The following is a 57,079-nucleotide window of genomic DNA, read 5'->3' on the forward strand; positions in this document are numbered from 1 at the left end:
CATGAAGAACGACACGCCGAATGTGCCGAGCGTTAGCAGCAGCGAGACCGTGTCGTTGCCGGCCGGAAAAAACAGCTTCGCGATAACCACGGCGAAAAAACCGTAGACCACCAGATCGAACCATTCCAGCGCGTTACCGATCGACGCGGCGATCACCGCCCGCCACGAATTTCGCCGGCTTCCCGCAAGGCTTGCTGCTGTCGTTGCGTTCATGCAGATCTCCAGTTCGCGCGAATATTATTGATGCAGGCGTCAGGCCCCATTTCGCCACATTGGATGCGCGCACAACCAATGCGATGCCAGCGCTCTATGTACCCGAAAAATAAAACAGACGCGAGCGGCAAATTGCACGCCCGCGTCGCATAAGGCTTGCGGCGTTAAGTGCGACGCCATGAAAAAACCGCTTCGTCGCGAAAGCGAACGAAGCGGCGATTTAAACGGCGAACCGAGCACTTTTTGCTGCGCCGCAACGGGGCGGCGTCATTGCACCGTGCGTGCGCGCACCCGACAGTCAGCGCTTATTGCTTGATGCCTTCGGCTTGAATGTGCAGCTTGGTATCCATGTTGAAGCCATACTTCGTGCCGAAATCCATGCCGTAATCCGCGCGGTTGAAGTGCCCGCTCGCTTCGACGCCGCAGACTTCGCGCTTGAGCACCGGATGCTGCATGCATTTGAACGATTCGACCTTCAGGTTCAGCGGCTTCGTCACGCCGTGCAGTGTCAGGCTGCCGACCACTTCCGAGGGCTTGTCGCCGTCGAACTTGATGTCGGTGCCTTTGTACGTCGCGGTCGGGAACTTCGACGCGTCGAAGAACTCGCCCGACTTCAGATGGTCGTCCAGCTTTGCGTTGCCAGTGGCAATCGAAGCGGGATCGACGTTCACATCAACGGTGCCGGTTTTCGCGGCGCGGTCGAGCGTGACGGTGCCGGAGCTCTTCGTGAACTTGCCGCGCCACACCGACAGTCCGCCGAAGTGGTCTGCTTCGAAGCTCGGATAAGTGTGAGTCGGGTCGAGCTGATAGGTGTCGGCGGCGGCGAATGCGCTGAGCGAAATGCAGGAGGCCAACGCACCAGCGGCGATCAACATGGATGTCTTCAATTCATGCTCCCAGTCAGAAAAACGGCTGCGCTGAAGCGCGCAGCGCAAGTTATTTATGTGCGGCGACGATATGGAACTTGATGATCACGTCGTCGGCAACGACCGAGGTGTCTTTCCACTCGCCCGTGCCGATGTCAAATTGCAAGCGTTTGATCGGCAGCGAACCGTCGAAAGTCTGCGTCGCGCCCTGCTGCGTCACGGTAACAGGCACCACCACCGTCTGCGTTTTGCCCTTGATGGTCAGCTTGCCCGTCACCTTGTACTGGTTCGCGCCGGCCGGCGCAATCGCGCTCGAAACGAACGTCGCGCTCGGATACGTCTTGGCGTCGAACCATTCCTTGCCGCGCACCTGATCGTTGTACGTCTCGTCGCCGAGATCGTAGCTCGCGACGTCGATGTTCAGTTGCGCGCTCCCCTCGGCCGGCCTGGCCGGGTCGAACTTCAGCTGCGCGGTGAATTTGTTGAATTTGCCCTCCACCGGCACGTTCATCTGTTTGGAGGTGGCCGTCACCGAACTCTTCGCAGCGTCGACCTGGGCCAGCGCGCTGCCGGCCGCAGTCAGCGACGCAGCGGCAAACACCGCGAGCATGTAGCGATAAAACGAGACCTTCATTGTTGTCCTTATTTAAGGAAAGGAAGCATGCGCGACAGCAGGCCGTCGCGATCCAGCCACTGATGCTTGAGCGCCGCCGCGACGTGCACCCCGACGAGCACCAGCAACGTGTAATTCAGCACGATATGGACGCTCTTGAGCAGTTCCTTCAGATGCGGGTCCGGCGCGATAAGACGCGGCAGCGGGATCAGCCCGAGATAGACGACCGGCACGTTCGCCGCCGAGCTATACAGATAGCCGGAGACGGGAATCGCGATCATCAACAGGTACAGCAGCAGATGCACGAGATGCGCGGCGCCGCGCTGCCAGGCGGGCATGCGGCGCGGCATCGCCGGCGCGCCGTATGTCGCGCGCCAGAGAATCCGCACGATAGCCAGCGCGAACACCGTCACGCCGATCCATTTGTGCCAGGAAAAATAGCGCAGCTTGGTGGGCGTGAAGCCGGGGATGTCGGTCATCACCCAGCCGAGCGCGAAGCCGCACACGATCAGCAATGCGATCAGCCAATGAAAGGCAATGGCAGTCCGCGTGTACGACTCCCGGCCACCGAATGAAGGATTGAGTGCCATGACAGGTCAACGCTTGCTAAGAGAGGTTAACGGCGCAGCATGCCCAGCTATTCCGCGCCGATGCGAACACATCGGCAGATGGGCCAGGCCCACAAGCTTCGACAAGCGCCAGGCCGCCATGCTACCCGAAGCGCAAAAAGCTGGCTGCGGCGATACGAAATTTACCGAAAGGTCGCTTCGCTTGCCGTGGACCGGGCCGCTGAACAATTAGGGACGGAGGCTGTCAGAGCTTACATACTCGGCGTGCTCTGCACGCGCCCGCGCGGCGTCGCAACGCCTTTTGGTACTATTGCTGCACAATTTTTCACAGACCTGCGTTATTCGCCGACATTTGCGACGGGCATTGCACGCTTACTCTCCTATCGTTGGCCCGCTGCCGTATGGAACATGACAACCTGATCGCGTGCCATGAGTGCGATACGCTGTTCCGCAAGCCACGGCTTGTCGGGCGCAAGGTCGCGCGCTGTCCGCGCTGCGGCGCGACGCTTTACAGCGGCGTCTCGCGCAAGCTCGACGGCATCTGCGCGATGACGCTCGCCGCGCTGATCACTTTCCTGATCGCACAAGGCTTTCCGATCGTCGAACTCGAGACCAACGGCATCACCGCGCAGACTACGCTGTTCGGCGCGCTCATCGCGCTGTGGAACGAGAACATGCAGATCGTCGCGGTCATGGTGTTCTGCTCGACCATTCTCTTTCCGCTCACCGAACTCGTCGCGCTGCTGTATGTGCTGATTCCGCTGCGCTCGGGCTATGTACCGGCCGGCTTCAACCGCGTGTTGCGCGCAATTCAATTCGTGCGGCCGTGGGGCATGATCGAAGTCTTCATGCTCGGCGTGCTGATCACCATCGTGAAGATGGTCAGTCTCGCGCGCGTGATTCCGGAGGCGGCGCTGTTCGCGTTCGGCGCGCTGACGCTGATGTTCGCCGTGGTCGTCACGTTCGACCCGCGCATTCTGTGGGATCTCGCCGACGAACTCGGCGCCCGCAACCAGCGGCCGCTGCCGCGCACGTCCGCCGATAGCGCGGCGACGGCCCTCGGCTCGGTAGCCGGGCCGCCCGCACCGCCGACGCTGCAAACCGACGCCGACCCTGATCCCGACGCCACGCGTGGCGTGCCGCCGGCGCCGCGCCGAGGATGATGCGCGCGATGAAATACGTCACCGCAAAACGCGCGGGTCTCGTCACCTGCCACGCATGCGGACGCGTCGAACCGCGCATCCGCTCGGTCACGCCGCAGCACTGCGGACGATGCGGCGCCCGCCTTCACTCGCGCAACCCCGACAGCCTGATGCGCACATGGGCGCTGCTGATCGCCGCGGCCTTGCTGTATATTCCGGCAAATTTGTTGCCGGTCATGCACACGTCGTCGCTGCTCGGTTCAGAGGACGACACCATCATGAGCGGCGTCGTCTACTTCTGGACTTCCGGCGACTGGCCGCTCGCGGTAATCGTGTTCGTCGCCAGCATCATGGTGCCGATGCTCAAGCTGAGCGTGCTGGCGCTCCTCACCATCACGGTTCAGCGCCGCTCGCGCTGGCGCCCGCAGCAACGCACCACGCTTTACCGGATGGTCGAACGGATCGGCCGCTGGTCGATGCTCGACGTGTTCGTCGTCACGTTGACAGTCGCGCTGGTGCGCTTCAAGTCGCTTGCCGTGATCACGGCCGGGCCAGGCGCGATTGCGTTCGGTTCGGTGGTGATCCTGACCATGATGGCATCCATGCAATTCGATCCACGGCTCATCTGGGACGACGTGGACGGCAGTACTCAAAAACCTCAGGACCTCGAACATGACTAGCCCGCCAGGACCGACGCCCGCCTCCGATGCGCCGCGCAACGATTCGAACGGACCGAAGCTCCCGCCCCAACTGCCAGACCCCGACATCGAGCCACGCAGCCGCTGGCTGCCGTCGCTCGTGTGGGTGATTCCTCTGATCGCCGCGCTAATCGGCATTGCGCTCGTTATCAAATCGGTGACGGAAAAAGGCCCGACCATCACCATCAGCTTTATCAGCGCGGAAGGGCTCGAGCCCGGCAAAACGAAGGTCAAATACAAGGACGTCGACGTCGGCGCGGTGAAGTCCATTACGTTGTCGAAAGATCTTTCGCACGTGCTCGTTCAGGTGCAACTGACGAAGGAAGGTGAAGACTTCGCGGTCAAGGATTCGCGCTTCTGGGTCGTGCGACCGCGCGTGGGCGCGAGCGGCGTGTCGGGTCTCACGACGCTGCTCTCCGGCGCGTATATCGGCGCGGATGCCGGCCATTCGCCGGACAGCGAGAAGAACTTCGTCGGCCTGGAAACGCCGCCGCCCATTACCGGCGGCCAGAAAGGTCACCAGTTCGTGCTGCATGGCGATTCGCTCGGCTCCATCGATATTGGTTCGCCGATTTTCTACCGCCGCGTGCAGGTCGGCCAGGTAGTCGGTTTCTCGCTCGACAAGGACGGCACCGGCGTGACCATGCAGGTGTTCGTGTCCGCGCCGTTCGACCAGTACGTCGGCACCAATTCGCGCTGGTGGCATGCGAGCGGCGTCGATCTGCGGCTCGATTCGAGCGGCTTCAAGCTGAACACGCAATCGCTTGCGACGGTGATCGTCGGCGGCTTGTCGTTCCAGTCGCCGCCGGGCCAGGGCGTGGGCGCACAGGCGCCGAACAATATGACGTTCCGCTTGGGCTCCGATGAGGCCGACGCGATGCGCGAACCGGACGGCGAGCCGCTGCGAGTCGTGATGAACTTCAACCAGTCGCTGCGCGGGCTGTCGGTCGGCGCACCGGTCGACTTCCGCGGCATCGTGCTCGGTCAGGTGACGAACATCGGCATCGACTACGATCCGAAAACGCGCAGCTTCACGATGCCCGTGACCATTAACCTGTACCCGGACCGCCTGGGCAAGCGCTTCCGCGAAACTGCGCCGGCGCCGGGCAGCCTCGCCGGTCAGAGTCTGCTGCAACAACTGGTCAAACACGGTCTGCGCGGCCAGTTGCGCACGGGCAATCTGATCACGAGCCAGTTGTATGTGGCGCTCGACATCTTCCCGAAGGCGCCGCCGGCCACTGTCGACGTCGCAAACGATCCGCTCGAATTGCCGACGATTCCGAACACGCTCGACGAGTTGCAGCTCCAGGTCGCCGACATCGCGAAGAAGCTCGACAAGGTGCCGTTCGACCAGATCGGCAGCAACCTGAACAACGCGCTGAAGAATGCCGATCAGCTCTTCAAGCGCCTCGACACAGAAGTCGTGCCGCAAGCGCGCGACACGCTGACGGCGGCGAAACAGACGTTCGGCTCGGCACAGGCTACGTTGCAGCAGGACTCGCCGTTGCAGTCGGATGTGCATCAGGCGTTGCAAGAATTGACGCGCACGTTGCAGTCGCTCAATGCGCTGTCGGATTATCTGGAGCGTCATCCGGAATCGTTGTTGCGTGGTAAAGCAGGAGATAAACCATGATGTTTGCCCGCCTTCCCCGGCTTTCGCGCCTGCCACGCGGCCTCGCGCGCGGCGCTGTCTATGCCGGCGCAGTCGCCGGAGTGTTTGCTCTCGCGGCGTGTTCGTCACCGAGCAGCCGGTTCTATACGTTGGGCGACGTGAGCGGCGGCGGATCGGCGGGGGTGTCGAGCGTGCGCACGTTAGCAGCGCCGGCGTGGCTAATCGAAGTCGCGCCCATCGACGTGCCGCCGCAAGTCGCGAAGACCCAGTTGGTCGTGCAAACGGGACCGACGCAGGTCAAGGTGCTCGAAGAGGACCGTTGGGCGTCGTTGCCTGGTGATGAGTTGCGGCGCGCGTTGTCCACGAGTCTCACGCAGCAGCTCAACACGATCGATGTTTACGGCACGGCTTATTCGGATACGACACCCGTGTATCGGGTCAGCGTGAATGTGCAGCGGTTTGAATCGTGGCCTGGGTCGCATGCACTGATCGATGCTGTGTGGAGCGTGCGGGCTGTTCGTAGTACCGCTGTCATGACTTGCCGGAGTGTGGTTAGCGAGCAGGTCGGGAGTGGGTATGACTCGCTTGTTGACGGGCATCGGAGGGCTTTGCAGCGGGTTTCTGCGCAGATTGCGGGGGCCTTGCAGGCTATGGCTGGTTCTTCTGCTGTTGCTTCTTCCGCTTCGCAGGCAGGCAAGGGCGTTGCTCGGGTGAGTGTGCCGGGTTGCCCTTCTGGTGAGGGTTCTTCTGTTGCTGGAGGGTAGAGGTTTTTTGCCCTGCGGCGCTTTCGCGTTTGTTGGTTGTTGGCCTTTTCTTGAATTCGCGGTGATCTATTGGGGTTGCCCCTGTGCGGGGCTGCACTTACTTTCTTTGCGGCCGCAAAGAAAGTAAGCAAAGAAAGCGGCTCACACCGCCAGCTCATAAGCGGGTTCCCTGGTTTGCCGGACGTAGTGGCGCATCTGGAATCGGTGTTCTCGCGCATTCGACGCCGTGACAAGGCAGTCATGCCTCCCGCCTCGCGCAGTGCGCTCTCCGGAAAAATTCGCTGAAAACCGGCACTTATGTCTCGCGCCGCGGGGCCATCGTCTTCGCCTCGGCGAGGCGCCAAGTGCCTGTCCAGGGCAGAGCCTGGACCGCGATCAGTTCAAGAAAACGCCACCAACCCCGCACCAACAAAAAGCCCCTCGCCGACCGCGTACAATACGCCCTTATCCAACGCCTCCCGGCCTCGCGCACTCCCATGTCCTTCGATTTCTTCCTCCCTTGCCCACGCGGCCTTGAAGCCACGCTCGCGGCCGAACTCGCCGAAATTGCGGCAAAACATCTGAATGGCGCGCCCTTTACCGCCGGCTCGCAAGTGCCCGGCGGCGTGCATTTTCGCGGCGGCTGGGCGGCCGGTATGGCAGCCAATCTGCATTCGCGCATCGCGAGCCGCGTGCTGCTGAAGATCGCGCATCGTCCGTATCGGAGCGAGCAGGACATCTACGCGCTCGCCGTCGAGCAGCGTTGGGAGCAGTGGTTCTCCGCGAACGAGACGCTGCGCGTCGACGTCACCGCCATCAAATCGCCGCTGCGCAGCCTCGAATTCACGACGCTGCGCGTGAAGGACGCGATCTGCGACCGTCTGCGCGAAGTCAGCGGCGCGCGCCCGAACATCGACACCGCCACGCCCGACGTCCGCGTGTTCGCGTTTCTCACCGCGACCGATTGCACGCTTTATCTCGACACCTCCGGCGACCCGCTCTTCAAGCGCGGCTGGCGTCTCGACAAGGGCGCGGCGCCGCTGCGCGAAAACCTTGCGGCGGGCATCCTGCGTCTGACCGGCTGGAGCGCCGGCACACCGCTGTACGACCCGATGTGCGGCAGCGGCACGTTCCTCGCCGAAGCCGCGCAAGTCGCGCTGAACATTGCGCCTGGCGCGGAACGCAGCTTCGGCTTCGAAAGGCTCAAGCAGTACGACAGCAAAACCTGGCAAACATTGAAGGCTGCTGCGCTCGACGCCAAACACGCCGCCCGCAACTCGCGCGCCGACCTGCAGATTTTCGGCAGCGATATTTCCGGCGACATGCTCGATAAAGCGCGCGCGAATTTCCAGCGCGCGGGTTTGTCGTCGATTCCGCTCAAACAGGTCGACGCGCGCGGCATGACGCCGCCGAGTTCGGAGCCCGGCATTCTCGTCGCCAATCCGCCGTATGGCGAACGGATCGAAGTACGCGGGCGCAACGCGCGCGGCGAAGTCCGCGAGGGACGCAATCGCGACAATCGTGAAGACGACGGTTTTCGCCGCGCGCAAGAAGAAACGCCCGACAGCGAATTTTTCCAGTCGCTCGGCGATGCGCTCAAGCAGCGCTTCACCGGCTGGCACGCGTTCATCCTGACGTCGGATCGCAAGCTGCCTGGTCAGTTGCGTCTGCGGGAATCGACCAAGACGCCGCTCTTCAATGGCGCGCTCGAATGCAGGCTGTTCCGCTTCGATCTGATCGCGGGCAGCGTGCGCCAACGGCCGCAAAACGATACGCCCGCCGCTTGAACGGGACCAACCACGGGCCGCTTTCCGGGCGTAAAGACGTGAGTCGCGCAGCATTGCGCAAGCCGCCCGCGAAGGGCATATCGTGCGCTTGAGGCCCGAGCCCCCGCCCCACGTCGCTCCTGACGTAAAGCGTGACCACAGGCGAGGAAGCACAACGAAAACCGCGGACACCGTTCCGCGGTTTTTTTTCGCCGTCTCATTCAGGCCGTACGGCCGAACCCTACTGCCACACCCTACTGACACCACGCTGTCAGCAGCACCCCCGCACACTCCTTCTCACGCCATCCGGCGCCTTGTCCGGCTTATCCGCCATCCATAGGAGAGTGTCATGTCCGAATCGTCGAAAGTTGTTGCATGGTTTGAAATTCCGTCCGTCGATTTCGATCGCGCCGTTCGCTTTTATGAAGCTGCGCTCGACGTCAAACTGAATCGCCAGGAAATCGGCGGTCAGCCGATCGCCCTGTTCGGCTACGAAGAACCAGCCACCGGCGGCGCGATCGTCCACAGCCCGTCGATGACACCGAAGGGCGACGGCGTGCTTGTCTATCTGAACGCGCGGCCGACAGTGGACGCCGCCCTCGCACGCATCGAAGAAGCCGGCGGCAAGACCGACGGCCCGGTCATCAAACTGCCGCAGGACATCGGCTATATCGCGTTCTTCACCGATACCGAAGGTAACCGCCTCGGCCTGCATTCGCGGACCAACGGTTAAAGCGCAAGGCGGCGAGCATAGACGGCGCAACGCGCAACGCGCCCGCCGTTTGACCGCCAACCGCTGACCGGAGCGCGGCATGCGGCGCTATCATCGCGGGACTGTCCCCGTTCTTTTCTACAAGACGCCCACGATGACGCGCCGCGCCGACCGCCTGTTCCAGATCGCCGAACTGCTGCGCGGCCGGCGTCTGACCACCGCCCAACAACTCGCCGACTGGCTCAACATTTCGCTGCGCACCGTCTATCGCGACGTGCGCGATCTGCAACTGTCAGGCGTGCCGATTGAAGGCGAGGCCGGCATCGGCTACCGGCTGAACCGCACGGCAAGCTTGCCGCCGCTCACCTTCACTGCCGACGAACTCGCGGCGCTCGCCGCCGGCGCGCGCATGCTCGAATCGTGGGGCGGCGCCGGATTTGCGAGCGGAGCGCGAGGCGCGCTTGCCAAGATTGCTTCGGCGATGCCCGCGGACAAGCGCGCGTCGATCGACAGACTCGCGATCTTCGCGCCGTCGTTCCATATCAGGAGTAATTTCTCGACGCAACTTGACACGCTGCATCGCGCAATCGACACACGGCACGCAGTGAGCTTCGCTTATACCGATGCCAACGGGGCCGCCACCGAGCGCCGTGTCTGGCCGCTCGCGCTCGCGTATTGGGGCGCGCGCTGGACGCTCGGCGCGTGGTGTGAATTGCGCGGCGACTTCCGCAATTTTGGGCTGGAGAGGATCCAGCAGCTCGAAGTGCGCGAACCGTATCCGGATCAGGAAGGCAGGCGTCTCGCGGACCTGTTGCGGCATGTGAACGCGAAGCCGCGTTAGAGACGCAGCGCGGGAAAGCGGCCGCCGGATTCCGCATCCGCGTTCAAGCTGCCAGCTCAGAGTCTCGCGGCCGCCGGCAAGGCAAGCCGCGAGCCCCTTGCACGTGCTCAGTCCACCGACTTCACCATATCCTCGATCACCTTCTTCGCGTCGCCGAACACCATCATCGTCTTGTCCATGTAGAACAGGTCGTTGTCGAGCCCGGCGTACCCCGCCGCCATCGAGCGTTTGTTCACAATGACAGTGCGCGCCTTATAAGCCTCGATGATCGGCATGCCCGCAATCGGCGACTTCGGATCGTTCTTCGCGGCCGGGTTCACCACGTCGTTCGCACCGAGCACCAGCACCACGTCGACCTGACCGAACTCGCCGTTGATGTCGTCCATCTCGAACACCATGTCGTACGGCACTTCCGCTTCCGCGAGCAGCACGTTCATATGGCCAGGCATGCGTCCGGCCACCGGGTGAATCGCGTACTTCACCTCGATGCCCTTCTCCACCAGCTTGTCGGTCAGTTCCTTCAACGCATGCTGCGCACGCGCCACGGCCAACCCATAACCCGGCACGATCACCACGGTTTCGGCGTTGCCGAGCATGAACGATGCATCATCAGCCGAACCGGATTTCACTGGACGCTGCTCCGCCGAGCCGCCCGCCGCCGCCGCGCCCGGCTCGTTGCCGAAGCCGCCGAGAATCACGTTGAAGAATGAACGGTTCATCGCGCGGCACATGATGTACGACAGGATCGCACCCGACGAGCCGACGAGCGACCCGGCGATGATCAGCATCGGATTGTTCAGCGAGAAGCCGATGCCCGCCGCCGCCCAGCCCGAGTACGAATTGAGCATCGACACGACCACCGGCATATCCGCGCCGCCGATCGGAATGATGATCAGCACGCCAAGCACGAACGCGATCACCGTCATGATGATGAACGGCAGCCACGACTGCGTGAAGAAGAAGATGATGCCGAAGCCGAGCATCGCGAGCGCGAGCATCAGGTTGATCAGATGCTGACCCGCGTACACGACCGGCGCGCCCTGGAAGAGGCGAAACTTGTACTTGCCCGAGAGCTTGCCGAACGCGATCACCGAACCGCTAAAAGTAATCGCGCCGACGAACGTGCCGATAAACAGTTCGACGCGATTGCCGTAAGGCAGGAAGCCCGGCACCGGATACTCGGGATCGATAAGACCGAACGCGGCCGGCTCCGACACCACCGCATACGCGATGCAGACGGCGGCGAGACCGATCAGCGAGTGCATGGCCGCGACCAGTTCCGGCATCTTCGTCATCTCGACGCGCGCGGCGACAAACGCGCCGACCGTGCCGCCGATAATCAGCGCAACCAGCAGCAGACCCAGCCCCAAGCCAAGATTCGAGCCGAGCGCGTTGGCTTGCCTCGCGATCAGCGCGATGGTCGTGAGGATCGCAATCGCCATCCCAACCATGCCGAACGTATTGCCGATGCGCGCGGTCTTCGGATTCGACAGCCCCTTGAGCGCCTGGATGAAGCAGACCGACGCGACCAGATAAAGCAGCGTGACGACGTTCAGACTCATTACGCGTTCTCCTTCGTCTTGTCGGCGATGAGTTTCTTCGGCTCTTTCTTGCGGAACATCTCGAGCATCCGTCTTGTCACCAGAAAGCCGCCGAATACGTTGACCGCGGCGAGCGCGACGGCGAGCGTGCCGAAGAACTTGCCCGGTGCGCCCAGCGTGAGGCCGGTGGCCAGCATCGCGCCGACAATCACGATCGCCGAGATCGCGTTGGTCACCGCCATCAGCGGCGTGTGCAGCGCGGGGGTGACGTTCCAGACCACGTGGTAACCGACGTAGATCGCCAGCACAAAAATGATCAGGTTGATGACGGTGTGGTTGAGCACTTCCATCGCCGTTTCTCCTAGGTGGATTCGTTTTATGCCTTGCGCGCGACTTCGCCGTCGCGGGCCAGCAGCGTGGCCGCGACGATATCGTCGGCGAGGTCGATGTTCAGCGTGCCTTCCTTCGTCACGATCAGCTTGAGGAAGTCGAGCAGGTTGCGTGCATACAGCGACGAGGCGTCGGCGGGCACCATCGAGGCGAGATTCGTATAGCCGACAATCGTCACGCCGTGCTTGACGACCACCTTGTCGGCTTCGGTGAGCGGACAGTTGCCGCCGCGCTGGCCTTCATACTCGGCACCGCGGCCAGCGGCGAGATCGACCAGCACGGAGCCGGGTTTCATCGCCTGCACCGTTTCGACGGAGATCAGCGTCGGCGCCGCGCGGCCGGGAATCAGCGCGGTGGAGATCACGACGTCGGCCTGCTTCGCGCGCTCGTGGACCAGCGCCGACTGACGCGTGAGCCAGGACGGCGGCATAGGCCGCGCATAACCGCCCACACCTTGCGCGGCTTCGCGCTCCTCCTCGGTTTCGTAGGGCACGTCGAGGAATTTGGCGCCGAGCGATTCGATCTGCTCCTTCACGGCCGGGCGCACGTCCGAGGCTTCGATCACGGCGCCCAGACGCTTGGCGGTCGCAATCGCCTGCAGGCCTGCCACGCCCGCCCCGAGAATCAGCACGCGGGCCGCTTTTACCGTGCCGGCCGCCGTCATCAGCATCGGCATAAAGCGCGGATAGAGCGTGGCGGCCAGCAGCACCGCCTTGTATCCGGCGATGTTCGCCTGCGACGACAGCACGTCGAGGCTCTGGGCGCGCGTGGTTCTTGGCGCGGCTTCGAGCGCGAACGCGGTGACGCCGGCCGCGGCCAGCTTCGATGAGTTTTCGGTATTAAAAGGATCGAGCATGCCTACCAGCGTCGCGCCGCGTCTAAGCAGCGGCAGTTCGGCATCGGTTGGAGACTGAACCTTGAGGACGAGCTCGGCGCCGAAAGCAGTGGCCGCATCGACGATTTCCGCGCCGGCGGCTGTGAAGGCGTCGTCGGGAAAGCTTGCGCCGGTGCCGGCGCCGCTCTGGATGGTGACCCGATGGCCCTGGGCCACGTACTTTTTGACCGTTTCGGGCGTCGCGGCGACGCGGGTTTCGTGCGCGCGCGTCTCGGCTGGCACTCCGATGTGCATCGTTCTTCCTCCTCGACTTACTGTTTGACGACAGATTGGCCGACGAGGCACGCCGGCTTGCAGGTGCAACGGCTAACGCCTCACTTTACCCGAAACCTGGGGGACCGCAGAAATCGGGGACAATCCGGGGTTGCCGGCGGGCTATGGTGTCGCGCAGTCAACCGCCGGTACCGAGGCGCCCTGAAGCCGCGCGCCGGAAGGGCGTCGCTCCGAAACCAGCCGCCCGCCTCCCGGCAGTCCGCGGCCATAAACGGTAAAATGCGCATCCATGAAACCGGAAACCTGGCTGCCGCATGTGACCGTCGCGGCCATCGTCGAGCGTGACGGGCGCTTTCTCGTGGTCGAGGAACATACCGCCGCAGGCTTGCGCCTCAATCAGCCGGCCGGCCATCTTGAAGCCGGCGAAACGCTGCTGGAAGCGGTGATCCGTGAAACACTCGAGGAAACCGCGCATCCGTTCACGCCCGAGGCGCTGGTCGGCATGTACATGACGCATTTCGAGCGGCCGGGCAATGACGGCGTGAGCGCAGGCGTAACCTACCTGCGATTCACCTATTGCGGGACAGGCGGCGAGCCGGAGGCGGCACGCACGCTCGATCCCGACATCGTTCGAACCTTGTGGATGAGCGCCGACGACTTGCGCGCCTGCTCCGAACGGCATCGCACGCCGCTCGTCATGCAGTGTGTCGACGATTACCTGGCAGGCCGGCGTTTCCCGCTCGACTTCGTGCACACGCATTCGGTCGGGCCAAAAAGATAAACATCGCGGTAGCCGCGACCCACGATCCATGAAGTCAAGCAGTACCCAGTGAGCATCTTATGAGCAAGCAGAAAGTCGTAGTAGGCATGTCGGGCGGCGTCGATTCGTCGGTCACCGCGTGGCTGCTGAAGGAACAGGGCTACGACGTGGTCGGCCTGTTCATGAAAAACTGGGAAGACGACGACGACAGCGAATACTGCTCAACGCGGCAGGACTGGATCGACGTGGTGTCGGTCGCGGACCTGATCGGCATCGACGTGGAAGCGGTCAATTTCGCGGCCGAGTACAAAGACCGCGTGTTCGCCGAATTCCTGCGCGAATATTCAGCCGGCCGCACACCGAACCCAGACGTGCTGTGCAACGCCGAAATCAAGTTCAAGGCCTTCCTCGATCACGCTATGTCGCTTGGTGCCGAAACCATCGCGACCGGACACTACGCGCGCGTGCGTGAAAACAATGGCCGCTTCGAACTGCTGAAGGCGTTCGACCCTACGAAAGATCAGTCGTACTTTCTGCACCGCTTGAATCAGGCACAGTTGTCGAAAACGCTGTTTCCGTTGGGCGAGATTCCGAAGACGAAGGTGCGCGAAATCGCCGAACAGATCGCGCTGCCCAATGCCAGGAAAAAGGATTCGACCGGCATCTGTTTTATCGGTGAACGGCCGTTCCGCGACTTCCTGAACCGCTATCTCCCGACCAAGCCAGGCTCGATGAAAACCACCGACGGCAAAACGGTCGGCGAACACATCGGCCTGGCGTTCTACACGTTTGGGCAGCGCAAGGGCATTGGCCTCGGCGGCAGCAAGGACGGCAGCGGCGAGCCGTGGTTCGTGGCGGGCAAGGACATCCCGTCAAATACGCTGTATGTCGCGCAAGGCCACGATCATCCATGGCTCCTGAGTCATACGCTCAGCGCGGGCAACACGAGCTGGGTCGCGGGCGAGCCGCCAGCGGAAGGCTTCGCCTGCGGCGCGAAAACCCGTTACCGGCAAGCGGATGCACCCTGCTCGTTCAAGACGGCGAACCACGGCGAAGGCCTCTTCCAACTCACTTTCGACGACGCGCAGTGGGCTGTCACACCAGGGCAATCCGCCGTGCTTTACGATGGCGACGTGTGTCTGGGCGGCGGCATCATCGAACATGCGGAGACCGGGAAGCCAGCCGCGCGCGAGCCGCAGAAGGCGGCGTTGTTCAGCGCACGTTAATACAGCTCACTTCTTCCCACACCTGGCGTCTCCCTGACAAGCAGTCGCTCGTTTTCCCTCGCGGTGGATCCGTCCGCGCCTCCAGCGCCGACGATCCCTCCGTGACGATCTTCACTGCACCGGAGTCCCCATGCTTTCTCGACGTTATTTCGCCATGTGGTGCGCAGTCGCGCTGCTCGCCGTTTGCGCGGCGCTCGCCACGACGCACTACGTTTCGTGGTTCTGCATCGTCGTGCCGGTCGCGCTCGTCGCACTCGGCCTGTTCGATCTGACGCAGCAGCGGCACGCGATTCTGCGCAACTATCCGCTGTGGGGGCATTTACGTTTTCTGTTCGAGTTCATTCGCCCGGAAATTCGCCAGTATTTCGTCGAGGGCGATACGGATGAAAAGCCGTTCTCGCGCGCTCAACGCAGCATCGTCTATCAGCGCGCGAAAAACGACGTGGACAGCCGACCGTACGGAACCGAGGTCGACGTGAAGGCCGTCGCGCACGAATGGATCAGCCACTCGCTCGCGCCGACCAGGCTCGACCATCACGACTTCCGCATCCTAGTCGGCGCCGATCGCGCGCAGCCTTACTCGATGTCGATCTTCAACGTCTCGGCGATGAGCTTCGGCTCGCTGTCCGCGAACGCGATCATGGCACTGAACCTCGGCGCGAAAAAAGGCAACTTTGCGCACGACACGGGCGAAGGCTCGATGTCGAAGTATCACCGCGAGCACGGCGGCGACATCATCTGGGAAATCGCGTCGGGCTATTTCGGCTGCCGTAACGACGACGGCACGTTCAGCGCGGAAAAGTTCGCGAAGCAGGCCGCCGAGCCGCAAGTGAAAATGATCGAGGTGAAGCTGTCGCAAGGTGCGAAGCCCGGTCATGGCGGTGTGCTGCCGGCCGCAAAGATCACGCCTGAAATCGCGGAAACGCGCGGCGTGCCGATGGGCCGCGACTGCATTTCGCCGGCCACCCATTCGGAGTTTTCGACGCCGCGCGGCCTGCTCGAATTCGTCGACCGTTTGCGCACCCTGTCGGGCGGCAAGCCGACCGGGTTCAAGCTGTGCATTGGGCATCCGTGGGAATTCTTCGGTATTGCGAAGGCGATGCTGGAGACAGGCATTCTGCCGGACTTCATCGTCGTGGATGGCGCGGAAGGCGGAACGGGCGCGGCGCCGCTCGAGTTCACCGATCACGTCGGCGTGCCCTTGCAGGAAGGCCTGCTGCTGGTGCACAACACGCTCGTGGGCATCGGCTTGCGGCAAAGGATTCGCATCGGCGCGAGCGGCAAGATGATCACCGCGTTCGACATCACGAAGACACTCGCCATCGGCGCGGATTGGATCAACGCGGCGCGCGGTTTCATGTTCGCGGTGGGCTGCATTCAGGCGCAAACCTGTCACACAGGACGCTGCCCGACGGGCGTCGCAACGCAAGACCCGGTGCGCCAGCGTGCGCTCGTCGTGCCGGACAAGGCCGATCGTGTCTTCAACTTCCATCACAACACGCTGCATGCACTGAAGGAAATCATTCAGGCTGCCGGGCTGAAGCATCCGGCTGAGTTGCGCGCGCATCACATCGTGCGGCGCGTGTCGTCGCATGAGGTCCAGTTGATGTCCGAGTTGCTGAAGTATCTCGATCCGGATGATCTGCTCAACGGGAATTATCGTTACTCGTTGTATGAGAAGTGGTGGCCGGTCGCGCAAAGCGATTCGTTTTCGCCGAGGGCGGAGTTGGCGGTGGGGTAAGGGGCGAAAAGCAATGCTCGTTGCGTTTAGGCGAAGGCCAGTCCTCGAAAAGACTCGGCGCGCCGTGAAGGCAATTCAAAAAAGATGGCCACCCCCATCCGACCACTCGCATTTTGCTGACTATTGCCAATACCGATCTGGCGTAACCGATTCAAGTACGGAAGCGCTTGAAGCCTGCAAGGCGAAAATTCCAGGCTACCTGTAATCAAAGTCGTTGCAAACAAAGACGCGCGAGGCTGCCGACGCGCACATCACGTCGTCGCACCAAAATACGGCGAAGCCGCGTCCGCGTATCGCGCAGGCTTACGCGGCAGCATGTCCGTCACGGTCTTCAAAAACGGACGCCCCCCCGCCTTTCCGTTAAAATCTCGGGTTTAGCACTTCGCTCCACGGTCGCCCCGCGCGTTCATGCGCTCGCGGCGCGGCCTCATGCCCGAAAGGCACTTCATGCTCACGTTTCAGCAAATCATTCTGACACTGCAATCCTATTGGGATAAGCAGGGTTGCGCATTGCTCCAGCCGATCGACATGGAAGTCGGCGCGGGCACCTCGCACGTTCACACTTTCCTGCGTGCAATCGGCCCGGAGCCGTGGCGTGCCGCGTATGTCCAACCGTCGCGCCGTCCGAAAGACGGCCGCTATGGCGAGAACCCAAACCGTCTGCAGCACTATTACCAGTACCAGGTCGTACTAAAGCCCGCGCCGGAAAACATCCTGGATCTGTATCTCGGCTCACTCGGAGCGCTCGGCTTCGACCTGAAGCAGAACGACGTGCGCTTCGTCGAAGACGACTGGGAAAATCCCACGCTCGGCGCGTGGGGCCTCGGCTGGGAAGTGTGGCTGAACGGCATGGAAGTGACCCAGTTCACTTACTTCCAGCAAGTCGGCGGTCTCGACTGCAAGCCGGTGCTCGGCGAAATCACGTACGGCCTCGAGCGCCTCGCGATGTACCTTCAAAAGGTCGAGAACGTCTACGACCTCGTCTGGACCGAGTGGGAAGAGCAAGGCCCGAACGGCCCGGAAACGCGCCGCCTCACTTACGGCGACGTGTATCACCAGAACGAAGTCGAACAGTCCACGTATAACTTCGAGCACGCGAACGTCGATCTGCTGTTCACGTTCTTCAACAGCTATGAAGCGGAAGCGAAGCGCATGATCGAAGCGCAGATCGCGCTGCCCGCCTATGAACTCGTGCTGAAGGCCGGCCACACGTTTAACCTGCTCGACGCGCGCGGCGCAATCTCGGTCACGGAACGCGCGGCGTACATCGGCCGGATTCGCGCGCTGTCGCGTCTGGTCGCGCAGGCTTACTACGATTCACGCGAGAAACTCGGCTTCCCGATGCTCGGCAATCCGGTGCACGGCGTGCCCGGCCTCACCACCGACGAGCACGACGCCGCCATGCCCGCGTGGGCGCCGCCGCTGAAAGTCGAACGCAAGATCGACCAGGACTGACGAGAACATCAAGAAATGACTCAACCCCATCAAGCTACCCTGCTGGTCGAACTACTGACCGAGGAACTGCCGCCGAAAGCGCTCGCCCGTCTCGGCGACGCCTTCGCCGAAGGTATTGCAGAGCGCCTCGCGGCGCGCGATCTGATCGAAGGCGAACTGTCGTTTGAACGTTTTGCCACGCCGCGCCGCCTCGCCGTCACCATCCGAAACGTGCGCGCGGTTGCTCCGGAAAAGCATGTGCGCGAAAAAGTGCTGCCGGTTTCCGTCGCGCTCGATAAAGACGGCCAGCCAACCGCGCCACTCGCGAAAAAGCTCGCCGCGCTCGGCTTCCCCGATTTCTCGGTGAGCGACCTGGAGCGCGCGCAGGACGGCAAGGCGGAAGCCTTCTTCCTTCGCTACGCAGCGCCGGGCGCCACGCTCGCGGAAGGCCTGCAAGCCGCCCTCGGCGAAACGCTCGCCAAACTGCCAATTCCGAAGCCGATGACCTATCAGCGTCCGGACGGCTCCGATGTGCAGTTCGTGCGTCCCGCGCATCGCCTGACCGCGTTGCATGGCGAGCGCGTCGTGCCGGTCAGCGCGCTCGGCATCGACGCGGACGACACCACGCTCGGCCATCGCTTCCTATCCGAAGGCTTCGTGCAGATCCAGCACGCGGATTCATACGCCGACACGCTGATGCACAAAGGCCACGTGGTCGCGAACTTCGCCGACCGCAAGGAAACCATCCGCACGCATCTGCTCGCGCAAGCGGACGGCGATCAGGTCGTGATGCCCGAATCGCTGCTGGACGAAGTGACGTCGCTGGTCGAATGGCCGGTGGTCTACGCATGCCGTTTCGAGGACGAATTCCTGCAAGTGCCGCAGGAATGTCTGATTCTCACCATGCAGACGAACCAGAAATACTTCGCGCTGACGGATGTGAACGGCAAGCTGCGCTCGCGCTTCCTGATCGTGTCGAACATCGAGACGTCGACACCGGGCGATATTGTCGAAGGCAATGAGCGTGTCGTGCGTCCGCGTCTCGCCGACGCGAAGTTCTTCTTCGAGCAGGACAAGAAAAAGCCGCTCGCCGATCGCGTGCCCTTGCTCGCGAACGTCGTGTATCACAACAAGCTCGGTTCGGCGCTGCAACGCGTGGAGCGGGTCGAAGCGCTGGCCGGCGCGATCGCCGGTTTGCTCGGCGCGGACGTGGCGCTTGCAAAACGCGCCGCGCGTCTTGCCAAGGCCGACCTGATCACCGACATGGTCGGCGAATTCCCCGAGTTGCAAGGCACGATGGGCACGTACTACGCGCGCCACGACGGCGAGCCGGAAGAAGTCGCGCTCGCGTGCTCGGAACATTATCAGCCGCGTTTTTCCGGCGATGCATTGCCCGGCACGGCAACCGGCACAGTCGTCGCGCTGGCCGACAAGCTGGAAACGCTGGTCGGCATCTGGGGCATCGGTCTGCAACCCACCGGCGAGAAAGACCCGTTCGCGCTGCGCCGTCACGCGCTCGGCGTGCTGCGCATTCTGATCGAGAAGCAACTGGCCGTGGACTTCGTCGAACTGCTGCGCACCGCTTACGCGCAATTCGCCGCCGTGCCGAACGTCGCCGATTCGACGCAAGCCATCTACGAATTCAGCATGGACCGTCTGCGCGGCTTGCTGCGCGAACGCGGACATGCGCCGGATGAAGTCGACGCAGTGCTGGCGCTCAATCCGACGCGTCTCGACGATATCGTCGCGCGTCTCGATGCCGTGCGCGAATTCGCGGCGCTGCCGGAAGCGGCATCGCTTGCCTCAGCCAACAAGCGCATCTCGAACATCCTGAAGAAGTCGGAAGGCATCACCACTGGCGGCGGCGTGCAGTCCGCGTTGCTGGTGGAGCCGGCGGAAAAGGCCTTGAATGCGCAACTCGAACAGGTCGCGCCGCGCGTGCAGTCGCAACTCGCCGCACGCGACTACACCGGTGCGCTGACCGCGCTCGCCGCGTTGCGCGAACCGGTCGACACGTTCTTCAACGACGTGATGGTCAATGCGGAAGACCCGGCGTTGCGGGCCAACCGTCTGGCCTTGCTCGGCGCGCTGCATCAGCAGATGAATTGCGTCGCGGACATTTCCCGACTCGCCGCCTGAGCCGCACGCCATGCCGACCAAAAAAGTGGTGATCCTCGACCGCGACGGCGTAATCAACGCCGATTCCGACGCGTTCATCAAGTCGCCGGACGAGTGGGTCGCGTTGCCGGGTTCGCTCGAAGCGATCGCGCGTCTGAGCCAGGCGGGCTATCGTGTGGCGGTGGCGACGAACCAGTCGGGCATCGGCCGGGGTCTTTTCGACATGACCGCGCTCAACGCGATGCACCTCAAGATGCATCGCATGGCGGCGGCGGTCGGCGGGCGCATCGACGCCGTGTTCTTCTGCCCGCACACGGCAGAGGACCATTGCGAATGCCGCAAGCCGAAGCCCGGCATGCTGAAGATGATCAACGAGCGTTTCGAAGTCGACCCCGAGAACACGCCGGTTGTCGGCGACGCGATGCGCGATCTGCAAGCGGGCGCGGCGCTCGGCCATCCCGTTCATCTGGTGCTGACCGGCAAGGGCCGTAAAACGCTCGCGGCCGGCGGGCTGCCGGAAGGCACAATTGTCCACGACGACCTGCGGACGTTCGTGCTCGATTTTCTCGCCGACGCTCACGAGTGACACGCGCCGCGCGCGTCCCCAACCCTCACAGACCACGCTGATGCGCTTCATTCGTTCCCTGCTGCTACTGATTTACTTCATCGTATTCACGGTGCCGTACGCGACCGCATGCTTCATCGCATTCCCGTTCATGCGCGCCGACAAACGCTACTGGATGGCGGCCGGCTGGTGCAGCGCGACGCTCAAGGCGGCGCGCTGGCTCAACGGCATCCGTTACAGGATCGAAGGCATGGAGAATCTGCCCAACGGTCCGGCCGTGCTGTTGTCGAAACATCAATCCGCATGGGAGACGCTGGCCTTTCCCGCCTTGATGCCGCGGCCGTTGTGCTATGTGTTCAAGCGCGAGTTGCTGTACGTGCCGTTTTTCGGCTGGGCGCTCGGCATGCTGAAGATGGTTCACATCGACCGCAAGGAAGGCAAGTACGCGTTCGAGTCGGTCATCAGGCAAGGCAAGGCGCGCATGGCGGAAGGCGCCTGGGTGATCATGTTTCCGGAAGGCACACGCACGCCGACCGGCAAGCAAGGCAAGTACAAAACCGGCGGTGCGCGCTTTGCGATCGCCACTGGCGCGCCGGTCGTGCCGATCGCGCACAACGCTGGACGTGTGTGGCCTCGCAACTCGTTTCTCAAATATGCGGGTATAGTCACAGTGTCGATCGGCAAGCCGATTGAGACGACGGGGCTCACGCCCGATGAAGTGAACACGCGCGTCGAAAAGTGGATCGAAGCTGAGATGCGTCGCATCGATCCTACCGCGTACCGCGCGGCGGAAAGCAACTCCGCCGCCGCACCAATCTGACGCGCCCACGCCCTCGAAGGCGTATTTGCGCGAAGCCGAATCCGATGCAGAAGTCTCCTACGCCGCAGCCCGCTGCGGCGCTTGATAACCGGCAACTCGATCTCCCGCTCTTTGCAGAGCCGGGGTCCACGTCGTCGTCCCCGTCACCTTCCGCGCCTTCGGCATCGTCCACGGCACAGCAGCCCGCCGTGCCCCTTGCACCGGACGGCAGCAGGCTGCGCAGTCTCACCATCGGCTCACGCACGCTGCATTACGCGCTCAAGCGTTCGGCACGGCGCTCGATTGGCTTTGCGATCGACAGCACCGGTCTCACGATCACCGCGCCGCGCTGGGTCACGCTCGCCGATATCGAAACCGCGATCACCGAGAAGCAGCGCTGGATTTTCACGAAACTGATCGAATGGCAAACGCGCGTCGAACAGCGCGCGTTGCCGAAGGTCGACTGGAAAGACGGCGCCGAAGTGCCCTATCTCGGTCAACCGGTACGCGTGAGGCTTGGGTCGCCGCAAGGCATGCTCGCCTTCAGCGCGAACGACTCGGCGCTGCAAGTGCCGCTGCCTTTGCAAGCAGACCCACAGCAGATCAAGGACCGCGTGCAAGGCTGGTTGCAGGGCGAAGCGAAGCGAGTGTTCGGTGAGCGCCTCGTTATTTACGCCGAGAAACTGGGCGTCAACTATCGCGCGTATGCGCTTTCTTCAGCAGCCACGCGCTGGGGCAGTTGTTCGAGTGACGGCAAGATTCGCCTGAACTGGCGGCTGATTCACTTTCCGCTTTCCATTATCGATTATGTCGTCGCGCATGAACTCGCGCATCTGCGCGAAATGAATCACAGCCCGCGCTTCTGGCAAACGGTCGAATCGATTTTTCCGGAATTCCGCGAGGCGCGGCAGACGCTGAAGTCGCATCCGCCGGAATTACTGCCGACGCTTTAAACGCGAGAGCCTCAGCGTTAATCGTCACTCACGCGCTGCGGCTCGTGATCCGTCCGAGCGCGAGGTCGTCCGCGGAGCCGTCGAACAATGCCTCGATTTCGACGTGGATCGCGTCGAGTTCCTTGAACGAGGGATCGTTGTCGCTCATGACGTGATGCGATGTGACCTCGGCTCGCTGGCGCGAACGTTATTTCTTCTGGATGAACTCTATCTTATAGCCGTCCGGGTCCGTGACGAAGGCAATCACGGTGGTGCCGTGTTTCATCGGGCCGGCTTCACGCACGACCGTGCCGCCTTGCGCCTTGATCTTGTCGCATGCCGCGTAGGCGTCTTCCACTTCGACCGCCAGATGCCCGAAGCCGTTGCCAAGGTCATACGACGGGGTGTCCCAGTTATGCGTCAATTCGATGACAGTGCCGTCGCGCTCGTCCGTGTAGCCGACGAACGCCAGCGTGAACTTTCCGTCCGGATAATCCTGGCGGCGCAGTAACTTCATGCCGAGCAGTTCGGTGTAGAAGGCGATCGAACGGTCGAGGTCGCCGACCCGGAGCATGGTGTGAAGCAGGCGCATCGTGTACTCCCTATTGCTTGATGTCGAGAGCGTAAATGTACCCGGAATCGCCTGCCGTTGCAGGCCACGCATACTGCTCAACCGGCGCACGAAGCGCACGAAGCGCGCCGACGCTGCCTCGTAACCAATGCATCAGAACTGGTGCCGCAATCCCGCCATCAAGCCGATTTGCGAGCCTTTCTGCGCGAGTCCCACGCCATTCACACCTTGCAGTTGCGCGCCGATCAGATCGCCGCGATACAGCGAATAATCGCCTTCCAGATAGGCGTCGGTGCGCTTTGACAGGTTGTAGTCGGCGACGATCTGATATTGCCATGCCGAACCGTCTTTCGCGGCGGTCTTGCCGTCCTGCAACGTCCGCCAGACATTCGCCGCGAAGTGCCAAGCGTTCCCCACCTGCTGCGTGATGCCGCCCATGAACATGCGCCGGCGCGAGAAGTCCGTGTATTTCAGCGCAGTCAGCGCGGGCGCGGTGAACGGCCCGTTGGCGAAAGTCGCAAAACCGGCGTCGGCCCGATTGACGATGTAACCCACCGCAAAGCGCGTCCTGTCCCACGTGTATGAGCCGCCGAAGGTCCAGGCCTTGGCCGCCGCGCCGTTGACCGAATCTTTCGATTCCTCGTACGCGCCGCCGATGCTGAACGGTCCGCCCACGGGTGCGTAAGCGGCCGCCGCGCCGATCTGGCTGCCATACGAATTGCCGGCATTGCCGCCGAACGCGTAACCGGCCGCGAAGCTGAAACCGTTGTATCTCGCCTGATACTGCACCTGGTTGCTGGTCCAGATGCCGCCCGTCATCGTCACTTCCGGCTGGAAGCTGAAATCGTAGGGAATCCAGGGATTGCTGCCATAGCCGCCTACGGTGATGCCTTCAATCATCACGTTGTACTGACGGCCCACGATCACCTGGCCGTACGAATTCGAGCGCACGCCGACCTGCGCTTCGTTGAAGAACGGCAAGGTCGGATCGCTCTGCCCGCTGTTGATATACAGGCGGTTTTCGAGCTTGAAAAAAGTGGACCAGCCGCCGCCGAGATCCTCGACACCTTTTAGTCCCCAGCGGCTTTGCGTCATGCCGCCGGTGCCGAGTCCGACCGATGAATCGCCGGCTTTGTTCGCGTGGGTCAGATAGCGTACGCTTTCGTCGACCACGCCGTACAGCGTCACACTGGATTGAGCCTGCGCGATCGGACAACCGAACCACGCCAACGCCACGGCCGCCGCGCATCTGCTGAAAGTGTTCATGTCGTGTCCTGGTACAGGCTCCGCGTTGCGCGGATAAAGTTGGTCTGCTGACGCGGTGCATCCACTCTATGGCTCTGCTCCTACCGGAGCTAGAACCCGACGACGCCGCGCGTACGAATGTACTGACAACACATGTCGCCGAACCTTAGCGCGAAATCAAAATGGTAAGAAATTTGTGTTGCGCGCGAGTTGCGCCGGCGTCTTTAAATCGGCAAATGACTTGCGACTTGTCAGAAGCACGCGTAGGCGGTGGGGTCATCGGCTGGCGAAGCGGCGGGTTTGGTATCGTGTGGACCTGCGCCGGTCAACCCTGCCTTGTCTCTATCGTCAATCACACTGCCCATGAGCACCACCGCCCTGCCCGCGCGCCGCGCCCCCGATAGCTTCGCCGTCCTGCTGATGGTCGGCTTGTGCGCGATCTGGGGATTCCAGCAAGTGGCGATCAAGAGCACCAACGCCGCGCTGCCGCCGATCTTTCAGGCCGGCTTGCGTTCGGCGATCGCAGCGCTGCTAGTGTGGGGCTGGGCGCGCTCGCGCGGCACGCCGCTGTTCCGCGACGACGGCACGCTGGCCGCCGGTCTGCTCGCGGGCATGCTGTTCGCGGGCGAGTTCGTGTGCATCTTCCTGGGCCTCACGCTGACGAGTGCATCGCGTATGGCAGTCTTTCTGTACACGGCGCCGTGCTTTACGGCACTGGGTCTGCATTGGTTCGCCGAAGGCGAGCGGATGCGGCGCGTTCAGTGGCTCGGCATCTTCCTCGCATTCGCCGGCATGACACTGGCTTTCGCGGATGGTTTCCTGCACGGCGCCCCCGCGCGCGGCACGACACTGGCGGCCGTGGCCGGCGACGCGCTGGGTGTGCTGGCGGGCATCGCCTGGGCCGCGACGACCGTCGTAGTTCGCGCGACGCGGCTCGCTCACTCGAGCGCAAGCAAGACGCTGTTCTATCAACTGGCGGTGTCCGCCGTGGTATTGCTCGCGCTGGCGCTTGGGCTCGGCCAGGTGCACGTCGACGCGCTCACGCCGTTGGCCATCGCTAGCCTCGCGTATCAGGCCGTGGTCGTCGCTTTCGTCAGCTATCTGGTGTGGTTCTGGCTGCTCACGCGTTATGTCGCGTCACGCCTGTCGGTGTTCTCGTTTCTTACGCCGCTATTCGGCGTGAGCTTCGGCGTGCTGCTGTTGGGAGACTCGTTCAGCTTGCGGTTCCTGATGGCCGCAGTGCTGGTGCTGACCGGCATCGCGCTGGTCAATGCGCCGGGCAAGCGATGAACTGAGTGGTTCAGAGCTCTGAGCCGCTGCGCCTGAGGCTTCACGGCTCCAGGCTTAGCGGCTGAGAACTCGGGGCTGGCGCTTTTTGGCTCTCAGGCTTAGTGCTCGAAAGTCAGGGCACGGCGCTTAACGCTTAGCCGCCACGATCTGCGCGATGCGCACGTATTCGGCCACCGGCACATCTTCGGCGCGGCGCTGCAAGTCGAAGCCGATCGCGTCGAAGTCGACCGTGTCGCGCAACGCGGCCAGCGTGTTGCGCAGCATTTTGCGCCGCTGCGAGAACGCCGCGGTAACCACTTCGCCGAGCACGCGCTCGTCCACCGGCGTCAGTTCGTGCGGTGCATAGGGAATCATTCGCACGATCGCGGAATCCACTTTGGGCGGCGGTTGGAATGCCTCGGGCGGCACGTCGAGTTGCTTGTCGATCACGTAGCGGTACTGCAGCATCACCGAGAGACGGCTGAACGCCTTGGTGCCCGGCTCAGCCACCATCCGCTCGACCACTTCGTTCTGCAACATGAAATGCTGATCGATCACGCGATGCGCGACCGACGTCAGGTGAAAGAGCAGCGGGCTCGAAATGTTGTACGGCAAGTTACCGACAATGCGCAGCGTTGGCTCGTCGCCGGGCGCGGCCAGGGAGCCGAAGTCGAACGCGAGGGCATCGCCTGCATGCAGTTCGAGCAGATCGCCGAACTTGTTCTTCAGACGCCCAATCAGATCGCGGTCCAGTTCGACAGCGTGCAAGGGCGCCTCAGGCGTGGCCAGACGCTCGATCAGCGGTCCGGTTAGCGCGCCGAGCCCCGGACCGATTTCGACCATGCGCTCACCGCGTTGCGGCCGGATCACATCGACAATCGAATCGATCACGCCCATGTCGACCAGAAAGTTCTGCCCGAAACGCTTGCGCGCGATATGACCTTGGTGCCGGCCCTGTTGCTGTCTGCTGGTGGACATCGAAGAAACGCTAAAGAAAGAGAGCTGCTTGAGAAAGGAATATGGGCTGATTCAGCGCCACGCTGGCTGCAACAGCCGCACTCGCCACAGGGGCCGCGCGAGGCGCCGATGCAACGCTGACTCAGCCCGTGCGGCGATGCTGCGCCATGCTAACCGCGGTGTCGATGGCGGCAATCAAACTGCCCGCGTCGGCGCGTCCGGTGCCGGCGAGATCGAGCGCGGTGCCGTGGTCGACCGACGTGCGGATGATGGGAAGCCCAAGCGTGATATTGATGCCTTCGCCGAACGTCGCGTACTTGAGCACCGGCAAACCCTGATCGTGGAACATGGCCAGCACGCAGTCGGCCTGATCCAGGTAACGCGGCTGGAACAGCGTGTCAGCCGGATAAGGACCGCGAGCGTCGATGCCCTGATCGTTCGCGAACTTCAGCGCCGGCGCGATCACGTCGATTTCCTCGCGGCCCAGATAGCCGTTTTCGCCCGCATGCGGGTTCAGTCCCGTCACAAGAATGCGCGGCGCAGGCAAGCCGAAGTGATGCCGCAGATCGTGATCGACAATGCGCAGAACTTCGACGAGGCCCTCGATTGAAAGCGCGGCCGAAACGTCCTTCAACGGCAAATGCGTGGTCGCGAGCGCCACGCGCAACGGACGCTTGCCGGTGCCCGCTAGCATCATCACCACGCGCGGCGTGTGCGTGCGTTCGGCAAGATATTCGGTATGGCCGGTAAAGGGCACGCCGGCGTCGTTGATGGTGCTCTTTTGCAGCGGTGCGGTGACGATTGCATCGAATGTGCCGGCCACCGCGCCGTCGATTGCGTTATCGAGCAGATCCAGCACGTAGCGCCCATTCGCCGCATTCAGCTTGCCCGCGACAGTCGGCGCACCGAGCGGCCGATGCTGCACCCGAATGCGCGATGCGTCCGCCAAGAGCGCAGTCCAGTCGACGCCGACTGCCCGCGCGCGTTCCGCGAGAAGCGCCGCATCGCCCAGCACGGTGAATTGCGCGCCGGGCCAATGCGCGGCCGCACCCGCAAGCGCCTGCGCCGTCAGTTCGGGGCCGACGCCGGCCGGCTCGCCGGTCGTGATCGCGATGTGCAACGGCAAGCTGGCGGACTGGGCGGCGGTGGTCATGATACTTACTGAACGCTCGACAGATCGGGCTTTACTTCGACATAAGCGGTGTCGCGCAGTTCGCGCAGCCAGTCGGCGTAAGCCTGCTCCGCCTTGCGCTGACCGATGGCCTGGCGCGCGAGGTCCATTTGCTGCGCGACCGAGCCTTCCGCTTCGCGACGCTCCAGCACCTGAATCAGGTGATAGCCGTACTCGCTGCGCACGGGGTCGCTGATCTGGCCGTCCTGCAAGCCGTTCATTGCGCGCTCGAATTCCGGCACCGTTTCGCCCGGGCTGATCCAGCCCAGATCGCCGCCTTGCGACGACGAACCGTCTTGCGAGTAGGTATGAGCGAACTTCGAGAAGTCGCCGCCAGCCGCGATCTCCTTCTTGATTTCGAGCAGCTTCTGGCGCGCTTGCGGCTCCGACATGCCGTCACCCATGCGCAGCAGGATGTGGCGCACGTGTGTTTGCACGAGCTTCGGCGCGTCCGAACTCGTGCCTTGACCGGTGCGGCGATCGACGAGGCGCACGATCTCGAAACCGTCGTTGGTGCGGATCAGTTCAGGATTGACCTGGCCCGGACGCAGTGCCGCGGCCGCCTTGACGAATTCCGGCGGCAACTTCGACGGCGCGGCGAAACCCGTATCGCCGCCCTTCGACGCATCCGGCGCCTGCGAATTCGACTTCGCGAGCTTCTCGAAGTTGGCGCCGCCCTTAGCTTCCGCTAGCAATGCCTCGGCTTTTTTCTGAGCCGCTTCGATGTCCGTCTGTGACGCGTTCAGCGGCGCCTTCAGCAAAATATGCTGTATATGCAGGTCGCTCGTCGCGCCGGCATTCGGCCCGCGCTGACTCGCGATGTAGTTCGCGACTTCCGCGTCCGACACCGTGACCTTGCTGTCCACTTCCTTTTCACGCAGACGCGAAAGCGTGAGTTCGGTACGCGCGTCGCTCGTGAAGGTGGTCCAAGGCACGCCTTGCGCCTCGATCCGCGAGCGATACATGTCGAGCGACAGATTGTTCGCCTGCGCGAGCCGCTCGAGCGTTTTCTGCACGGCCGCGTCGTCGATATTGATGCCGACTTCCTTCGCCTTCTGCAACTGGATGCGCTCCAGCACCATCTGATTGAGCACCTGCTGACGCAACTGGTCGGCCGGCGGAATCGGCGCGTTCTGCTGGTTCAGGCGGCGGGTGATCAGGCCCACGCGGTCGTCGAGTTCACGCCGCGTGATGACACCGTTGTTGACCACTGCGGCGATCGTATCGACCGTCTGACCGCGGTTGCCGCCCAGCGCTTGCGCGTGAGCCGGCGCAACCGGCAGGAAAGACGCCACGGCGGCAAGACCTGCCGCGAGCGTTGCCAAGCGAAGCTTTTTCATGATTGCCACAGATACTCCAATGATGTCGGGCACGCCTGGCCCGTCTTTTCGCATTCGATGAATGAGCGGGTGAGCATCATTCGTAATTGATGAAACGCGACTCCGGCGGCGGCGGTGGCGGCAGCGGCGTATAGCCCGCCACACTGCTGCGGAATGCGGCAATCAGCCCGTTGTCGACGCTCGACAAGCCCTTGAACGTCAACTGCGCGAGAAAGCGCGTGCTGGACTGATGCTGCCCCGACGTATTCAGACCGTTCGCGTAGCGCTGAATGCCCGCGCCGAGCGTCCAGCAGTCGGCGTCGTATTGCAGACCGACAAGGCCGTCGACGATCCGATGCCCGCCCAGATCATAGTTGAACCGCCCAACCCCGAACACGCGATGCGTCAGCGGCCATTGCCCCGAAACCAGCACCTGGTTGATCGGCTGGTTGTCCAGCGTAGTGTTCGCGCGCGTGTAGCGATACGCGACGTTGACCACCTTACCGGTCGCCGGACTGAAGCCGAAACCGACGCTCGTCTTGACCAGCTGGTTGTTGTCGGCATTATATTGGAACGCCGTTTCCGACGCGAAACCGGCCCCGAGCTTGACCGACGCGCCCACGATCAGGTCCGAATGCGTGGCCTGCGTGCTCGTCTGGTTCGGCAGCAGCGTGACGCGCTGATCCTGGAAATAGTACTGCTGCGCGATCACGAAGCGCGCGCGTTCGTCGCCCGTTGCCGGGTTGATGAAGCGCGTGGTGATGGCAGCGGTCAGACGGTTCGCATCCGCGATACGGTCATTGCCGACGAAGGTATTCGGCGTGAAGATTTCCGCGAGCCCGAAGTCGGAGTCGGCGGTATCGAACAGCGGCGCCGACGCCTGATTGCGATACGGCGTGTACACGTAGTACAGGCGCGGCTCGAGCGTCTGGATGTAATCCTCGCCGAAGAGCCGGACCGAGCGGTCGAAAATCAGCCCGGTATCGAACGTCAGCGTGGGAATCGATTCGGTGAAATTCTTCGGCGTGCCGACCGGCACGTCGCTGCCGATATTGCGCAGGTTGTACGACGCGAAGTGCCACTGCACCTTCGGCGTGACGAAGTAGCCAGGCCCCACGACCGAGTACGAAATGTACGGGTTGAACATCACCCGTTGACCTTCGGTCAGATCCGCGGTCGTGATGCGGAAGTTCGTGTAATCGGCTTCCGCGCCGAAGTCGAAGCCGCCGACGTTGTACTTCGCGTACTTCACGTTCAACTGCGGCTCGCGGCCGTAAGGCGCCACCGACGGCGTCAGCGTCTGCCAGTGCTGCTCGCGTGCGAGCACCGACCACGGGCCGTTGTTATAGGTCAACCCCGCTTCCTGTTGGTACAGGAGCTGGGTGCCGTTCATGAACTGATTGATCGACGACGACAGGTCTTCCGGATACGTGTTATCCGAGACCTTGTTGTAGTAGATGTAGCCGCCGAACCCGTTGCCGAAGTTCTGGTTGTGCTGGATATACAGCGCGTAGCGGTTGGTCTTCGTCAGCCGGTCGTTCGGCAGGAACTCGCCGGTGATCGAGCCGGAATACGTGGGCGACAGATAACGGAACGACGCCTGCGTCTGCACGCCGCGCTTGGAAATCAGACGCGGCGTGAGCGTCAGGTCCCGATTCGGCGCGATGTTGAAATAATACGGCACCGACAGTTCGAAGCCGTTCGTCGAGCTGAGCGAAAACGTGGGCGGCAAGATGCCGCTGCGCCGCTCGCCCGAGAGCGGAAACGACAGCCACGGCGATGCGAAAACCGGCACGCCCTGGAAGAACAGCACGCTGTTGTACGCCACGCCTTCGTCGGCGCCGGTATCGAAATCGAACTCGCTGCCCTTGATGTACCACGCCGGATCGTCCGCGCACGCGCAGGCCGTGTACGTGCCCTTCGAGAACACCGAGCGCTCGTTGTCGAGCAGATCGACGCGCTCCGCGCTGCCCGAGCCGCCCGTCACATTGAAGTGATACTTCGGCGCGGTCATGAAGCCTTCGCTCGAATCCACGCGCAAGTGCGCTTCGGGTCCGGCGAACGTCGTGCCGTTGTTGTTCATGCGGACCTGGCCGTATGCGTCGGCCATGTCCGTGTCCTGATCGTAATGCAGCGCGTCGGCTTTGATCACGACCGTATTGCGGCGCACTTCGGCCGAACCCTTTACGGCCATGTCCTGATCCGTGGTGCCGTTGGTCGAGTCGCCGAGCACGAAGGTGGCCGGCTTCTGGCCCGGCTGCAGCAGATGGTCTTCGAGTTGCGGGGCGAGTTGCATGCCCCATGGCAGGTCGATCGGCTGCGGCTGTGCGGCCTCCCCGACCAGTTGGGCGTGAGCAAGCGCGGGCATCAGGCCCGGAACGGCGATCAACGCCGCGACGAGCCGCCTTTTGCGCGGCGCGGCGGCACAAGAGGAAATCGTTTGGGAAAGCTGTCTAGGCGGCATGTATCGTTTGGCGAATCGGCCCGTCCGTCAGCTTCTGCAGTCACGGTCCACCGCCTGCACACCACGACCGTGACAGTCGGCTGCACATCAATATTTACAATCGTCGAACGATGAGGCGGGCGGTAAAGCGGAATACGCGAAAGCTGGCGTGAGTCGCGTCAAAAAAGTCGTGGGGTATTATATGGCAAGACGTTGTCCCCCTGAATTTGCCGCCGGTTTTCATGACGCTGCCCCCTTCCCAAGACTTCACAGATATCTCCGCCGACAGCCGCCTGGAACTGCTCAAGGCCTGGCTGAAAGCCCACTCGGCGCGTTATGCGCTCGATCTCGACACGCTCGCTCCGGCTTCGTCCGACGCCAGTTTTCGCCGCTATTTCCGGCTTGCCGGTAAGGCGGCGGAAGGCGAAAGCGCCGGAACGCTGATCGCCGTCGATGCCCCGCCGCCCGAAAAGTGCCGCGAATTCGGGCAGATCGCGCAGTTGCTCGACGCCGCCGGCGTGCATGTGCCGCGCGTGCTGGAAGCGGACTTCGACGCCGGGTTCATGCTCGTCACCGATCTCGGCACCGCGTCGTACCTCGGCGCGCTCACCGCCGCGCAAAACGATAACGACCCGCGCCGCGCGCGCACGCTGATGCGCGACGCGCTCGACGCGCTGATCCGCTGGCAGCTCACGTCGCGTGAAGGCGTGCTGCCGCCGTTCGACGAAGCCTTCCTGCGCCGCGAGATGGAGCTGATGCCGGAGTGGTTCATGGGCCGGCACCTTGGCCGCGAGGTCGACGACAACACGCGCGGCCTGCTCGACCGCACGTTCGCGCTGCTGATCGCGAGCGCGCGCGCACAGCCGCAAGTCTTCATGCTGCGCGATTTCATGCCGCGCAACCTGATGGTGATTACCGCGCCCAACGAGGCGAGCCAGGTGAACTCCGCTGTGAACCCAGGCGTGCTGGACTTTCAGGACGCGGTATACGGCCCGATCACGTACGACGTCGCCTCGCTGTTGCGCGACGCGTTCCTGAGCTGGGACGAAGAGTTCGAGCTCGATTGCTTCGTGTACTACTGGGAGCGCGCGAAGAAAGCCGGCTTGCCCGTCGATCCTGATTTCGGCGAGTTCTACCGCCAGATTGAATGGATGGGGTTGCAACGGCATATCAAGGTGCTGGGTCTCTTCTGCCGCATTAACTACCGCGACGGCAAACCGCATTACATAAACGATTTGCCGCGTTTCATCGGCTATACGCGCAAGGTTGCCGAACGTTATGCGCCGCTGCGTCCGTTCGCGAAGCTGCTCGACGATGTCGAAGGCCGCGCGAACGAAGTCGGCTACACCTTCTGACCGATGACGATGTCCCTGAAGAAAGCGATGATTTTCGCCGCGGGCCGCGGCGAGCGCATGCGTCCGTTGACTGACGCGTGCCCCAAGCCTTTGCTCGAAGTCGGCGGCAAGCCGCTGATCGTATGGCAGATCGAACGGCTCGCGCGCGCCGGCTTTCAAACCATCGTGATCAATCATGCGTGGCTTGGCGAGCGAATCGAAGCTGCACTCGGCGACGGTTCGCGCTGGCACGTGCACCTCCGTTACTCGGCCGAGCATGAAGCGTTGGAGACGGCGGGCGGCATCGTGCAGGCGCTGCCGCTCATCGAAGATAACGGTGAAAGTGAAGTGTTTGCGGCCGTGAGTGGCGACGTGTACGCGGATTTCGATTACGCGGTTTTGAACGCGCATGCCGAAGCGCTAAAGGCGTTGCCTGAGCCGGGCATGCATCTGGTGATGGTGCCGAATCCGGCGTTTCATCCGGACGGAGACTTTGCACTAGTCGGCGGCAGGCTGTCGCTCGACGCGCAGCCGCGCTTCACGTTCGGCAATATCGGACTCTACGACACGCGCATGTTTCGCGATCTGCCGCGCGGCACGCGGTGCGCGCTCAGGCCGTATTACCGCGACGCGATCGCGCGCGGTCTCGCGACCGGCGAGCTATACGAAGGATTGTGGGAAAACGTCGGCACGCCGGCGCAGCTTCAGCAATTGGATCAGCGCTTGCGCGAGCGTTGAACTGAAACGCAAGGCGATAACAGCGGGATAACAAGCGCGGCGCAAACGCAGCCCCGCGCGCCTCACCGCCCGCCATCCCCCGCGCCCACAGCTTCCACCGACTGCGACGCCTCCGCCGCGCGTTGCTGCTGCAACGCCCACATCTGCGCGAACAGACCGTTCGCGCGCAACAACTCGGCGTGCGTGCCGCGTTCGACGATGCGCCCTTTGTCCATCACGATGATCTGCTGTGCATGCACCACGGTCGAAAGCCGGTGCGCGATGATCAGCGTCGTGCGTTCGCGCGCAATCTGATCGAGCTCGTGCTGGATTGCGCGCTCCGAACGCGAATCGAGCGCCGAGGTGGCTTCGTCGAACAACAGAATCGGCGGGTTCTTCAGAATGGTCCGCGCAATCGCGACCCGCTGCTTCTCGCCTCCCGAGAGCTTCAACCCACGCTCGCCGACGGGCGTGTCATATCCCTTCGGCAGTCCTTCGATGAACTCGTGAATATGCGCCGCACGCGCCGCCGCGATCACCTCTTCGCGCGTCGCGGACGGCCGTCCATAAGCAATGTTGTAGTAGATCGAATCGTTGAAGAGCACGGTGTCCTGCGGCACGATGCCGATCGACGCACGCAGCGAAGCCTGCGTCACGTCGCGAATGTCCTGACCGTCGATAGTGATCGCGCCGCCCGTCGCGCGGTCCAGATCGTAGAAGCGGAACATCAGCCGCGCGAGCGTCGACTTGCCCGAGCCGCTATGGCCGACCACCGCCGTCGTCGTGCCCGCCGGAATCGTGAAGCTCACGTCGTGCAGAATCTGCCGCGCCGGTTCGTACGAGAAGTTCACGTGTTCGAAGCGCACTTGCGCGCCGCTCACTTTCAACTCGGGCGCATCCGGCACATCGGGCACTTCCTGCGCGGCGCCGAGCAGCGTGAACATGCGGTCCATGTCGGTGAGACTTTGCTTCAGTTCCCGATACACCACGCCGAGAAAATTCAGCGGAATATAAAGCTGCAACATGAACGTGTTGATCAGCACGAGATCGCCGAGGGTGAGGCGTCCCGCCATCACGCCTTCGGTTGCGCGCCACAGAATGAACACGAGCCCGGTGCCGATAATCGCCTGCTGCCCGAAGTTCAACGCCGACAGCGAGCGCTGCGACTTGATCGCGGCCGTGCGATAGCGCTTCAGGTTTTCGTCGTAGCGGCTCGCTTCCCACTCTTCATTGCCGAAGTACTTGACGGTCTCGTAGTTGAGCAGCGAGTCGATTGCGCGCGAGTTCGCCTTCGAATCCAGATCGTTCATCGTGCGGCGAAAATGCGTGCGCCACTCGGTCACTTTCACGGTGAAGACGATGTACACGGCCAACGCCACGAACGTGACCACCGCGTAATAGGCCTCGTATTTGACGACGAAAAACCCGAGTACGAGCCCGACTTCGACCAGCGTCGGCAGGATGCTGTACAGCGAATATGAAATGAGCTGCGTGATGCCACGGGTGCCGCGTTCGATATCGCGCGACATGCCGCCCGTTTGCCGGTCCAGATGAAAGCGCAACGACAAACCATGCAGATGCCGGAACACCTTGAGCGCGAGCTGCCGCACGGCGCTTTCGGTGACTTTCGAAAACAGAATCTCGCGCAACTCCGTGAAGAGCGACGTGCAGAGCCGCACCACCGCATACGCGACCACCAGCAAGCCGACGCCGCCGAGCAGCACGATCCCCGGCGAATTCTGCGCGCGGCCGAGCGCGGTGAGGTGCTGCACCGACGCGAGGCTGTCGACGATCCTCTTCATCACGACCGGCACGCCCAGATTGGCGATCTTTGCGCCAATCAGACAACTCAGCGCAAAGATCACGCGCCATTTGTAGGTCGCGAGATAAGGCAGCAGGGACAGAATCGTCTGCCAGTCGTTGCGCGGCTGGGTGGAGATCGGCGAGGGTTCGGACGGAAGCGAGCGGCGCATGGGATTCGGCTGGGGAGGATTTGGAAATGCCGGAGTTCGCAGCGGCGCGCCGACCGCCGCGTGTGCACGCACACTGCTTGGCCGCGCAACCTGGCTGGGCGCTTTCCCGTACAATTCCTGATTTTCGTATTGTCGCAGAAGCCGGCTGGCGCCGCTTTTCACGGGCTATCCCGGCCGTCGGTCGAACGTTGGCCGCGCGGCCCTGCCGTTTCGCAAGGTCCGCGGCTCGCGTCGAGCCGTTGTCGTGAAGTCCTCGCCTGCTGGTCGAGCCGACTGAGCCGATCAAAACCAACACGCGTTTCCAGGTGCCCTCGATGACCGATATTCTTCAACTCCCGCAAAAGCCTTGCGCACTGCGCGTCGTGCCGCAACCGTCGGACGCGAATGTCCACGGCGACGTGTTCGGCGGCTGGATCATGGCGCAAGTGGACATTGCCGGCTCGATCCCGGCAAGCCGTCGCGCGAACGGGCGGGTCGCGACCATCGCGGTCAACTCGTTCGTGTTCAAGCAGCCGGTATTCGTGGGCGATCTGCTGAGTTTTTACGCGGACATCGTGAAGACGGGCAATACGTCGATCACGGTTTCGGTCGAAGTCTACGCACAACGTATGAGCCTGACTCAGGATCTCGTGAAGGTGACCGAGGCCACGTTGACGTACGTCGCGACCGATAGCGACCGCCGTCCACGCGCGCTGCCGGTATTGGACTGAGCTGGACTGAGCTTGATTCGGCGCGATTGAGCCGCGACCAACGTGGGCGTACCACGATAGAACTTCTAACGGAAATGAGATGAAACTGATCGGAATGCTCGACTCGCCTTACGTGCGCCGCGTGGCTATCTGCCTGAAGATGCTGAAGCTCGATTTCGAACACGCGCCCATTTCCGTGTTCAGCACCTACGACCAGTTCGCGGCCATCAACCCGGTCGTCAAGGCGCCCACACTCGTCGCCGACAACGGCAAGACGGTGATGGATTCGACGGTGATTCTTCAGTACCTCGCGTCGCTGGCCGGCCCCGAACAGCGGCTATTTCCGTCGCATCCCGACGAGTCTTTGCGCGCCGCCCGCTTGACCGGGCTCTCGCTCGCCGCGTGCGACAAGACAGTGCAGATCGTCTACGAACGCAATCTGCGGCCGGTGGAAAAGCAGCATGAGCCGTGGATGGAGCGCGTGCGTGCGCAGTTGCTCGCAGCGTACGCCGAACTCGAAGAGGAAGCGACGGCCACGCCGCTGCCGACCGACGCGGACCGCTTCGGCGCCGCGGAAGTCACAGTGGCGGTCGCGTGGAATTTCACGCAAATGATGCTGCCGCAGATCGTCAGGGCGACCGCGCATCCTTGTTTGCAGACATTTTCAGCGGCGGCGGAACAGTTGCCGGTCTTCGTGAGCACGCCGGCGGTGTGAGATGAGCGCGTCAGCGCCTGCGGACAAAGAGAGCGGCACGCGAATGACCGCGTGTGCGCTCCGCGTTCAAACCAGCGCCGGTTCCCGAGTCGCGCCGCCTTGCATCAACTCGGAGATCGCATCAGTGGACAACGGCTTCGCGAAATAGAAGCCTTGCATTTCATCGCACGCGCGCTCCTTGAGGAAATCGAGTTGCGCCGAGGTCTCCACGCCTTCCGCGATTACCTGCAGCTTCAGCGAATGCGCGAGGGCGATGATGGCCGAGGTGATGGTTTCATCGTCGGCCGATACGCCGATGTCCGACACAAACGAGCGGTCGATCTTCAACCGGTCCACGGGAAAGCGCTTCAGATAGCTCAGGCTTGAATAGCCGGTGCCGAAATCGTCGATGGCGAGGCCGATGCCGAGCGCGTGCAGCTCATTGAGCATCGACACCGCTTCTTCCGCGTTGCGCATGATCGCGCTTTCAGTCAGTTCGAGTTCGAGGTATTGCGGCTCGAGCCCGGTCTCGTCGAGCACCTGCATGACGAGCTTTGCAATATCGCGCTGCTGGAACACACGCGCTGACAGATTCACCGACACCCGTGCCGGCGGCAAGCCCAGGTCCTGCCACGCTTTGTTCTGTCGGCACGCTTCGCGCAGCACCCACTCCGACAGCGGACCGATCAGCCCGCATTCCTCGGCGACCGGAATGAACGACGACGGCGGCACCAGCCCGCCCTCGGGATCGTGCCAGCGTACGAGCGCCTCCGTCCCGACAATCTGTCCGGATTGGATGTCGACCTGCGGCTGATAATGCAGCAGGAATTCGTTGTCGCGCAGCGCGCGGCGCAAGCGCCGTTCGAGATTCAGGCGCGCGCCCGCGCTCGCGTTCATCTCCGGCTGATAGAACTGGAAGGTGTTGCGGCCCATGTCCTTCGCGCGGTACATCGCGAGGTCGGCCTTTTTCATCAGGGTTTCGGCGTCGTCGCCGTCTTGCGGGAAGAGACTCGCGCCCATGCTGCAACCGACGTACAGCTCAGTGCCGTCGAGCCAGACCGGTTCCGATATCGACGCTCGTGCGCGCTCCATCCACGCGATCAGCGATTGTTCGTCGACGGTATCGGTCATCACGATCACGAACTCGTCGCCGCCGTGACGCGCGACGGTATCGCTCGTTCGAGTGCAGCGCGCGAGCCGCTCGGCCACGACGCCCAGCAGCCGGTCGCCGACGCTGTGGCCCAGGCTGTCGTTGACGTTCTTGAAGCCGTCGAGGTCCATGAACACGACCGCGACGCCCTTGTGCTGCCGCTGCGCAACGATCAGCGCATGCTGCAGGCGGTCGCGCAGCAGGTTGCGGTTGGGCAGGCGGGTGAGGCTGTCGTAGTTGGCCTGATATTCGAGCTGTTCCTGATAGCGCATCAGGTCGGTCACGTCGTTGATCACGCCGATGTGATGCGTAATCACGCCTTCCGCGTTCGGCACCGGCGCAATGAACAGCTGATTCCAGAACAGCGCGCCGTCCTTGCGATAGTTGCGCACCACCGCGCTCACTTCGCGATTCGCGGCGAGCGCCTGACGGATCAGCGCGACGCCTTCCTGGTCGCGATCGTCGCGTTGCAGGACGCGGCAATCGTGGCCGATCACCTCTGCGGGAGCGTAGCCCGTGATCCGCATGAACGCTGGATTCACGTATTCGATCAGATTGCCCAACGGCGACGGCGCGGTGATCAGAATCGCGTTGACGCTCGCATCGAGCGCACGGCTTTGCAGACGCAGCGCGAGATCGGCGCGCTTGCGCTCGGTGATGTCGGTATACGAGCCGAGGACGCCGATCACGCGGCCGTCGCCATCGGTGAACGGCAGCTTGCTCGTGACCGTCGTGCGATGCACGCCGTCGATCACTATGTCGACTTCGAAATTCATCTTCGGCATGCCGGTGTCGATCACCTCCTTGTCGTGCGCGTTCAGCCGCTCGGAGAACGCGCGCCACGGCATGTCGGCGTCGCTTTTGCCGACCACCTGCTCGGGATACGACAACCCCGCGTCGCGCGCGAACGCCATGTTGCAGCCCAGATAGCGCGACTCCAGATCCTTCCAGAAAATGCGCTGCGGAATGTTGTCGATCACCGCTTCGAGCATCTGGTTAGAACGCTGCGCCTCGGCTTCGGCATTGATCTGGTCGGTGACGTCGTCGGCGAGCACGAAGAACGCGGCGCGGCCCATGAAGTTCAGCGCGTGATACGAAATGTCCGCACTGATCGCCGAGCCGTCCTTGCGCCGGTGATGCCAGATGCCGGCCATCGTGCGGCCGCGCTGCACCGCGTCGACGCGCAGCATATGCGACTCCAGTCGCGTAACCTCCGTGGCGGGCCGGATCGCGCGAATCGTCAGGCCGAGAAACTCGCTCTCCGTGTAGCCGTACTGCTGGATCGCGGCGGAGTTGACGGCGAGAAAGCGCAGCGTTTCGCGGTCGAAGATATACATCGGCACGGGATGATCGTCGAACAGGCTGCGAAAACGCTCGTCGTTGCGGCCGAGCGCGCGCACGCTGTGCAGCTTCTTGCGCGCGCTGCTTTCGCGTGCGCCGAACGTGAAGATCAGCAGCGCACCGCCCGCGAGCATGGTCACGATCAACATGATCATCGCGCGCCGGCTCTCTTTCGAGGATGCCGCGAGCGATGCCTGCAACGCACGGTTCTCCGCGTCGCGCAGTGCGGCGAGACCGGCTTCCACGCGCTGAAGCCCGAGCCCGACATGCATATAGGACGACGCCGCCCAGGCGCGTGAGGCGGCCGGCTCGGCGTCTTCGCGCGTCAGCAGCGCCTCGTCGATGTCGCGTTGCAGCGCGTGGCTGTCCGCGTTCAGCCGGGTCAGCGCTTCGAGCATGAGCGGCTCGCCGGCGAGCTCGTTGCGCAACTCGCTTTCGAGACCCGCGAGCGTCGCGTTTATCGTGGTGGCGGCGTTGACGGGCGCCCTGTGCCCCGACGCTTCGAAGCGGGCAAGCGCGGCAAGGCCGCCGTCGAGCGCCGTCTGGTAGGCGTCGAGATTCTGGCGAACGCGCGTCGAATGCAGCATGCGTGCGTCGGCGTCGCGTTGCCCGGCGATCTGCATGTACGCGACGAACACGTTTGCGCCGAGCGCGACGGCCACGACCGCCATGTTGATCAGCAGCCGCTTCGATATGAGAGGAGTCATGGGTTCCGAACGTCGATCGTTCTTCGGGCGGGAGCGCGAGGCCGCTTTCGATGCGTCCGGCGGCATCGATGCGGGTCTTTTACGCGCTAACCCATGGATAACGGCAGCGTTCGGAACAGGTTGAGGGTGGGGCGTGAAAAATCTTTGGGGGCTGGTGGTTGAGCCTTCGTGAGGGCGCCTAGCCGGCCGCACCTAGCCGGCTGCACCTAGCCGGCCGCGCCAAATTCCTTCATCGCTGGGATGAAGTCGTGGTTGATCTCCTGCTTGCGCGACAGCTTGGCGAGCACGTAGCGCTTGAACGGGTCGAGCTCCTTCCAGCGGGTGGCGCTCGGCGCTGGCAAGCCGGCCAGTTTGGCCTGACGCGCGATACTGTCCGGCACGCTGCCGGTGTCACGCCAGGCGGGCGCTTCGTCAGGCGTGAACCACTCCGGCTCGACGTTCGCGTGAGTGCGCAGCATCTCGAACAGCGCGTGATCGAAGTTCGGCTCGATCTCGGCGTCGTCTTCGACCGGAAAGCGCGCGAGGAGCTTGCGGTCTTCGAGCGGCAGCATTTGCCATTGCGCAAGCGAGATGCGCAGCCCGAAGCGGTCGAGATTGAAGCGGACCGACATCGGGATATAGGTGAAATTCTCCGACGACTCGACCTCGAAGTTGAACAACAGCGGTGCTTCGTTGAGTCCCATGACAGTGTTCCTCTTTGATGATGGGCAACGCGTAAGCCCAGCTTGAGGTATTTTAGAACCTTATTCGCGCGTCGGCGGCGCGGGCCCGGACGCCTTGGAGTCGCCCGGCGCCCGGCAAGCCGCTCGGGCGCGCGCAGCACAAATGGAGTGGATCAGCTTGAACGAACTGGAAACAGCCGGCCAGCCGGGCGCGGTGGAGCGTCAGGTGCATCGCCATCGCGCCGGGGCGGTGGAAACGGTCACCGACCACGTCGGTCAGGAGTGGCCGGTCGCGCTCGTCTTCAACGGCATTTCGCACGCGGTGATGATGTGCACGCCGCGCGATCTGGAAGCCTTCGCGGTTGGTTTCGCCATTTCGGAAGGGATCGTCGAGCGCGGCAGCGACATTCAGGACATCGAGGTCGAACTGCATGACGACGCCGAATTGCCGCACGCCGAGGTGCAATTGCAGGTCGTTCAGCAGGCCTTCGTCGCGCTGAAGGACAAACGCCGCGCGTTGGCGGGCCGCACCGGCTGCGGCGTATGCGGCATCGAAAGCATCGATTTGCTCGATCTGAAGCCGGAACGCGTGCCGGATACCGGCTTTCTGCAACGGCTCGTGCCGGACGCGATCGCACGCGCCGCACGCGAATTGCCGGAACACCAGGCGCTGACGCGGCTCACCGGCGGCCTGCATGCCGCCGCGTGGTGCGACGCGGCGGGCGCGATTCGCTACGCGTTCGAAGACATCGGCCGCCACAACGCGCTCGACAAACTGATCGGTCAACTCGTGCTCGATCGAGTGGATACCAAAGAGGGCTTTGTGTTCCTGTCGAGCCGCGCGAGTTACGAGCTGGTGCGCAAAGCCGCGCGCGTCGATGTGCCGATGGTCGCAACGATTTCGGCGCCGTCATCGCTCGCCATTGCCATCGCCCGCAAGGCGGGCGTGCGGCTCGTCAGCTTCTGCCGCGAAACCAGCTACGTCGACTACGACACAGGGCAGCCGGCGCAGCCCTGAACGGCGTGCGCTTCAAAGACGCGCCGACGCGCTCAGTCGAATTGCCGGAAGTCCGGCTTGCGCTTCTCGAAGAACGCCTTGAACGCCTCGCGCGCTTCGGGCGCGATCAGCATCTTGCCGAAATGCACGGCTTCTTCCGACATCTGCGTTTGCAGTTCCTGATGGCTCGCGCGCTTCATCAAGCTCTTCGTCACACGCAATGACGACGCGGGCAGTGCGGCCAGCTTCGCGGCTTGCGATGCGGCAAACGCATCGACTTCCGCCGCCGGCAGCACGCGATTCACGAAGCCCATGCGTTGCGCTTCGGCAGCGTCGAACGCCTCGCCGAGCAGCAGCTTTTCCGCCGCCGCCTGATAACCGGCGACGCGCGGCAACAGCAGGCTCGACGCCGCTTCCGGACAGAGCCCGAGTTGCGCGAACGGCAGCGAAAAGCTCGCCGAATCGGCGGCATAGACGAGATCGCAATGCAGCAGCATCGTCGTGCCGATGCCCACCGCCGGCCCCGCCACCGACGCCACCACCGGCTTCTCCGCCGAGCTGATCGCGCGCAGGAACTGGAACACGGGCGCGTTTTCACCCATCGGCGGCGACTTCATGAAATCTTCGAGATCGTTGCCGGCGCTAAAAATGTTGGCGCTGCCGCGAACCAGGATCACGCGCACCGACGCGTCGTCTTGCGCCTGAACCAGCGCGTCGGCCATGGTTTGATACATCGCGGCCGTGATCGCGTTCTTTCTGTCCGGCCGGTTGAAGGCAATCGTCAGCACACCGTTTGCGCTCTCGATCAGAATATCCATCGTCATCTTCATCTCCCTCGACTGCTGCGGAAACTGCTGCTGAAATGTGAAAACGGTCCGCAAGCAGCAAGCCTGCGAACCGTTCTGCACGCCTTAACGGCTTGCCGCGAACACCGCAGCGGGCTGTATCACAGCCGCTCGATAATGCCCGCCGCGCCCATGCCCGTGCCGACGCACATCGTCACCATGCCGTACTTGTAGTTGCGGCGGCGCAGGCCATGCACGACCGTCGACGCGCGAATCGCGCCCGTCGCGCCCAGCGCGTGGCCGAGGGCGATTGCGCCGCCGAGCGGGTTGATCTTCGACGGATCGAGACCGAGGTCCTGAATCACCGCGAGCGATTGCGCGGCGAACGCTTCGTTCAGTTCGATCCAGTCGAGGTCGTCCTGCTTCAGACCGGCGGCCTTGAGCGCGGCGGGAATCGCTTCCTTCGGCCCGATGCCCATGATTTCCGGCGGCACGCCGCGCACCGCGAAGCTGACGAAGCGTGCGAGCGGCGTCAGGTTGAATTGCTTCAGGATCTTTTCCGACACGACGATCAACGCGCCCGCGCCGTCCGACGTCTGCGAGCTGTTGCCGGCCGTCACCGAGCCCTTGTTCGCGAACACCGTGCGCAGTTTGGCCAAGCCTTCGAGCGACGTGTCGGCGCGCGGGCCTTCGTCGAGCGAGACTTCGCGCGTTTTCACGCGCACTTCGCCGGTGGCGAGATCGGGGAAGCGCTCGGTGATCGTGTACGCGGCGATTTCGTCGTTGAACTCGCCGGCTTGCTGCGCGGCGATTGCGCGGCGATGCGATTCGACCGAGAACGCGTCTTGCGCGTCGCGGCTGATCTTCCAGCGCTCGGCGACTTTCTCGGCCGTCAGTCCCATGCCGTACGCGATACCGACATCTTCGTTGCGGTCGAAGATATGCGGCGACAGCGACGGCTTATTGCCCATCATCGGCACCATGCTCATCGACTCGCAGCCGCCCGCGATCATCGCCTCCGACTCGCCGACGCGAATGCGGTCCGCGGCCATTGCGAGCGCGGTGAGGCCCGACGCACAAAAGCGGTTCACCGTAACGCCGCCGACCGTATTCGGCAAGCCGGCCAGCAACGCGCCGATCCGGGCGACATTCAGTCCTTGTTCCGCTTCGGGAATCGCGCAACCGACGATCGCGTCTTCGATCACCTTGGTATCGAGGCCCGGCACTTGCGCCACGGCCGACTTGATCGCGTGCACCAGCAGCTCGTCGGGTCGCGTGTTCCTGAACATGCCGCGCGGCGCCTTGCCGATCGGCGTACGGCTCGCTGCGACGATGTATGCGTCTTGCAATTGCTTCGTCATTTAAAGCTCCTTTGTCGGCAGGAGTTAGCGCTTTAGCGCTTACTCCTGCCCCATGCAGTCTTATCGCGGTCGGCAGGAGTTAGCGCTTTAGCGCTTACTCCTGCCCCATGCAAATTTACTTGCGGTCTGGTCGCTCAATTACGCACCGGCTTGCCGGTTTGCAGCATGCCCATGATTCGCTCCTGCGTCTTCTGCGTGCCGAGCAGATCGACGAACGCGCGACGCTCCAGTTGCAGCAGCCATTCTTCGTCGACGAGGCTGCCCGCTTCCACGTCGCCGCCGCACACCGCTTCGGCGATACGGCTCGCGATCAGGAAATCGTGCTCGCTGATGAAACGCCCGTCGCGCATGTTGACGAGGGAAGCCTTGATCGTAGAGATCGCCGAACGCCCCGCCACCGGCACTTGCGTGACACGCAGCGGCGGACGGTAACCGGCAGCAGCCAGCGCGCGCGCTTCCTTCTTCGCGACGTCGAGCAATTCGAACACGTTGAAGACGATCGTGTCCGACGGCTTCAGGTAGCCCATTGCGCGAGCGTCGAGCGCGGACGCCGAGACCTTTGCCATCGCCGCGTTCTCGAACGACTTCTGCACGAACTTCAGCAGGTCGTTGGTCGCGCCGACTTGCGTCGCCGCTTCCGCCGCGCGCAATGCGGCTTCCTTCAGACCGCCGCCCGCAGGCACGAGACCCACGCCGACTTCCACAAGACCGAAATAGCTTTCGATGTGTGCGACGCGCTTCGCGCTATGCAGCGCCAACTCGCAGCCGCCACCAAGCGCAATTCCCGACACCGCCGATACGACCGGTACGCTCGCGTATTTGACGCGCAACATGCCCTGCTGGAATTTCTTCACGAACGGCTCGATGCCCTTCGCGCCGCCCATCATGAACGCGGGCATCGCCTCTTCGAGGTTGGCGCCCGCGGAGAACGGACCGCCCGGTGTGCCGAGTTTCAGCGACGTCGGCTGCCATACGACGAGACCCTTGTAGTCCTTCTCGGCCAGTTCTATCGCCTGCGTCAGACCGTCGATCACCGACGGTCCGATCGTGTTCATCTTGCTCTTGAACGACACGATCAATACGTCGCTTTCGTCTGAACCCCGGCCGGCGCGGTCGTCGACCCACGCACGCACGGCGTCGGTTTCGAACAGCGTCTTGCCGTAGGTCTTCGGGTCCGCAGTCGTTTCGCCGACGAGCGGCGCGCGAAACACCTGCCGGTCGTACACGCCGAGCGATGAGCGCGGCACGAACGTCTCCGAAGCCGGTGACCACGAACCTTCGTTCGTATGTACGCCGCCCTGTTCGGCGACCGGACCATCGAGCACCCACGACGGCAGCGGCGCATTCGAGAGCGCCTTGCCCGCCGCGATGTCTTCCTGCACCCACTCGGCGACCTGCTTCCAGCCGGCCGTCTGCCAGCCTTCGAACGGACCTTCGTTCCAGCCGAAGCCCCAGCGGATTGCCAGATCGACGTCGCGCGCGTTATCGGCGATAGATTCCAGATGCACGCCGATGTAGTGGAACACGTCGCGGAAAATCGCCCACAGGAATTGAGCCTGCGGATGCTGCGATTCGCGCAGCAGCTTCAGACGCTCGGCCGGCGGACGCTTCAGAATGCGGCCGACCAGTTCATCGGCCTTCGCACCGCCATCCACGTACTCACCCGTTTTCGGATCGAGCACCTTGATCGCCTTGCCTTCCTTCTTGTAGAAGCCGCCGCCGGTCTTCTGACCGAGCGCGCCTTTCTTCACGAGTTCGGCCAGTACGGCCGGCGTTTCGTAGACGGGGAAGAACGGATCGTCCTTCAGGTTGTCCTGCATCGTCTTGATGACGTGCGCCATCGTGTCGAGGCCGACCACGTCTGCAGTGCGGAACGTGGCCGATTTCGCGCGGCCCAGACGCGAGCCGGTCAGGTCGTCCACTTCGTCGAAACGCAGGCCGAATTTCGCGGCTTCGGTAACGACAGCGAGAATCGAGAAAATACCCACGCGATTCGCGATGAAGTTCGGCGTGTCTTTCGCGCGCACGACGCCCTTGCCGACCACGCTCGTCAGGAACGTTTCCAGTTGATCGAGAATCTCCGGGCGCGTCGCCTCGGTTGGGATCAGTTCCACCAGATGCATGTAGCGCGGCGGATTGAAAAAGTGCACGCCGCAGAAGCGCGCCTTCAACTCGTCCGCGAAACCTTGCGACAGTTCGGTGATCGACAGACCCGACGTGTTGGTCGCGAAGATCGCGTTCGGCGCGAGATGCGGCGAGACCTTCTTGTACAGGTCGTGCTTCCAGTCCATCCGCTCGGCAATGGCTTCGATCACCAAGTCGCATTCGGCGAGCTTCTCGATGTCGTCGTCATAGTTGGCGGGCTGAATGTATTGCGCGTCGTCCTTCACGCCGAATGGTGCGGGCGACAGCTTCTTCAGATTCTCGATCGCCTTGAGCGCGATCGCGTTCTTCGGGCCTTCCTTGGCGGGCAGGTCGAACAGCAGCACGGGCACCTTGGCGTTGATCAGGTGCGCGGCGATCTGTGCGCCCATCACGCCGGCGCCGAGCACCGCTACCTTGCGAATGATCAGATTGCTCACGTCGTTCCTCCGGGGAGTTATGCGGTGTCGCGAATGTGTCGACTGGTTCGCGATGAATGTGGCCGGCGAAAGCGTCGCGCTGTTCGAATGAGCGCGACGCTTTCCGTAAGATGGCTTAGAACAGCGCTTCTTCGACTTCCATCAGCGGCTTCGAACCGGCACGCGCCTGACGGATCGTCATGGCCGTTTCAGGCAGCAGCTTTGCGAAGTAGAAGCGCGCGGTGGCGAGCTTGGCCTTGTAGAACGGATCGCCCGAGGCTTCCTTGTCCAGCGCGACGCGTGCCATGCGCGCCCAGAAGTAGGAGAAAACGAGATGCCCCACAGTGCGCAAATACGGCACGGCGGCGGCGCCGACTTCGTCCGGGTTCTGCATGGCCTTCATGCCGATTTCCATTGTCAGCTTCTGCACCTTTTCGCCAATGTCGGCGAGCGGGTTGATGAACTCCTGCATCTCCGGCTTCACGCCTTCGGCTTCGACAAACTCCGTCACGAGCTTGCCGAACTTCTTCATCTTCGCGCCCATGTCGCCGAGAATCTTGCGGCCGAGCAGGTCGAGCGCCTGAATCGCGTTGGTGCCTTCGTAAATCATGTTGATACGCGCGTCGCGCACGTACTGCTCCATGCCCCACTCGGCGATAAAACCGTGGCCGCCGTAAATCTGCATGGCGTGATTGGTGCCTTCGAACGCGTTGTCCGACAGGAACGCTTTCAGGATCGGCGTGAGCAGCGCGACGAGGTCGGCGGCTTCTTTGCGCACCGATTCGTCTGCGTGCGACAGCTCCTTGTCGATATGCAGCGCGGACCAGTACGAGAATGCGCGCGCGCCTTCGGCGTAAGCCTTTTGCGTGAGCAACATGCGGCGCACGTCCGGATGGACGATGATCGGATCAGCCGCCTTTTCAGGCGCCTTCGGGCCGCTCAGCGAACGCATCTGCAGACGCTCTTTCGCGTACGTCAGCGAGTTCTGATACGCGACTTCGGTAAGACCCAGGCTCTGCATGCCGACGCCGAGACGCGCGGCATTCATCATCACGAACATCGCGTTCAAGCCCTTGTTCGGCTCGCCGACCAACCAGCCCTTCGCGTTGTCGAGATTGATTACGCAGGTCGCGTTGCCGTGAATCCCCATCTTGTGTTCGATGGAGCCGCACTTCACACCATTACGTTCGCCCGGCTCGCCCGCTTCGTTCGGAACGAACTTCGGCACGATGAAAAGCGAAATGCCCTTGGTGCCCATCGGAGCATCCGGCAAGCGCGCGAGCACGAGGTGAACGATGTTCTCCGCGAGATCGTGCTCACCGCTGGAGATGAAAATCTTCGTGCCGCTGATCGAATACGAGCCGTCGCCGTTCGGCTCGGCCTTGGTGCGGAGAATGCCGAGGTCGGTGCCGCAATGCGGTTCGGTCAGACACATGGTGCCGGTCCAGACGCCCGAGACCAGCTTCGGCAGATAAGTTTTTTGGAGCTCGGGCGTGCCGTGCGCGTGCAAACATTCGTAGGCCCCGTGCGACAGGCCGGGGTACATCGTCCACGCCTGATTCGCCGAATTCAGCATCTCGTACAACGCGTTGTTGACGAACGCGGGCAGCCCCTGGCCGCCGTATTCCGGATCGCAGCCGAGCGCGGGCCAACCCGCTTCCACATACTGTCGATAGGCCTCCTTGAAGCCCTTGGGCGTCGTCACGACGCCGTCGCCGGCGTACGTGCAGCCTTCCTGGTCACCGCTGTGATTGAGCGGGAACAACACCTCGGAACAGAACTTGCCGGCCTCTTCGAGCACGGCGTTGATCGTCTCCGCGTCGAGATCCGCGTGCTTCGGCATTTGCGTGATTTCGGCTTCGACGTTGAGCAGCTCGTGCAACACGAATTGCATGTCGCGCAGCGGCGCGGCGTACTGTCCCATAACTCTCTCCAAAGTTTGACAAGAAGCCAGGCCGTTAGCTCGAGTCCGTCGTGCGGATCTTTTTCTCTCGCTTGTTTGCTTTCTCGCCGCTGAACCTTGCGCAAGTTCCGCAGCTTCGGCTAACGGCCTTCGCTTTGATACGAAACAATCAATTTTTCCAGCGCGGCCCACGTGAGGCGCACCGCATCCGGCAGATGCAGGAAGCGCGCGTCGTGATGCAGACCGAGCGTGAAGCTGTAAAGTTCGAAGAGCATCAACTGCGGATCGGTATCGGCACGCAGATGCCCTTCTTCCACCGCCTGCGAAATCGCGCGAGTGAGCGCCGCACGCCAGATCGTCACGCTCGACACCAGTTGCTCGCGCACCGGGTTGTCCGCGCGGTCGTCGTACTCCACGGCGCCGCTGATGTAGATGCACCCGGTCGTGACTTCCTGAATGCGCTTCTCGATCCAGCGGGAAATCATCGCTCGCAAGCGCGGCAATCCGCGAGGCTCGCGCAAGCTCGGGAAAAACACCTCGTCTTCGAAACGACGGTGATATTCGCGCACCACTTCGACTTGCAAATCCTCGCGCGACCCGAAATGCGCAAACACACCGCTTTTGCTCATCTGCATGCGCTCGGCCAGCAACCCTATCGTCAGACCTTCGAGTCCGTCGCGGCTTGCAAGATCAAGTGCTGCTTCGAGAATTGCGGCTCGCGTCTGTTCACCTTTTCGCATAGCTTTTACCGTTCTAATGTGACCGAAACTGAAATCGAACGGCCGTACTATTATTGAGTGGCGCCGTCCGCGAAACAAGGACTTTATTAGAAACCGGTTTCTAACTGGCTTCAATTCTGGGGCATACAGCAATCAGAGGAATCTGATTTTTTAGAGGGCTTCGCCGTGAGGCAATTGTTGCTCACAGGGAAGTCCATTTCAGTTGCCGTTTCCCGTTCAGTCGTACCCGCCCACCGTCAACAGCTTCATCACGGCCCGGTAGGTCGTGTAGGCGAGCCAGTTGAGCAGGCGCTCGCCGGCCGGACGGGCGTCGTAATGGGCTTCGTCGATGCGTCGCGCGTCCTTGAAGGCGACGAGCATCGCTTCGCGGAGCGCGTCGATCGACGGATCGTTCACCAGCACGACATTGGCTTCGTTGTTGAGCATCAGGCTCAGGGCGTCGAGATTGGACGAGCCGACCGTCGCCCAGCTCGAGTCCACCACGGCCACCTTGCCGTGCAGCAGGGTTTTCTCGTACTCGGCGATCTGCACGCCGGCTCTGAGCAACGCGCGATAGAGGAACGGCACGGCGTAATCGAGCGCCTTGAACTCCTTACGCCCGATGATCAGCTTCACCACGAGGCCGCGCCGCGCCGCGTACACCAACGCGCGCCGCAGCTTGCGGCCCGGCATGAAGTAGGGGTTCGCAAGCAGCACTTCGCTGCGGGCCTGGCCGATCGCGGTCAGATAGGCCTTTTCGATCGCGCGGCGATTGATCAGGTTGTCGCGCGCCACGAACGCCACGCACGGTTGGCCGCCCGCCCACAATTCCTCGTTCCGGCGTCGGCCGCGACGGCGCAAGCTGCCGAGCGACGCCGTATTCTTCGGACTGAGGTCCGGCTCCAGCGATTCCAGCGGCCGATGCCCGACGCGAATCCGGCGCCATTGCACCTCGAAAGCCTGCCGAATATCGTTGACCGCCGGGCCATGCAATTCGACGGCGAAATCCCAGCGCCGGTAAGGCAGCGTCTCGCCGTCGTTGTCGTAATCGTCGACGATGTTGATGCCGCCGCAGTACGCGAACTGATCGTCGATCACGGCGAGCTTGCGATGCGTGCGCGAAAAGCCGAAGCGCCCGAAGATGTGCGGGTTGTAGATACGATGCTCGATGCCCGCGCCGTGCCATTCGTCGAACATCGGCAGACGCGCGGTGCCGATGCCGTCGGTAATCACGCGCACGCGCACGCCGCGCGCCGCCGCGCGCAGCAACGCGGCGCCGACCGTCTGCCCCGCGTCGTCGTAGCAAAAGATATAAGTTTCGAGAACGACGTCGTGCTGCGCGGCATCGACACGCTCGACGAGCGCGCTGAAGAACTCATCGCCGGAGCGCAGCAGTTTGACGTCGTTGCCGCTCGTGAAGCGGTAGCGCTGCCAATAGCGGCGGCCGAGCAGCGATTGCCGCAGACGGGCGAAACGGCGTGCGCCGCCGACGCTCATCCGCGAGACTCCGAACGCTCGCGCAGCCTCTTGGGCAATTGCAGGATCGCATCGGCATTCGACGACGAAAAGCAGCGCGACGCCGCCTCTTCATACGGCAGCCACAGAAACGCAGTGTGCTCGCGCGGCGCGAGCGTCACTTCGAGCTGCTCCGGCACTTGCACGCTGAACCAATGCTCGGTGTTGTGGATCACGCCTTCGGCATAGCGGTGCAGGAACTGCGGATAGATCTCGTATTCGATCGAGTATCGCCAGTCGAACAGCGCACTTCGCGGCACCAGCGCGCCGCCGATTACGATGCCGGTCTCTTCGGCCACTTCGCGCACCGCCGTGTCGGCGAGCGGTTCGTCGAGGCGATCCTTCGAACCCGTCACCGACTGCCAGAAACCAGGAGTGTCCGTGCGCTCGATCAACAGCACGTCGAGCGAGGGCGTATGAATGACGACGAGTACGGATTGCGGAATCTTCGGCGGTTTCGGCATGGCGTGAAAACTGGGCGCAACGCTTGCGCGGTACATGTGGGCGAGTGGTCCAATGAGCTGGCGGAAGCTGTTGCATCGACTGTAACGCAAAAAACGACAAAGGCGCCGGGAGTTGCCTCCTGCGCCTTTGTCGTTTTGCATCTGCTGTCGTTTTCACACAGCACTCAGTGCCATCGAGCCAATGGCCTCAAGCCATTACGCCTTCGGTTCGGGCGTGCGCAGACGGATGTGCAACTCGCGCAACTGGCGCTCGTCCACTTCGCTTGGCGCCTGCGTGAGCAGGCACTGCGCGCGCTGCGTCTTCGGGAACGCGATCACGTCGCGGATCGAATCGGCGCCGGCCATCATCGTGACGATGCGGTCCAGACCGAAGGCGATGCCGCCATGCGGAGGCGCGCCGTACTGCAGCGCGTCGAGCAGGAAGCCGAACTTGGCTTGCGCTTCTTCCGCGTTGATCTTCAGCGCGCGGAACACCTTGCTCTGCACTTCCTCGCGGTGAATACGTACCGAGCCGCCGCCGATTTCCCACCCGTTCAGCACCATGTCGTAGGCCTTTGCGAGGCAACGCGCCGGGTCCGTTTCCAGATACTCGAGGTGCTCGTCCTTCGGGCTGGTGAACGGGTGATGCGCGGCGACGTAACGGGCGTCTTCCTCGTCGTATTCGAACATCGGGAAGTCGACCACCCACAGCGGCTTCCAGCCAGATTCGACCAGACCGTTGGCCTTACCGAATTCCGAGTGACCGATCTTCAGACGCAGTGCGCCCAGGCTGTCGTTCACCACTTTCGCCCGATCCGCCGCGAAGAAGATGATGTCGCCATCTTGCGCACCGGTGCGCTCGATGATCGCCTTGACCGCTTCGTCGTGCAGGTTCTTGACGATCGGGCTTTGCAGACCGTCACGGCCCTTCGCCACTTCGTTGACCTTGATCCACGCGAGGCCCTTCGCGCCGTAGATGCGCACGAATTCCGTGTAGCTGTCGATGTCGCCGCGCGAGAGTTCGCCGCCCTTCGGCACGCGGATTGCCGCGACGCGGCCGTCTTTCGTGTTGGCCGGCGTGCTGAACACCTTGAAGTCGACGTCCTTGACTGCGTCGGTCAGGTCGGTGAATTCGAGTTTCACGCGCAGGTCCGGCTTGTCCGAACCGAAGCGGCGCATGGCTTCCGAATACTCCATGACCGGGAATTGCTCGGCCAGCTCCACGCCGATCGTTTCCTTGAACACATGGCGGATCATCGCCTCGAACAGATCGCGGATTTCCTGTTCCGACAGGAACGAGGTTTCGCAATCGATCTGCGTGAATTCCGGCTGACGGTCGGCGCGCAGGTCTTCGTCGCGGAAGCACTTGACGATCTGGTAATAGCGATCGAAGTTCGCCACCATCAAGAGCTGCTTGAAGAGCTGCGGCGACTGCGGCAGCGCGAAGAACTGGCCCGGATTGGTACGCGACGGCACGAGGTAGTCGCGCGCGCCTTCGGGCGTGCTCTTGGTGAGCATCGGCGTCTCGATGTCGATGAAGCCTTGCGCGTCCAGATACTTGCGCACTTCGATTGCGACGCGATAACGCAGACGCAGGTTGTGCTGCATCTGCGGACGACGCAGGTCCAGCACGCGGTGCGTGAGGCGCGTGGTTTCCGACAGGTTGTCGTCGTCGAGCTGGAACGGCGGCGTGATAGACGGGTTCAGCACGATCAGCTCATGGCACAGCACTTCGATCTTGCCGCTTTTCAGCGCGGCGTTCGTCGTGCCTTCGGGACGGCTGCGCACCACGCCCTTGATTTGCAGACAGAATTCGTTGCGCACGCCTTCGGCGGCCTTGAACATCTCAGCGCGGTCCGGGTCGCAGACGACCTGGACGAGGCCTTCGCGATCACGCAGGTCGATGAAGATAACGCCGCCATGGTCGCGGCGGCGGCTTACCCAGCCGCACAGCGAGACGGATTGGCCCAGCAGTTCTTCGGTCACCAGACCGCAGTATTCAGATCTCATCGACATGATGTTTGACTTTCGTTTTGCATTGGTTGAGCGGCGCGCCGCAGTGGGACACTGCGTGAAACCCTGCGCGCCGGCATTACAGCGGAGGCTCGACTGTCGTGCGGCGCACCGGCGCCGGCGGCGCGGACGGCGCCACGACGCCCATCGAGACGATGTACTTGAGCGCGGCGTCGACGGTCATGTCGAGTTCGATCACTTCGCTCTTGGGCACCATCAGGAAGAAGCCGGACGTTGGGTTCGGCGTAGTCGGCACATACACGCTGACGTGATCTTCTTTCAGGTGATTGATCACGTCGCCGCCCGGAATGCCGGTCAGAAACGCGATCGTATAGCAGCCCCGGCGCGGGTATTCGATCAGAAGCGCCTTGCGGAACGCGTTGCCGCTGCTCGACAGCAAGGTGTCGGACACCTGCTTGACGCTCGTATAGATCGGCCCGACCACCGGAATGTGGCCGACCACGAGCTCCCACCACTTCACGAGCTTCTGCCCCACGAAGTTCTGGGTCAACAGTCCGACGACAAAGATGAACGCGAGCGTCAGGACTGCGCCGAGGCCGGGCAGACGGAAGCCGAAAATGCGCTCCGGCTGCCACGCGCGCGGCAGCAGCAATAGCGTCTGGTCCATCGTGCCGATGATCAGACCGAGCACCCACAGCGTGATGGCCAAAGGCACCAGCACCAGCAGGCCAGTCAGAAACACCGATTTGAGCGTCGTTTTTTTCGTCGTCATGTGTACCGCCAGAAAGCCGCGCGGCCGAAGCAACGCGCGGCGTGTGCGCCGCCTCCGAGGGCGGCAGTCCTACTAGACGCTGCCGGAACCGCTCGCTGCGGCAGCCGCCGGCGCAGCAGCGGGCGCAGCCGGCGTGGCGGCTGCGCTGCTGGCCGCGGCCGTGTCGGATTTCGCGGCGCCGTCATTGGCAGCCGCGGCATTCTCACCCGGGCCTGCATTCGAGGCTCCGTTCGCGTCGGGCTTGGCTGGCGCGCCGGCGCCGTTATTGCCGCCGCGGAAGTCGGTCACGTACCAGCCCGAGCCCTTCAACTGGAAGCCCGCGGCAGTAACCTGTTTGCGAAAGCTGTCTTTCCCGCACTCGGGACACTGCGTCAACTGGGCGTCGCTCATCTTCTGAAGCACGTCTTTCCCGAAGCCGCATGACTCGCAACGATAAGCGTAGATCGGCATGACTTTTTCCCTACTGAAATCTTGTAAACGCTTGCAAAGCCTTGAATTATAGCCGCAAACGATAGCGCTCCCCGGCATTTTGGGGACAAGCGCCCGACGCAGCCGCCGATGCGCGAGATGAGGGCGGCCGCAGCAAAAATCAAGGGCCGCGCGCGCGACCACGGAGCGCAGCGGCCTTCAGATCGGGCGCGGTCGTGAGGCTCGGCGCTCAGGCACGCCGCCGCCATGTAAGCCAGCGCTCATGCCCGGCAAAGACCGGAATCGAATCGGTCACGGGCTCGTCTTCGATCAGTTCGAAATACCGCGTGAGCAGTGCCTCCAGTTCGGCGCGCTCCATGCCGAACGGCGGCCCTTTCGTCGTCGCGCCGACGAAAAAGAATCCCGCGAGCAGCGCGCCCGCCGGTAGCAGGTCCGCCATTCGCCGCGCGTAGTCGGCGTGGCGCGCCGGCGGCAACGCACAGAGGAACGCGCGCTCGTAGATCCATGCCGGCGTGAAGGGCGGTTCGTAGGCGAAAAAATCGGCCTGCTCCACGAGTTGCGCATGCGGCTCGCCCAACTGTGCGCGCGCGGCGGCTACGGCAGCGTGCGAAAAATCGATGGCCCGCACCGGACTGCCGTGTGCAGCCAGCCACGCGGCTTCATACGCACTGCCGCAGCCAGGAATCAGCACGGGCTCGCCCGCGTGGCGGCCCGCGAACGACTGAAACGCCGACGGCACGCCCGCCTGGTCCCACGGCGTGAAATGACGTTCGAACCGCTCGTCCCAGAACGCCGGCGAGTTCGGATCGCGGTTCTCGAAATCGGGCACCGGGGATGGAGTCGGATCGCTCATAACACGCCTCACAATCGGATCAGGCGCCGGAGGCGAGCGCGAGGAACACCCGCGCGAGCGCCGCGCCGACACCGACCGCTACGCCGAATAGCAGCAAGCCCTGCAGCAGGCGGTTAGTGCGCTTCTGTTCGAGCAGGATCTGCCGGACCATGTCGTCGTTGCCTACGCGACCGTGATCGTGGCGCTCGGCCAGCACATGATGGATCAGGCGCGGCAACTGCGGCAGCGTCTTACTCCACTGCGGCGCTTCGATCTTCAGGCGCTCATACCAGCCGCGCAAGCCGATCTGCTCGTTCATCCAGCGCTCGAGATAAGGTTTCGCCGTCTTCCACAAATCGAGTTCGGGATCGAGCGAGCGGCCGAGCCCCTCGACATTCAGCATGGTTTTTTGCAGCAGCACCAGTTGCGGCTGAATTTCGACGTTGAAGCGGCGCGACGTCGAAAAGAGTCGCATCAGCACCTGACCCAGCGAAATGTCCTTCAGCGCGCGGTCGAAATACGGCTCGCACACCGCGCGAATCGCGCTTTCCAGTTCTTCGACGCGCGTGCTGGGCGGCACCCAGCCCGATTCCAGATGCAGCGTGGCCACGCGATGATAGTCACGCTTGAAAAACGCGAGGAAGTTCTGCGCGAGGTAGTTTTTGTCGAAGTCCGACAGCGCGCCGATGATGCCGAAGTCCAAAGCAATATAGCGGCCGAAGTGCGCCGGATCGAGGCTCACCTGAATGTTGCCCGGGTGCATGTCGGCGTGAAAAAAGCCGTCGCGGAACACCTGCGTGAAGAAGATTTCGACGCCTTCGCGCGCGAGCTTCGGGATATCCACGCCAGCCGCCCGCAGCGTGTCGACCTGGCTGATCGGCACGCCGACCATGCGCTCCATCACGAGCACGGTGGGCGTGCAGAACTCCCAGTACATTTCCGGCACGAGCAGCAGGTCGAGCCCGGCAAAGTTGCGGCGCAACTGGCTGCCGTTGGCGGCCTCGCGCATCAGATCGAGTTCGTCGTGCAGATACTTGTCGAATTCGGCGACCACCTCGCGCGGCTTCAGACGCTTGCCGTCCGCCCACAAACGCTCGGCCCATACGGCGATGTCGCGCAGCAACGCGAGGTCGGAGTCGATCACCGGCAGCATGTTCGGACGCAGCACCTTCACGGCGACGGCCTTGCCGGCATGCTGCCCCGCCTTGACCGTCGCAAAATGCACCTGCGCGATCGACGCGCTCGCCACCGGCACGCGCTCAAAATCGTCGAACAGCACGTCGACCGGCGCGCCGAGCGACTTCTCGACCAGCCCGATTGCCACCCCTGAGTCGAACGGCGGCACCTGATCCTGAAGCTTCGCCAGTTCATTGGCGATATCGACCGGCAGCAGGTCGCGCCGCGTCGAGAGCACCTGCCCGAATTTAACGAAGATCGGCCCGAGGCTTTCCAACGCGAGCCGCAAACGCACGCCCGGCGGCGCGTCGAACTTCCGGCCAATGGTGGTGATACGCAACAGCAGACGCACGCGCCGGTCTTTGATGCGGCCGAGCATCATCTCGTCGAGACCGAAGCGGATAACCGTGAAAAAAATCTTGAGGAAACGCAGAAAACGCATAGTTGTGCCCGGTGACTAGCGCGTGCCGCGCAACGTGGCGGCGCCGCCCGGCGTATCGGCGCCGCGGGCTTCGACCTTCTGCTCGACACGCTGGATGCGTTTTTCCACTCGCGCCAAGGCGTCGCGGGCGTGCGCCAGTTCGACGTTGAAGTCTTCCAGCGCGGCGCGGCGCACGAGCTGGGGATTCTCATCGAGCAGATATTCGGTCGCCGTGCCGAGCAGATTGCGACCGGTGCGCTGCACCTGTTCGCCGACCCTGCGCACGATCGACGCAACGCGCCACGCGGGACCGTCGCCGATCAGCTTCGCGAGATCTTCTTCCGGCTCCCAGCGCAAATGTTCGGCAAGTTTCGCGATGACCGTGGCGAACTCCGCGTCACCTTCGATTTTCACGTGCTTCATGACTGCCGCCTGACCGCCCTGCACGAAGGCCGGCAACGCGTCGGACGGCACGGAGATGGTCACGTCGAACTGTTGCGCGTCGCTTTCGCCGACGGTGCCCAGGTAGCCGTCCGGCTGCACAAGCAGCGTCAACACGA

At 62.9% G+C, this 57,079-nt stretch carries 50 protein-coding genes (2 of these 50 cut by a window edge); 21 read left to right on the top strand and 29 right to left on the bottom strand.

Features of this window, described 5'->3' with window-relative positions; genetic code table 11:
• The 4 genes from C0Z16_RS02030 to C0Z16_RS02045 all read right to left on the bottom strand — a co-directional run.
• On the bottom strand, positions 1-213 hold the start of the coding sequence (locus C0Z16_RS02030; protein ID WP_102630551.1) for an MFS transporter. It extends 1,065 nt beyond the left edge of the window; only the first 213 of its 1,278 coding nucleotides appear in the window; the start codon lies at positions 211-213; its stop codon lies off the left edge, out of view.
• Positions 214-518: 305 nt separating this feature from the next.
• Positions 519-1,088 (bottom strand): YceI family protein, encoded by a 570-nt coding sequence (locus tag C0Z16_RS02035; protein ID WP_102630552.1) that lies wholly within the window; start codon positions 1,086-1,088, stop codon positions 519-521.
• 61 nt (positions 1,089-1,149) lie between these two features.
• Positions 1,150-1,713 (bottom strand): YceI family protein, encoded by a 564-nt coding sequence (locus C0Z16_RS02040; RefSeq protein ID WP_102630553.1) that lies wholly within the window; start codon positions 1,711-1,713, stop codon positions 1,150-1,152.
• 8 nt (positions 1,714-1,721) lie between these two features.
• Positions 1,722-2,282 (bottom strand): cytochrome b, encoded by a 561-nt coding sequence (locus tag C0Z16_RS02045; RefSeq protein ID WP_102630554.1) that lies wholly within the window; start codon positions 2,280-2,282, stop codon positions 1,722-1,724.
• 380 nt (positions 2,283-2,662) lie between these two features.
• Here C0Z16_RS02045 and C0Z16_RS02050 point away from each other — a divergent pair, with 380 nt between their 5' ends.
• The 7 genes from C0Z16_RS02050 (at position 2,663) to C0Z16_RS02085 (ending at position 9,775) form a co-directional block, all read left to right on the top strand.
• Complete coding sequence (locus C0Z16_RS02050; protein ID WP_102630555.1) at positions 2,663-3,424, top strand: paraquat-inducible protein A; 762 nt, start codon at positions 2,663-2,665, stop codon at positions 3,422-3,424.
• An 8-nt stretch (positions 3,425-3,432) separates the two neighbouring features.
• Entirely contained in the window at positions 3,433-4,083 is a 651-nt protein-coding gene (locus tag C0Z16_RS02055) for a paraquat-inducible protein A (RefSeq protein WP_102630636.1), read from the top strand.
• On the top strand, positions 4,076-5,734 hold the full coding sequence (locus C0Z16_RS02060; RefSeq protein WP_102630556.1) for a PqiB family protein: 1,659 nt from the start codon (positions 4,076-4,078) through the stop codon (positions 5,732-5,734). The genes C0Z16_RS02055 and C0Z16_RS02060 overlap by 8 nt, the downstream gene beginning before the upstream one ends.
• Positions 5,731-6,477 carry a PqiC family protein gene (locus C0Z16_RS02065; protein WP_102630557.1) on the top strand — a complete coding sequence of 249 codons (747 nt, stop codon included), beginning with the start codon at positions 5,731-5,733 and terminating at the stop codon, positions 6,475-6,477. The genes C0Z16_RS02060 and C0Z16_RS02065 overlap by 4 nt, the downstream gene beginning before the upstream one ends.
• Positions 6,478-6,953: 476 nt before the next feature.
• Entirely contained in the window at positions 6,954-8,243 is a 1,290-nt protein-coding gene (locus C0Z16_RS02075) for a THUMP domain-containing class I SAM-dependent RNA methyltransferase (RefSeq protein WP_102630559.1), read from the top strand.
• Positions 8,244-8,571: 328 nt separating this feature from the next.
• Positions 8,572-8,955 carry a VOC family protein gene (locus C0Z16_RS02080; protein WP_102630560.1) on the top strand — a complete coding sequence of 128 codons (384 nt, stop codon included), beginning with the start codon at positions 8,572-8,574 and terminating at the stop codon, positions 8,953-8,955.
• A gap of 79 nt (positions 8,956-9,034) precedes the next feature.
• Positions 9,035-9,775, top strand: coding sequence for a helix-turn-helix transcriptional regulator (locus tag C0Z16_RS02085; RefSeq protein ID WP_102630561.1), 741 nt, complete (start codon positions 9,035-9,037; stop codon positions 9,773-9,775).
• Positions 9,776-9,882: 107 nt separating this feature from the next.
• Here the strand turns inward: C0Z16_RS02085 and C0Z16_RS02090 are convergent, their stop codons facing one another.
• The 3 genes from C0Z16_RS02090 to C0Z16_RS02100 are packed head-to-tail and all read right to left on the bottom strand — an operon-like array spanning position 9,883 to position 12,835.
• Positions 9,883-11,337: an NAD(P)(+) transhydrogenase (Re/Si-specific) subunit beta gene (locus C0Z16_RS02090; protein WP_102630562.1), complete on the bottom strand. Its 1,455-nt coding sequence runs from the start codon at positions 11,335-11,337 to the stop codon at positions 9,883-9,885.
• Positions 11,337-11,666: an NAD(P) transhydrogenase subunit alpha gene (locus C0Z16_RS02095; RefSeq protein ID WP_102630563.1), complete on the bottom strand. Its 330-nt coding sequence runs from the start codon at positions 11,664-11,666 to the stop codon at positions 11,337-11,339. The genes C0Z16_RS02090 and C0Z16_RS02095 overlap by 1 nt, the downstream gene beginning before the upstream one ends.
• A 26-nt stretch (positions 11,667-11,692) precedes the next feature.
• Positions 11,693-12,835, bottom strand: coding sequence for a Re/Si-specific NAD(P)(+) transhydrogenase subunit alpha (locus tag C0Z16_RS02100; RefSeq protein ID WP_102630564.1), 1,143 nt, complete (start codon positions 12,833-12,835; stop codon positions 11,693-11,695).
• 268 nt (positions 12,836-13,103) lie between these two features.
• Between C0Z16_RS02100 and C0Z16_RS02105 the strand changes: the two genes are divergently transcribed.
• The 8 genes from C0Z16_RS02105 (at position 13,104) to C0Z16_RS02140 (ending at position 22,410) form a co-directional block, all read left to right on the top strand.
• The gene (locus tag C0Z16_RS02105; RefSeq protein WP_102630565.1) at positions 13,104-13,595 is read left to right on the top strand and encodes an NUDIX hydrolase; all 492 of its coding nucleotides are present in this window, start codon (positions 13,104-13,106) and stop codon (positions 13,593-13,595) included.
• 59 nt (positions 13,596-13,654) lie between these two features.
• Complete coding sequence (gene mnmA / locus C0Z16_RS02110) at positions 13,655-14,800, top strand: tRNA 2-thiouridine(34) synthase MnmA (RefSeq protein ID WP_102630566.1); 1,146 nt, start codon at positions 13,655-13,657, stop codon at positions 14,798-14,800.
• Positions 14,801-14,930: 130 nt separating this feature from the next.
• Positions 14,931-16,541, top strand: coding sequence for an FMN-binding glutamate synthase family protein (locus tag C0Z16_RS02115; RefSeq protein WP_102630567.1), 1,611 nt, complete (start codon positions 14,931-14,933; stop codon positions 16,539-16,541).
• A gap of 447 nt (positions 16,542-16,988) precedes the next feature.
• A complete protein-coding gene (gene glyQ / locus C0Z16_RS02120; protein WP_102630637.1) occupies positions 16,989-17,996 on the top strand; it encodes a glycine--tRNA ligase subunit alpha in 1,008 nt (335 codons plus the stop codon).
• Between the two features lie 15 nt (positions 17,997-18,011).
• Positions 18,012-20,114, top strand: coding sequence for a glycine--tRNA ligase subunit beta (gene glyS, locus C0Z16_RS02125; protein ID WP_102630568.1), 2,103 nt, complete (start codon positions 18,012-18,014; stop codon positions 20,112-20,114).
• Between the two features lie 10 nt (positions 20,115-20,124).
• The gene (gene gmhB, locus C0Z16_RS02130) at positions 20,125-20,679 is read left to right on the top strand and encodes a D-glycero-beta-D-manno-heptose 1,7-bisphosphate 7-phosphatase (RefSeq protein ID WP_102630569.1); all 555 of its coding nucleotides are present in this window, start codon (positions 20,125-20,127) and stop codon (positions 20,677-20,679) included.
• 40 nt (positions 20,680-20,719) lie between these two features.
• Positions 20,720-21,478, top strand: a complete 759-nt coding sequence (locus C0Z16_RS02135) for a lysophospholipid acyltransferase family protein (RefSeq protein ID WP_102630570.1) — start codon at positions 20,720-20,722, stop codon at positions 21,476-21,478.
• A 44-nt stretch (positions 21,479-21,522) separates the two neighbouring features.
• Entirely contained in the window at positions 21,523-22,410 is an 888-nt protein-coding gene (locus C0Z16_RS02140; RefSeq protein ID WP_102630571.1) for a M48 family metallopeptidase, read from the top strand.
• A 187-nt stretch (positions 22,411-22,597) separates the two neighbouring features.
• Here the strand turns inward: C0Z16_RS02140 and gloA are convergent, their stop codons facing one another.
• Entirely contained in the window at positions 22,598-22,981 is a 384-nt protein-coding gene (gloA, locus tag C0Z16_RS02145) for a lactoylglutathione lyase (RefSeq protein ID WP_102630572.1), read from the bottom strand.
• 132 nt (positions 22,982-23,113) lie between these two features.
• Positions 23,114-24,226, bottom strand: coding sequence for a porin (locus C0Z16_RS02150; protein ID WP_102630573.1), 1,113 nt, complete (start codon positions 24,224-24,226; stop codon positions 23,114-23,116).
• Positions 24,227-24,568: 342 nt separating this feature from the next.
• Between C0Z16_RS02150 and C0Z16_RS02155 the strand changes: the two genes are divergently transcribed.
• Complete coding sequence (locus C0Z16_RS02155; protein ID WP_102630574.1) at positions 24,569-25,495, top strand: DMT family transporter; 927 nt, start codon at positions 24,569-24,571, stop codon at positions 25,493-25,495.
• Positions 25,496-25,621: 126 nt separating this feature from the next.
• Here C0Z16_RS02155 and rsmA read toward each other — a convergent pair whose 3' ends face one another.
• The 4 genes from rsmA to C0Z16_RS02175 all read right to left on the bottom strand — a co-directional run bounded on the left by rsmA (position 25,622) and on the right by C0Z16_RS02175 (position 31,385).
• Positions 25,622-26,452 carry a 16S rRNA (adenine(1518)-N(6)/adenine(1519)-N(6))-dimethyltransferase RsmA gene (gene rsmA / locus C0Z16_RS02160; RefSeq protein ID WP_102630575.1) on the bottom strand — a complete coding sequence of 277 codons (831 nt, stop codon included), beginning with the start codon at positions 26,450-26,452 and terminating at the stop codon, positions 25,622-25,624.
• A gap of 121 nt (positions 26,453-26,573) precedes the next feature.
• Positions 26,574-27,584 (bottom strand): 4-hydroxythreonine-4-phosphate dehydrogenase PdxA, encoded by a 1,011-nt coding sequence (gene pdxA, locus C0Z16_RS02165; protein ID WP_102630576.1) that lies wholly within the window; start codon positions 27,582-27,584, stop codon positions 26,574-26,576.
• A gap of 5 nt (positions 27,585-27,589) precedes the next feature.
• The gene (locus tag C0Z16_RS02170; RefSeq protein WP_175130610.1) at positions 27,590-28,951 is read right to left on the bottom strand and encodes a peptidylprolyl isomerase; all 1,362 of its coding nucleotides are present in this window, start codon (positions 28,949-28,951) and stop codon (positions 27,590-27,592) included.
• A 67-nt stretch (positions 28,952-29,018) separates the two neighbouring features.
• Positions 29,019-31,385, bottom strand: coding sequence for an LPS-assembly protein LptD (locus tag C0Z16_RS02175; RefSeq protein ID WP_102630578.1), 2,367 nt, complete (start codon positions 31,383-31,385; stop codon positions 29,019-29,021).
• 221 nt (positions 31,386-31,606) lie between these two features.
• Here C0Z16_RS02175 and C0Z16_RS02180 point away from each other — a divergent pair, with 221 nt between their 5' ends.
• The gene (locus tag C0Z16_RS02180) at positions 31,607-32,719 is read left to right on the top strand and encodes an aminoglycoside phosphotransferase family protein (RefSeq protein WP_102630579.1); all 1,113 of its coding nucleotides are present in this window, start codon (positions 31,607-31,609) and stop codon (positions 32,717-32,719) included.
• A gap of 3 nt (positions 32,720-32,722) precedes the next feature.
• Entirely contained in the window at positions 32,723-33,436 is a 714-nt protein-coding gene (gene murU, locus C0Z16_RS02185; protein ID WP_102630580.1) for an N-acetylmuramate alpha-1-phosphate uridylyltransferase MurU, read from the top strand.
• Positions 33,437-33,498: 62 nt separating this feature from the next.
• On the opposite strand, the gene C0Z16_RS02190 is transcribed toward murU, so the two are convergent.
• Positions 33,499-35,388: an ABCB family ABC transporter ATP-binding protein/permease gene (locus tag C0Z16_RS02190; RefSeq protein ID WP_102630581.1), complete on the bottom strand. Its 1,890-nt coding sequence runs from the start codon at positions 35,386-35,388 to the stop codon at positions 33,499-33,501.
• 314 nt (positions 35,389-35,702) lie between these two features.
• Between C0Z16_RS02190 and C0Z16_RS02195 the strand changes: the two genes are divergently transcribed.
• Positions 35,703-36,098, top strand: a complete 396-nt coding sequence (locus C0Z16_RS02195) for an acyl-CoA thioesterase (RefSeq protein ID WP_102630582.1) — start codon at positions 35,703-35,705, stop codon at positions 36,096-36,098.
• A 79-nt stretch (positions 36,099-36,177) separates the two neighbouring features.
• Positions 36,178-36,792, top strand: coding sequence for a glutathione S-transferase (locus tag C0Z16_RS02200; RefSeq protein WP_102630583.1), 615 nt, complete (start codon positions 36,178-36,180; stop codon positions 36,790-36,792).
• 66 nt (positions 36,793-36,858) lie between these two features.
• Here the strand turns inward: C0Z16_RS02200 and C0Z16_RS02205 are convergent, their stop codons facing one another.
• Positions 36,859-39,969, bottom strand: coding sequence for a sensor domain-containing protein (locus C0Z16_RS02205; protein WP_102630638.1), 3,111 nt, complete (start codon positions 39,967-39,969; stop codon positions 36,859-36,861).
• 206 nt (positions 39,970-40,175) lie between these two features.
• On the bottom strand, positions 40,176-40,652 hold the full coding sequence (locus C0Z16_RS02210; protein WP_102630584.1) for a nitrate reductase associated protein: 477 nt from the start codon (positions 40,650-40,652) through the stop codon (positions 40,176-40,178).
• A gap of 157 nt (positions 40,653-40,809) precedes the next feature.
• On the opposite strand from C0Z16_RS02210, the gene fdhD reads away from it, so the two are divergent.
• Positions 40,810-41,649, top strand: a complete 840-nt coding sequence (gene fdhD, locus C0Z16_RS02215; RefSeq protein ID WP_102630639.1) for a formate dehydrogenase accessory sulfurtransferase FdhD — start codon at positions 40,810-40,812, stop codon at positions 41,647-41,649.
• Between the two features lie 32 nt (positions 41,650-41,681).
• Here fdhD and C0Z16_RS02220 read toward each other — a convergent pair whose 3' ends face one another.
• The 13 genes from C0Z16_RS02220 to C0Z16_RS02280 form a co-directional block, all read right to left on the bottom strand.
• Positions 41,682-42,452 (bottom strand): enoyl-CoA hydratase, encoded by a 771-nt coding sequence (locus C0Z16_RS02220; RefSeq protein WP_102630585.1) that lies wholly within the window; start codon positions 42,450-42,452, stop codon positions 41,682-41,684.
• A 122-nt stretch (positions 42,453-42,574) separates the two neighbouring features.
• Positions 42,575-43,774, bottom strand: a complete 1,200-nt coding sequence (locus C0Z16_RS02225) for an acetyl-CoA C-acyltransferase (protein WP_102630586.1) — start codon at positions 43,772-43,774, stop codon at positions 42,575-42,577.
• Positions 43,775-43,908: 134 nt separating this feature from the next.
• Entirely contained in the window at positions 43,909-46,356 is a 2,448-nt protein-coding gene (locus tag C0Z16_RS02230; RefSeq protein ID WP_102630587.1) for a 3-hydroxyacyl-CoA dehydrogenase/enoyl-CoA hydratase family protein, read from the bottom strand.
• Between the two features lie 115 nt (positions 46,357-46,471).
• The gene (locus tag C0Z16_RS02235) at positions 46,472-48,259 is read right to left on the bottom strand and encodes an acyl-CoA dehydrogenase C-terminal domain-containing protein (RefSeq protein ID WP_102630588.1); all 1,788 of its coding nucleotides are present in this window, start codon (positions 48,257-48,259) and stop codon (positions 46,472-46,474) included.
• A gap of 119 nt (positions 48,260-48,378) precedes the next feature.
• Positions 48,379-48,978, bottom strand: coding sequence for a TetR/AcrR family transcriptional regulator (locus C0Z16_RS02240; RefSeq protein ID WP_102630589.1), 600 nt, complete (start codon positions 48,976-48,978; stop codon positions 48,379-48,381).
• A gap of 216 nt (positions 48,979-49,194) precedes the next feature.
• Complete coding sequence (clsB, locus tag C0Z16_RS02245; protein WP_102630590.1) at positions 49,195-50,454, bottom strand: cardiolipin synthase ClsB; 1,260 nt, start codon at positions 50,452-50,454, stop codon at positions 49,195-49,197.
• A complete protein-coding gene (gene nudB, locus C0Z16_RS02250) occupies positions 50,451-50,936 on the bottom strand; it encodes a dihydroneopterin triphosphate diphosphatase (protein ID WP_102630640.1) in 486 nt (161 codons plus the stop codon). Before nudB ends, clsB begins: the two co-directional genes overlap by 4 nt.
• A 195-nt stretch (positions 50,937-51,131) precedes the next feature.
• Entirely contained in the window at positions 51,132-52,931 is a 1,800-nt protein-coding gene (gene aspS, locus C0Z16_RS02255) for an aspartate--tRNA ligase (protein WP_102630591.1), read from the bottom strand.
• 76 nt (positions 52,932-53,007) lie between these two features.
• Positions 53,008-53,661, bottom strand: a complete 654-nt coding sequence (locus tag C0Z16_RS02260) for a DUF502 domain-containing protein (protein WP_102630592.1) — start codon at positions 53,659-53,661, stop codon at positions 53,008-53,010.
• Between the two features lie 72 nt (positions 53,662-53,733).
• The gene (locus tag C0Z16_RS02265) at positions 53,734-54,111 is read right to left on the bottom strand and encodes an FmdB family zinc ribbon protein (protein WP_102630593.1); all 378 of its coding nucleotides are present in this window, start codon (positions 54,109-54,111) and stop codon (positions 53,734-53,736) included.
• A 208-nt stretch (positions 54,112-54,319) separates the two neighbouring features.
• The gene (locus C0Z16_RS02270) at positions 54,320-54,943 is read right to left on the bottom strand and encodes a methyltransferase domain-containing protein (RefSeq protein WP_102630594.1); all 624 of its coding nucleotides are present in this window, start codon (positions 54,941-54,943) and stop codon (positions 54,320-54,322) included.
• A gap of 19 nt (positions 54,944-54,962) precedes the next feature.
• Positions 54,963-56,540: a ubiquinone biosynthesis regulatory protein kinase UbiB gene (gene ubiB / locus C0Z16_RS02275; protein WP_102630595.1), complete on the bottom strand. Its 1,578-nt coding sequence runs from the start codon at positions 56,538-56,540 to the stop codon at positions 54,963-54,965.
• Positions 56,541-56,555: 15 nt separating this feature from the next.
• Positions 56,556-57,079: the 3' portion of a ubiquinone biosynthesis accessory factor UbiJ gene (locus C0Z16_RS02280; protein WP_102630596.1), read on the bottom strand. It continues 121 nt past the right edge of the window; the window shows 524 of its 645 coding nt (coding positions 122-645); its start codon lies off the right edge, out of view; its stop codon occupies positions 56,556-56,558.

This window comes from Paraburkholderia rhynchosiae, from assembly GCF_002879865.1.
Classification (GTDB): Bacteria; Pseudomonadota; Gammaproteobacteria; order Burkholderiales; family Burkholderiaceae; genus Paraburkholderia; species Paraburkholderia rhynchosiae.

What these genes read in the sequence shown, in the direction of transcription:
- C0Z16_RS02105 (WP_102630565.1), top strand. Translation starts at nt 13,104, where the DNA reads ATGAAACCGGAAACCTGGCTGCCGCATGTGACCGTCGCGGCCATCGTC.
- C0Z16_RS02065 (WP_102630557.1), top strand. Translation starts at nt 5,731, where the DNA reads ATGATGTTTGCCCGCCTTCCCCGGCTTTCGCGCCTGCCACGCGGCCTC.
- C0Z16_RS02150 (WP_102630573.1), bottom strand. Translation starts at nt 24,226, where the DNA reads ATGAACACTTTCAGCAGATGCGCGGCGGCCGTGGCGTTGGCGTGGTTC.
- C0Z16_RS02155 (WP_102630574.1), top strand. Translation starts at nt 24,569, where the DNA reads ATGAGCACCACCGCCCTGCCCGCGCGCCGCGCCCCCGATAGCTTCGCC.
- C0Z16_RS02220 (WP_102630585.1), bottom strand. Translation starts at nt 42,452, where the DNA reads ATGACGATGGATATTCTGATCGAGAGCGCAAACGGTGTGCTGACGATT.
- nudB (WP_102630640.1), bottom strand. Translation starts at nt 50,936, where the DNA reads ATGCCGAAACCGCCGAAGATTCCGCAATCCGTACTCGTCGTCATTCAT.
- C0Z16_RS02060 (WP_102630556.1), top strand. Translation starts at nt 4,076, where the DNA reads ATGACTAGCCCGCCAGGACCGACGCCCGCCTCCGATGCGCCGCGCAAC.
- C0Z16_RS02135 (WP_102630570.1), top strand. Translation starts at nt 20,720, where the DNA reads ATGCGCTTCATTCGTTCCCTGCTGCTACTGATTTACTTCATCGTATTC.
- C0Z16_RS02080 (WP_102630560.1), top strand. Translation starts at nt 8,572, where the DNA reads ATGTCCGAATCGTCGAAAGTTGTTGCATGGTTTGAAATTCCGTCCGTC.
- mnmA (WP_102630566.1), top strand. Translation starts at nt 13,655, where the DNA reads ATGAGCAAGCAGAAAGTCGTAGTAGGCATGTCGGGCGGCGTCGATTCG.
- C0Z16_RS02225 (WP_102630586.1), bottom strand. Translation starts at nt 43,774, where the DNA reads ATGACGAAGCAATTGCAAGACGCATACATCGTCGCAGCGAGCCGTACG.
- C0Z16_RS02205 (WP_102630638.1), bottom strand. Translation starts at nt 39,969, where the DNA reads ATGACTCCTCTCATATCGAAGCGGCTGCTGATCAACATGGCGGTCGTG.
- C0Z16_RS02260 (WP_102630592.1), bottom strand. Translation starts at nt 53,661, where the DNA reads ATGACGACGAAAAAAACGACGCTCAAATCGGTGTTTCTGACTGGCCTG.
- C0Z16_RS02270 (WP_102630594.1), bottom strand. Translation starts at nt 54,943, where the DNA reads ATGAGCGATCCGACTCCATCCCCGGTGCCCGATTTCGAGAACCGCGAT.
- gmhB (WP_102630569.1), top strand. Translation starts at nt 20,125, where the DNA reads ATGCCGACCAAAAAAGTGGTGATCCTCGACCGCGACGGCGTAATCAAC.
- clsB (WP_102630590.1), bottom strand. Translation starts at nt 50,454, where the DNA reads ATGAGCGTCGGCGGCGCACGCCGTTTCGCCCGTCTGCGGCAATCGCTG.
- C0Z16_RS02140 (WP_102630571.1), top strand. Translation starts at nt 21,523, where the DNA reads ATGCAGAAGTCTCCTACGCCGCAGCCCGCTGCGGCGCTTGATAACCGG.
- C0Z16_RS02045 (WP_102630554.1), bottom strand. Translation starts at nt 2,282, where the DNA reads ATGGCACTCAATCCTTCATTCGGTGGCCGGGAGTCGTACACGCGGACT.
- aspS (WP_102630591.1), bottom strand. Translation starts at nt 52,931, where the DNA reads ATGTCGATGAGATCTGAATACTGCGGTCTGGTGACCGAAGAACTGCTG.
- C0Z16_RS02175 (WP_102630578.1), bottom strand. Translation starts at nt 31,385, where the DNA reads ATGCCGCCTAGACAGCTTTCCCAAACGATTTCCTCTTGTGCCGCCGCG.
- C0Z16_RS02195 (WP_102630582.1), top strand. Translation starts at nt 35,703, where the DNA reads ATGACCGATATTCTTCAACTCCCGCAAAAGCCTTGCGCACTGCGCGTC.
- murU (WP_102630580.1), top strand. Translation starts at nt 32,723, where the DNA reads ATGACGATGTCCCTGAAGAAAGCGATGATTTTCGCCGCGGGCCGCGGC.
- C0Z16_RS02265 (WP_102630593.1), bottom strand. Translation starts at nt 54,111, where the DNA reads ATGCCGATCTACGCTTATCGTTGCGAGTCATGCGGCTTCGGGAAAGAC.
- C0Z16_RS02180 (WP_102630579.1), top strand. Translation starts at nt 31,607, where the DNA reads ATGACGCTGCCCCCTTCCCAAGACTTCACAGATATCTCCGCCGACAGC.
- glyS (WP_102630568.1), top strand. Translation starts at nt 18,012, where the DNA reads ATGACTCAACCCCATCAAGCTACCCTGCTGGTCGAACTACTGACCGAG.
- glyQ (WP_102630637.1), top strand. Translation starts at nt 16,989, where the DNA reads ATGCTCACGTTTCAGCAAATCATTCTGACACTGCAATCCTATTGGGAT.
- C0Z16_RS02050 (WP_102630555.1), top strand. Translation starts at nt 2,663, where the DNA reads ATGGAACATGACAACCTGATCGCGTGCCATGAGTGCGATACGCTGTTC.
- C0Z16_RS02210 (WP_102630584.1), bottom strand. Translation starts at nt 40,652, where the DNA reads ATGGGACTCAACGAAGCACCGCTGTTGTTCAACTTCGAGGTCGAGTCG.
- rsmA (WP_102630575.1), bottom strand. Translation starts at nt 26,452, where the DNA reads ATGTCCACCAGCAGACAGCAACAGGGCCGGCACCAAGGTCATATCGCG.
- gloA (WP_102630572.1), bottom strand. Translation starts at nt 22,981, where the DNA reads ATGCGCCTGCTTCACACCATGCTCCGGGTCGGCGACCTCGACCGTTCG.
- C0Z16_RS02115 (WP_102630567.1), top strand. Translation starts at nt 14,931, where the DNA reads ATGCTTTCTCGACGTTATTTCGCCATGTGGTGCGCAGTCGCGCTGCTC.
- C0Z16_RS02190 (WP_102630581.1), bottom strand. Translation starts at nt 35,388, where the DNA reads ATGCGCCGCTCGCTTCCGTCCGAACCCTCGCCGATCTCCACCCAGCCG.
- C0Z16_RS02075 (WP_102630559.1), top strand. Translation starts at nt 6,954, where the DNA reads ATGTCCTTCGATTTCTTCCTCCCTTGCCCACGCGGCCTTGAAGCCACG.
- C0Z16_RS02095 (WP_102630563.1), bottom strand. Translation starts at nt 11,666, where the DNA reads ATGGAAGTGCTCAACCACACCGTCATCAACCTGATCATTTTTGTGCTG.
- ubiB (WP_102630595.1), bottom strand. Translation starts at nt 56,540, where the DNA reads ATGCGTTTTCTGCGTTTCCTCAAGATTTTTTTCACGGTTATCCGCTTC.
- C0Z16_RS02055 (WP_102630636.1), top strand. Translation starts at nt 3,433, where the DNA reads ATGAAATACGTCACCGCAAAACGCGCGGGTCTCGTCACCTGCCACGCA.
- C0Z16_RS02200 (WP_102630583.1), top strand. Translation starts at nt 36,178, where the DNA reads ATGAAACTGATCGGAATGCTCGACTCGCCTTACGTGCGCCGCGTGGCT.
- C0Z16_RS02100 (WP_102630564.1), bottom strand. Translation starts at nt 12,835, where the DNA reads ATGCACATCGGAGTGCCAGCCGAGACGCGCGCGCACGAAACCCGCGTC.
- pdxA (WP_102630576.1), bottom strand. Translation starts at nt 27,584, where the DNA reads ATGACCACCGCCGCCCAGTCCGCCAGCTTGCCGTTGCACATCGCGATC.
- C0Z16_RS02235 (WP_102630588.1), bottom strand. Translation starts at nt 48,259, where the DNA reads ATGGGACAGTACGCCGCGCCGCTGCGCGACATGCAATTCGTGTTGCAC.
- C0Z16_RS02035 (WP_102630552.1), bottom strand. Translation starts at nt 1,088, where the DNA reads ATGTTGATCGCCGCTGGTGCGTTGGCCTCCTGCATTTCGCTCAGCGCA.
- C0Z16_RS02090 (WP_102630562.1), bottom strand. Translation starts at nt 11,337, where the DNA reads ATGAGTCTGAACGTCGTCACGCTGCTTTATCTGGTCGCGTCGGTCTGC.
- C0Z16_RS02085 (WP_102630561.1), top strand. Translation starts at nt 9,035, where the DNA reads ATGCGGCGCTATCATCGCGGGACTGTCCCCGTTCTTTTCTACAAGACG.
- C0Z16_RS02040 (WP_102630553.1), bottom strand. Translation starts at nt 1,713, where the DNA reads ATGAAGGTCTCGTTTTATCGCTACATGCTCGCGGTGTTTGCCGCTGCG.
- C0Z16_RS02240 (WP_102630589.1), bottom strand. Translation starts at nt 48,978, where the DNA reads ATGCGAAAAGGTGAACAGACGCGAGCCGCAATTCTCGAAGCAGCACTT.